Source organism: Acidovorax sp. GW101-11A03 (assembly GCF_059424825.1).
The window spans coordinates 1-45521 of sequence record NZ_JBWKZU010000045.1 but is presented as its reverse complement, the minus strand read 5'-3'; the positions used below and the strand labels follow the sequence as shown (position 1 = coordinate 45521).

General features: G+C 65.0%; 41 protein-coding genes. 24 read left to right on the top strand and 17 right to left on the bottom strand.

The window, feature by feature from the left end; all coding sequences use genetic code 11:
• Nucleotides 1-358 (bottom strand): hypothetical protein (locus AC07Z7_RS17910; RefSeq protein WP_494767115.1); only part of this gene is annotated, 358 nt, incomplete at its 3' end.
• A gap of 458 nt (nt 359-816) precedes the next feature.
• Here AC07Z7_RS17910 and AC07Z7_RS17905 point away from each other — a divergent pair.
• Entirely contained in the window at nt 817-1464 is a 648-nt protein-coding gene (locus AC07Z7_RS17905; RefSeq protein WP_440112925.1) for a DsbA family oxidoreductase, read from the top strand.
• A gap of 121 nt (nt 1465-1585) precedes the next feature.
• Here the strand turns inward: AC07Z7_RS17905 and AC07Z7_RS17900 are convergent, their stop codons facing one another.
• From AC07Z7_RS17900 to AC07Z7_RS17890, 3 genes are all read right to left on the bottom strand, one after another.
• Entirely contained in the window at nt 1586-2062 is a 477-nt protein-coding gene (locus tag AC07Z7_RS17900) for a CreA family protein (RefSeq protein ID WP_494767116.1), read from the bottom strand.
• Between the two features lie 32 nt (nt 2063-2094).
• Entirely contained in the window at nt 2095-4674 is a 2580-nt protein-coding gene (gene cphA / locus AC07Z7_RS17895) for a cyanophycin synthetase (RefSeq protein ID WP_494767114.1), read from the bottom strand.
• 86 nt (nt 4675-4760) lie between these two features.
• Nucleotides 4761-6950 carry a cyanophycin synthetase gene (locus AC07Z7_RS17890; RefSeq protein WP_094291532.1) on the bottom strand — a complete coding sequence of 730 codons (2190 nt, stop codon included), beginning with the start codon at nt 6948-6950 and terminating at the stop codon, nt 4761-4763.
• Between the two features lie 241 nt (nt 6951-7191).
• Between AC07Z7_RS17890 and AC07Z7_RS17885 the strand changes: the two genes are divergently transcribed.
• The 3 genes from AC07Z7_RS17885 to AC07Z7_RS17875 all read left to right on the top strand — a co-directional run bounded on the left by AC07Z7_RS17885 (nt 7192) and on the right by AC07Z7_RS17875 (nt 10813).
• Nucleotides 7192-9498 (top strand): cyanophycin metabolism-associated ABC transporter, encoded by a 2307-nt coding sequence (locus AC07Z7_RS17885; protein ID WP_094291531.1) that lies wholly within the window; start codon nt 7192-7194, stop codon nt 9496-9498.
• Between the two features lie 21 nt (nt 9499-9519).
• Nucleotides 9520-10023 carry a cyanophycin metabolism-associated DUF1854 family protein gene (locus AC07Z7_RS17880; protein WP_494767113.1) on the top strand — a complete coding sequence of 168 codons (504 nt, stop codon included), beginning with the start codon at nt 9520-9522 and terminating at the stop codon, nt 10021-10023.
• A gap of 358 nt (nt 10024-10381) precedes the next feature.
• Nucleotides 10382-10813 (top strand): hypothetical protein, encoded by a 432-nt coding sequence (locus tag AC07Z7_RS17875; RefSeq protein ID WP_063459004.1) that lies wholly within the window; start codon nt 10382-10384, stop codon nt 10811-10813.
• Between the two features lie 84 nt (nt 10814-10897).
• On the opposite strand, the gene AC07Z7_RS17870 is transcribed toward AC07Z7_RS17875, so the two are convergent.
• From AC07Z7_RS17870 to gspF, 3 genes are all read right to left on the bottom strand, one after another.
• Nucleotides 10898-11257 carry an EF-hand domain-containing protein gene (locus AC07Z7_RS17870; protein ID WP_252659903.1) on the bottom strand — a complete coding sequence of 120 codons (360 nt, stop codon included), beginning with the start codon at nt 11255-11257 and terminating at the stop codon, nt 10898-10900.
• Between the two features lie 58 nt (nt 11258-11315).
• Nucleotides 11316-12251: a 5'-nucleotidase gene (locus AC07Z7_RS17865; protein WP_494767112.1), complete on the bottom strand. Its 936-nt coding sequence runs from the start codon at nt 12249-12251 to the stop codon at nt 11316-11318.
• A gap of 270 nt (nt 12252-12521) precedes the next feature.
• The gene (gene gspF, locus AC07Z7_RS17860; protein ID WP_094291527.1) at nt 12522-13754 is read right to left on the bottom strand and encodes a type II secretion system inner membrane protein GspF; all 1233 of its coding nucleotides are present in this window, start codon (nt 13752-13754) and stop codon (nt 12522-12524) included.
• A gap of 254 nt (nt 13755-14008) precedes the next feature.
• Between gspF and AC07Z7_RS17855 the strand changes: the two genes are divergently transcribed.
• Nucleotides 14009-14758, top strand: coding sequence for an SDR family NAD(P)-dependent oxidoreductase (locus tag AC07Z7_RS17855; RefSeq protein ID WP_494767111.1), 750 nt, complete (start codon nt 14009-14011; stop codon nt 14756-14758).
• Between the two features lie 7 nt (nt 14759-14765).
• Here the strand turns inward: AC07Z7_RS17855 and AC07Z7_RS17850 are convergent, their stop codons facing one another.
• Nucleotides 14766-15800: an LLM class flavin-dependent oxidoreductase gene (locus tag AC07Z7_RS17850; RefSeq protein ID WP_494767110.1), complete on the bottom strand. Its 1035-nt coding sequence runs from the start codon at nt 15798-15800 to the stop codon at nt 14766-14768.
• Between the two features lie 201 nt (nt 15801-16001).
• On the opposite strand from AC07Z7_RS17850, the gene AC07Z7_RS17845 reads away from it, so the two are divergent.
• From AC07Z7_RS17845 to AC07Z7_RS17825, 5 genes are all read left to right on the top strand, one after another.
• Nucleotides 16002-16487: a CZB domain-containing protein gene (locus AC07Z7_RS17845; protein WP_440113673.1), complete on the top strand. Its 486-nt coding sequence runs from the start codon at nt 16002-16004 to the stop codon at nt 16485-16487.
• A 312-nt stretch (nt 16488-16799) separates the two neighbouring features.
• Complete coding sequence (locus tag AC07Z7_RS17840) at nt 16800-17552, top strand: M48 family metallopeptidase (protein WP_494767109.1); 753 nt, start codon at nt 16800-16802, stop codon at nt 17550-17552.
• An 18-nt stretch (nt 17553-17570) separates the two neighbouring features.
• Nucleotides 17571-18323, top strand: coding sequence for a hypothetical protein (locus AC07Z7_RS17835; protein ID WP_494767108.1), 753 nt, complete (start codon nt 17571-17573; stop codon nt 18321-18323).
• Nucleotides 18323-18727, top strand: coding sequence for a hypothetical protein (locus AC07Z7_RS17830; RefSeq protein ID WP_494767107.1), 405 nt, complete (start codon nt 18323-18325; stop codon nt 18725-18727). Before AC07Z7_RS17835 ends, AC07Z7_RS17830 begins: the two co-directional genes overlap by 1 nt.
• A gap of 18 nt (nt 18728-18745) precedes the next feature.
• A complete protein-coding gene (locus AC07Z7_RS17825) occupies nt 18746-19396 on the top strand; it encodes a hypothetical protein (protein WP_494767106.1) in 651 nt (216 codons plus the stop codon).
• 75 nt (nt 19397-19471) lie between these two features.
• Here the strand turns inward: AC07Z7_RS17825 and ruvC are convergent, their stop codons facing one another.
• The 4 genes from ruvC to AC07Z7_RS17805 form a co-directional block, all read right to left on the bottom strand.
• On the bottom strand, nt 19472-20020 hold the full coding sequence (gene ruvC / locus AC07Z7_RS17820) for a crossover junction endodeoxyribonuclease RuvC (protein WP_494767105.1): 549 nt from the start codon (nt 20018-20020) through the stop codon (nt 19472-19474).
• 59 nt (nt 20021-20079) lie between these two features.
• Nucleotides 20080-21072, bottom strand: a complete 993-nt coding sequence (locus AC07Z7_RS17815; protein ID WP_494767104.1) for a phosphatidate cytidylyltransferase — start codon at nt 21070-21072, stop codon at nt 20080-20082.
• 85 nt (nt 21073-21157) lie between these two features.
• The gene (locus AC07Z7_RS17810; protein WP_494767103.1) at nt 21158-21931 is read right to left on the bottom strand and encodes a lysophospholipid acyltransferase family protein; all 774 of its coding nucleotides are present in this window, start codon (nt 21929-21931) and stop codon (nt 21158-21160) included.
• Nucleotides 21932-22007: 76 nt separating this feature from the next.
• Nucleotides 22008-22919 carry an AraC family transcriptional regulator gene (locus tag AC07Z7_RS17805; RefSeq protein ID WP_494767102.1) on the bottom strand — a complete coding sequence of 304 codons (912 nt, stop codon included), beginning with the start codon at nt 22917-22919 and terminating at the stop codon, nt 22008-22010.
• A gap of 76 nt (nt 22920-22995) precedes the next feature.
• On the opposite strand from AC07Z7_RS17805, the gene AC07Z7_RS17800 reads away from it, so the two are divergent.
• Entirely contained in the window at nt 22996-24450 is a 1455-nt protein-coding gene (locus tag AC07Z7_RS17800; RefSeq protein WP_494767101.1) for a cytochrome P450, read from the top strand.
• Between the two features lie 40 nt (nt 24451-24490).
• Here the strand turns inward: AC07Z7_RS17800 and mtgA are convergent, their stop codons facing one another.
• The 4 genes from mtgA to AC07Z7_RS17780 form a co-directional block, all read right to left on the bottom strand.
• On the bottom strand, nt 24491-25225 hold the full coding sequence (gene mtgA / locus AC07Z7_RS17795) for a monofunctional biosynthetic peptidoglycan transglycosylase (protein WP_494767100.1): 735 nt from the start codon (nt 25223-25225) through the stop codon (nt 24491-24493).
• A 17-nt stretch (nt 25226-25242) separates the two neighbouring features.
• Nucleotides 25243-26097 (bottom strand): shikimate dehydrogenase, encoded by an 855-nt coding sequence (aroE, locus tag AC07Z7_RS17790; RefSeq protein WP_494767099.1) that lies wholly within the window; start codon nt 26095-26097, stop codon nt 25243-25245.
• Between the two features lie 119 nt (nt 26098-26216).
• Nucleotides 26217-27077 carry an energy transducer TonB gene (locus tag AC07Z7_RS17785; RefSeq protein ID WP_494767098.1) on the bottom strand — a complete coding sequence of 287 codons (861 nt, stop codon included), beginning with the start codon at nt 27075-27077 and terminating at the stop codon, nt 26217-26219.
• A gap of 24 nt (nt 27078-27101) precedes the next feature.
• The gene (locus AC07Z7_RS17780) at nt 27102-29180 is read right to left on the bottom strand and encodes a ribonuclease catalytic domain-containing protein (RefSeq protein ID WP_494767097.1); all 2079 of its coding nucleotides are present in this window, start codon (nt 29178-29180) and stop codon (nt 27102-27104) included.
• A gap of 121 nt (nt 29181-29301) precedes the next feature.
• Between AC07Z7_RS17780 and AC07Z7_RS17775 the strand changes: the two genes are divergently transcribed.
• Nucleotides 29302-30915 (top strand): Wzy polymerase domain-containing protein, encoded by a 1614-nt coding sequence (locus AC07Z7_RS17775; RefSeq protein WP_494767096.1) that lies wholly within the window; start codon nt 29302-29304, stop codon nt 30913-30915.
• 32 nt (nt 30916-30947) lie between these two features.
• On the opposite strand, the gene AC07Z7_RS17770 is transcribed toward AC07Z7_RS17775, so the two are convergent.
• Entirely contained in the window at nt 30948-31532 is a 585-nt protein-coding gene (locus AC07Z7_RS17770) for a YqiA/YcfP family alpha/beta fold hydrolase (RefSeq protein ID WP_494767095.1), read from the bottom strand.
• A 139-nt stretch (nt 31533-31671) separates the two neighbouring features.
• Between AC07Z7_RS17770 and AC07Z7_RS17765 the strand changes: the two genes are divergently transcribed.
• The 12 genes from AC07Z7_RS17765 to AC07Z7_RS17710 all read left to right on the top strand — a co-directional run.
• Nucleotides 31672-34110, top strand: coding sequence for a protein kinase domain-containing protein (locus tag AC07Z7_RS17765; protein WP_494767094.1), 2439 nt, complete (start codon nt 31672-31674; stop codon nt 34108-34110).
• 50 nt (nt 34111-34160) lie between these two features.
• Nucleotides 34161-35333 (top strand): rod shape-determining protein RodA, encoded by a 1173-nt coding sequence (rodA, locus tag AC07Z7_RS17760; RefSeq protein ID WP_094291514.1) that lies wholly within the window; start codon nt 34161-34163, stop codon nt 35331-35333.
• Nucleotides 35334-35476: 143 nt separating this feature from the next.
• Nucleotides 35477-35818: a YegP family protein gene (locus tag AC07Z7_RS17755; RefSeq protein ID WP_094291513.1), complete on the top strand. Its 342-nt coding sequence runs from the start codon at nt 35477-35479 to the stop codon at nt 35816-35818.
• Between the two features lie 80 nt (nt 35819-35898).
• Nucleotides 35899-37383, top strand: coding sequence for a metalloprotease TldD (tldD, locus tag AC07Z7_RS17750; RefSeq protein ID WP_494767093.1), 1485 nt, complete (start codon nt 35899-35901; stop codon nt 37381-37383).
• Between the two features lie 106 nt (nt 37384-37489).
• Nucleotides 37490-38026: a hypothetical protein gene (locus tag AC07Z7_RS17745; protein WP_494767092.1), complete on the top strand. Its 537-nt coding sequence runs from the start codon at nt 37490-37492 to the stop codon at nt 38024-38026.
• Nucleotides 38027-38311: 285 nt separating this feature from the next.
• On the top strand, nt 38312-39433 hold the full coding sequence (locus AC07Z7_RS17740; protein WP_494767091.1) for a 3-deoxy-7-phosphoheptulonate synthase: 1122 nt from the start codon (nt 38312-38314) through the stop codon (nt 39431-39433).
• Between the two features lie 130 nt (nt 39434-39563).
• A complete protein-coding gene (locus AC07Z7_RS17735) occupies nt 39564-39875 on the top strand; it encodes a hypothetical protein (protein WP_094291510.1) in 312 nt (103 codons plus the stop codon).
• 210 nt (nt 39876-40085) lie between these two features.
• Complete coding sequence (locus tag AC07Z7_RS17730) at nt 40086-42251, top strand: type I secretion system permease/ATPase (protein ID WP_494767090.1); 2166 nt, start codon at nt 40086-40088, stop codon at nt 42249-42251.
• Nucleotides 42248-43669: an HlyD family type I secretion periplasmic adaptor subunit gene (locus tag AC07Z7_RS17725; protein WP_494767089.1), complete on the top strand. Its 1422-nt coding sequence runs from the start codon at nt 42248-42250 to the stop codon at nt 43667-43669. The genes AC07Z7_RS17730 and AC07Z7_RS17725 overlap by 4 nt, the downstream gene beginning before the upstream one ends.
• 182 nt (nt 43670-43851) lie before the next feature.
• Nucleotides 43852-44346: a response regulator transcription factor gene (locus AC07Z7_RS17720; RefSeq protein ID WP_494767088.1), complete on the top strand. Its 495-nt coding sequence runs from the start codon at nt 43852-43854 to the stop codon at nt 44344-44346.
• The gene (locus tag AC07Z7_RS17715) at nt 44339-44563 is read left to right on the top strand and encodes a hypothetical protein (protein ID WP_094291506.1); all 225 of its coding nucleotides are present in this window, start codon (nt 44339-44341) and stop codon (nt 44561-44563) included. Before AC07Z7_RS17720 ends, AC07Z7_RS17715 begins: the two co-directional genes overlap by 8 nt.
• A gap of 164 nt (nt 44564-44727) precedes the next feature.
• The coding region (locus AC07Z7_RS17710; protein WP_494767087.1) for a retention module-containing protein at nt 44728-45521 on the top strand (794 nt) is incomplete at its 3' end.

Genomic DNA, 45521 nt, shown 5'->3' with positions numbered 1-45521 from the left:
TGTCTTCGTCTTGCGTGGCATTCATGCTCCTTGTTGACATGCTATGCCTCACACACAAAACATCTGACAGGCTCGCGTGCACTCTCTCTAGAACGTCCCTGACATCTTGTCGCACCCGCTTTGCGAATTCATCAGTTTGCACCAGCTTTTCCCAATCCGTGAGCACTTCTTCGTTGAGTGCGGTCTGATAGTTTTCTGTAGTTCGGATGAGTGGTTTGATGTTGATCTCGCCTGACCGACCGTGAGCAATGGTATTTCTGAGGTTCAACAGCTTGTGAACTGTTTGCAATGGGCGCGCACCGTGACCCTCGGGAAAGGAAACGTTTAGCTTTTCAGAGAGCAACTCAAGCTTTGCCATCGGTGGCAGCCTGTCAAGTTCCTCCCAGCACTCGAAGGTTACGTCACCAGCATGATTGAGATAGGCCTCAAAGGCGAACGCGGTTAGCACGGCGCTAGAAAGGAATTGCCACTTAGAAACTTCTGGCCGTTCTATCCCGACGTTAAGCACACATTCTGATGCGTGCCACAACTCGGCATACGTATGTACAGTCCTCTGCTTGGTGACAACAACTGTGCGTGGTTTTGATGCTTCCACTGGTCTTTAACGCCATGCGTTCTACAGAGTTCGAACAGACAAACTATAGCTTTGGCTGGTCAAGTTTGGGACTGTGTGCGCATGTCGTGGCAGCATGGTGGTTCGGTACGCCAATTGCTCTCTGAGCCGAAATCTCCCATTCGCTGAGAAAGTAGACTCGCCACCCCTACGGTTAACCCACCCCGCCTACCATCCCCTCTTTGTCCGCAGGAACCCCTCCCATGCCCACCACCCTCAAAATCGATTTCGTCTCCGATGTCTCCTGCCCATGGTGCATCATCGGCCTCAAGGCGCTGGAGCAGGCGGCGGACCGGCTGCAGGGTGAGGTCGCGCTGGACCTGCATTTCCAGCCGTTCGAGCTGAACCCGCAGATGGCGCCCGAAGGCCAGGACATTGGCGAGCACCTGCAAGAGAAGTACGGCGCCACGCCCGAGCAGAGCCAGAAGAACCGCGAGGCCATCGCGGCGCGCGGGGCGGCGCTGGGGTTTACCTTCAGCATGGACAAGCGCAGCCGCATCTACAACACCTTCGATGCGCACCGGCTGCTGCACTGGGCCGAAGAAAAGGGTGTGCAGCCCGCGCTGAAGAAGGCGCTGTTCAAGGCGTATTTCACCGACGGGCAGGACCCGAGCAACCACGAGGTGCTGGTGCGGGTGGCGGGCGAGGTGGGGCTGGATGTGGCCGAAGCGCGTGCGCTGCTGGCCTCAGACCGCTACGCCGACGAGGTGCGCGAGCGCGAGCAGTTCTATCTGCAAAACGGCATCCATTCGGTGCCCGCCATCATCATCAACGAGCGCCACCTGATCCAGGGTGGGCAGCCGGTAGAGGTGTTTGAGCAGGCGCTGCGGCAAATTGCGGCGCAGGGATGATGCTATATGTTTGATAGCTTATTGGGCATGATGGACGCGCGGTAGGGGCTATTTTTAGCCGTAAAAAAGGGGCCGATGGCCCCTTTTTTGATGGCGAGTCCTGCCCCCGCCCCGCGCTGCCTTACTTGCGCAGCGGGATGGCCGTGGCGCGGTCCACCGGCACGGCGGTCACGCTGTTCTGTGGCGAACCGTCGATGAGCTTTTCGGAGTAGGTCAGGTAGACCAGCGTGTTGCGCGGCGCGTCCACCATGCGCACGATGCGCAGGCGCTTGAAGAGGATGGACATGCGTTCGCTGAACACTTCTTCCTGCTGCTTGAGCGGCGCAGGAACGTGGATGGGGCCGACCTGTCGGCAGGCGATCGATGCCTCGGCGCGGTCTTCGGCCAGGCCCAGCGTGCCCTTGATGCCACCCACGCGGGCGCGCGAGACGTAGCAGGTCACACCCTGCACGGCAGGGTCGTCGTAGGCCTCGACGACGATGTCGTGGTCGCGGCCGATCCACTGGAAGGCGGTGTCCACCGTGCCGATTTTTTCGCCGGACGCTGCTTGTGCCGTGCCAGTCACACCCACCCAGGCGGCGCCAGCGGCCAGGGCCATCAGCGCCGAGGTGGCGGCTTGCTTGAGGGTTGTCACGTGGAGGCCCCGGCTTCGGTGCAGCGCTGGGCCAGATGGGCCAGGGCTTCTTCGACCTGGTCCACCAGCACCAGGCACAGGTCGCCGGGCTGCAGGCGGGCCAGGGCGGTGTCGATGGCGATGAATTCGCCACGGATTTCTTCGATGTGTTTGGTGCGCGATGCGCCGGCCAGGCCTTCGCGCAGCAGGGCCATCACCTCGCCGTCGGCACGGCCGCGCTGGGCGGCGTCCTGGTACAGGATCACGTCGTCAAACGCGGCGCCCAGGATCACGGTCTGGTCGCGGATGTCTTCGTCGCGGCGGTCGCCCGCGCCGCTGATCACCACGCTGCGGCGGTTGCCGGGCAGGGCGTCCACGGCCTGCACCAGGGCGCGCATGGCGTCGGGGTTGTGGCCGTAGTCGGCGATCACGGTGGCGCCCCGGTAGTCCATGATGTTGAAGCGGCCGGGTGCGTTGTCGCTGTCGTTCACAAAGCCCGACAGGCCCCGGCGGATGGTCTGCCAGGGCATGCCCACGCCCCAGGCGGCGGCCACGGCGGCCATGACGTTCTCGACCTGGAAGCCGATCTTGCCGTTGCGGGTGATGGGCACGTCGCGCAGGTGGATGGTCTCGCGCCACGAACCTTCCGAGGCCACGATGGACTCGCCATCCACGTACACCGTGCGGTGGCCCTGGGCGCGGTGCGTGACCATCACGGGGTGGTGGCGGTCGCTCGCAAAGTAGATGACCTTGCCGGGGCAGGCCGAGGCCATGGCGGCCACGATGGGGTCGGCGGCGTTGAGCACGGCGTAGCCCGTGGGGGCCACGTTCTGCACGATCACGCGCTTGAGCACGGCCAGGTCTTCCACCGTGGTGATGTAGTTCAGGCCCAGGTGGTCGCCTGCGCCGATGTTGGTGACCACAGCCACCTGGCAGCGGTCAAAACCCAGGCCCTCGCGCAGGATGCCGCCCCGCGCGGTCTCGAACACGGCGGCGTCCACCTCGGGGTGCAGCAGCACGTTGCGGGCGCTCTTGGGGCCGCTGCAGTCGCCGCTGTCGATCTGGCGGCCGTTCACGTACACGCCGTCGGTGTTGGTCATGCCCACACGCAGGCCCTGGGCGGTGAACAGGTGCGCCATCAGGCGGGCGGTGGTGGTCTTGCCGTTGGTGCCAGTCACGGCCACGGTGGGGATGCGGCCGTCGTCGCCATGGGCAAAGAGCTTGTCCACCATGGCCGCGCCCACGTTGCGGGGCTTGCCATAGCTGGGTGCCAGGTGCATGCGCAGGCCGGGGGCGGCGTTCACTTCGACAAAGCCGCCGCCTTGTTCTTCGAGCGGGCGCAGCACGGTCTCGGCCACCATGTCCACGCCGCAGATGTGCAGGCCCACCATCTGGGCAGCCGCCACGGCACGGGCGGCGACCTCGGGGTGCACGTCGTCGGTCACGTCGGTGGCGGTGCCGCCGGTGGACAGGTTGGCGTTGTTGCGCAGGATGACGCGCTGGCCTTTCTCGGGCACCGAGTCGGGCGTGAGGCCTTGCATTGCCAGGCGGGCCACGGCGATGTCATCGAGGCGGATCTTGGTGAGCGAGGTGGCGTGGCCTTCGCCACGGCGGGGGTCCTGGTTGACCACCTCCACCAGCTGGCGTACGGTGTGTTCGCCGTCGCCCAGCACCTGGGGCGGCTCGCGGCGTGCAGCAGCCACCAGCTGGTCGCCCACCACCAGCAGGCGGAAATCGTGGCCGGGCAAGAAGCGCTCGACCATCACGGTGCCGTAGTCGGCGGCGTTCTTGTAGGCCTCTTCGAGCTGGGCGCGATCGGTGATGTTGACGGTCACGCCCTTGCCCTGGTTGCCGTCTTGCGGCTTGACCACCACGGGCAGGCCGACCTTGAGGGCGACTTCCCAGGCTTCGTCCACGCTCTCGACGGGCTTGCCCAGCGGCACGGGCACACCGGCAGCGTGCAGCAGGCGCTTGGTCAGGTCCTTGTCCTGGCCGATGGATTCGGCCACGGCGCTGGTCGAATCGACCTCGGCCGCCTGGATGCGGCGCTGCTTGGAGCCCCAGCCAAACTGCACCATGCTGCCGCGCGTGAGGCGGCGGTAGGGGATACCCCGGGCCACGGCGGCTTCGACGATGGAGCCGGTGCTGGGGCCCAGGCGCTCGTCTTCGTCCAGCTCGCGCAGCTCGGCGATCACGGCGTTGGCATCAAAGCTGCCATTGCCCAGCGCGGCTTCGATGAGCTGCTGCGCGTATTCAAACGCCTTGCGGCCCACGGCCTCTTCGCTGTATTCGACGACCACCTGGTACACGCCCACATCGCTGGTGGCGGTGGTGCGCGCAAAGGTCACCGGGCAGCCTGCCTGGGCCTGCAGGGCAAGCGCAGCGGTTTGCAGCACATGGGCCAGCGACACATCGCCGCCACCGGTTTCGGGGTGCAGCGCGCCAATGGCGGGGAACAGGGCGCGCAGGCGGGCTTCAAACCCGGCCATCTGGCCCACGGCGCGCTCGGTTTCCGAACAGGCCACCACGGCTTCGATGGCCATGTGGCGGCTCCAGAGGTTGGGGCCACGCAGGGCCCGGGTGCGGGATACATCCATGGGATTTCTTTCAGTAGTCGTCGGGGCTCGCGGGCCGCGTTCCAGTCGAATGCGTGTGTGGCTGTGTCAATGGGGCTGTAGGGCTGTCAGGCGGGCAGCTCGGGCTCGAAGGTCTTGATGCCCGCGCCGATCAGGTCGGGGGCAATGTCCAGCGCCCAGGCGGTACCCACGGCGGCCAGCAAGGCCTCGGTGTCGGGCACCACGGCGTTGCGGCCGAAGGTGAGGTCCGACAGGGCCCCCAGCACATGCTCGGCACTGCCGGTGGCCAGCACCACGCGGCCGTTTTTCACGAAGACGGCGCGGCCGTTGTCCTTGGCGCGGTGGTCCACGATGGCGGGCAGCGTGCCGTCCTGTGCATACAGCACCACGTCGCCGTCGGACAGCGGGGCCAGGTCGGCCACCTGGGCGATGGCGGCATTGAGCACGGCAGCGCCTTCGGCCAGCACCACGTCCACCTGGGTGCGCATCACCTTGGTCATCTGGTCCTGCTCGTGCACGTCAAACTCGGCCAGCGTTTCCACGCCGTCCATGTCGGTCACCACGCCCACCTGGCAGCGGTCGTAGGCCAAGCCGTCGCGCAGGATGGTGCGCGCGTCGCTTTCGATCACGGCGGCCTGCACCATCTTGTTCATCAGCAGGCGGTGGGCGGCCTCCCAGTGGGCGCAGTCGGTGGCTTCCACGCGGCGGCGGTCCAGGAACAGGCCGTCGCGGCAGGCCAGGCCCGTGTGGTGGCCGCTCAGGTGCAGCAGCCAGGCCACCACACGCGAGATGGTGGCGGTGTTGCGGGTGCCCGCCACGCCCACCAGGGGGATGCGGCCAACGGGGCCTTCATCGTCACCTTCGGAGGGGAACAGGTGCTCGGCAATCGCCTGGCCCACTGGGCGGGGCGCGCCCACGGCGGGCTTGAGGTGCATCAGCAGGCCGGGGCCGGCATTCACTTCCACAATTGCGCCGCCCTGGGTGTGCAGTGGCTTGGAGATGTCGCGCGCCACCATGTCGATGCCCGCGATGTCCAGGCCCACGACCTTGGCGGCCAGCTGTGCGATGTAGGCCACCTCGGGGTGCACGTCGTCTGTGCAATCCACGGCCACGTTGCCGTTGCGCTGCACCACCACCTGGCGGCCTGCTGCGGGCACAGAGTCGGCGGCCAGGTCCTGGCGCTTGAGCTCGAGCTGCACCTTGGTGTCGGTGGCCAGGTCGATGATCTCCAGCGGGTACTCTTCCTCGTAGCCCCGGCGGGGGTCGGAGTTGAGCTGGCTGTCGATGAGTTCCTTGACGGTGTTGCGGCCATTGCCGGTAATGCTGACCACCTCGCCGCGTGCAGCGGCCACCACCTTGCCGCCCACCACCAGGATGCGGTGCTCGTCGCCGGGGATGAAGCGCTCGACCATGACGTCGCTGCCCTCGGGGTAGGCCACGTGGTAGGCGGCCTCGATGTCTTCCTTCTTGCGCAAATCCAGCGTCACGCCCCGGCCGTGGTTGCCGTCGGACGGCTTGACCACCACGGGCAGGCCGATGTCCTGCGCGGCTTCCCAGGCCTCTTCGGGGCTGTTGACCACCTGGCCTTCGGGGATGGGCACGCCGCAGGATTGGAGCAGGCTCTTGGTCAGGTCCTTGTCGCTGGCAATGCCTTCGGCGATGGCGCTGGTGAACTCGGTCTCGGCCGTCCAGATGCGGCGCTGGCTGGCGCCGTAGCCCAGCTGCACCAGGTTGCCGTCGTTCAGGCGGATGTGGGGGATGCCCCGGTCGGTGGCGGCGGTGACGATGCAGGCGGTGCTGGGGCCAAGGTACTGGTCGTCCACCTCGGTGCGCACGCGGGCCACGGCGGCGGCCACGTCAAAAGGCTGGTCGTTGATGGCCGCCATGATCAGCGCATGGCCTTGGGCCAGTGCCACGCGGGCTACGCTTTCGTCGCGGGCGCGGAACACCATGCGGTACACGCCGCGCTGGCTGGTACTGCGCGTCTGGCCAAAGCCGGTGGGCATGCCCGCCAGGTTGAGCAGCTCGATCACGATGTGCTCCAGCACATGGCCGCACCAGGTGCCCTCTTGCAGGCGCTGCAGGAAGCCGCCGCGCTCGCCCACGCCGCAGTGGTGTTCGATCAGCGCGGGCAGCCAGGCCGTGAGGCGGTCATTGAAGCCGGGGATGGTGTTGGAGGGATAGTCCTCCAGCTCGCCCAGGTCCAGCCAAACTTCCAGGACCGGCCGGTAGGTCCAGATATTGGGGCCCCGCAGGTAGTTGATGCGAAGCAGTTGGATGTCGTTGAGTTTCGCCATGGATTGCAGCGGGTGTGTTTCCGGCCTTGTGAGGGCTTTGCGTGGAAAAAGGGGACGAAGGGGGACTTTGTTGGACGATGATTGTGCGCCAGCCCGGGGCCTGTTCGCAGTGTCAGCCAAATGGCTGCCGCAGACGTTACAGGAGGATGCCGTCGCACCGTGGCGTGCAGTATCGGTGAGAATTCCCGCTTTCGCGAGTTCGGCCACCGCAGGCTGCCGGTGGCGGAAAAACCAACCAAAAATGCAACATCACCATTCTGTGGACGCCTCGGGTGTCTTTTCTGGCCCCGTGGGGGGCGAATTGCGGGCCATGCTCGCTTCCAAAGAGAACGTGCTGGCTGCGTTACAGGTTGACCTGAGTACCGCGCTGCGGTTTGCGACAGGTTGGGTGGTGGTGACGTCCGAGCGTCTGCTGGCCTGCGAGCCCGGCACCACGACCTGGCGCAGCTGGCCGCTGGGTGACGGCCTGGCCCTGCGCCTGCACGACCATGGCGGTGTGGGTTCCCTGGAGCTGCACAGCCCCCAGGCCCGGCTGGCGCTGTGGCGCTTTACGCTGGCGCACCACGCCCAGGCATTGCGCCTGGTGCAGCGTTTCGAACAGCAGATGGCCCTGGGCGCAGGCAACACGGCCGCCGAAGACGACGAGCCCGCCTGCCCCACCTGCCACACGCCCCTGCCGCCCGACACCGACGAATGCCCGGCCTGCGCCCGGGCCCAGCCCCCGCAAACGTCCACCTGGGTGCTGCTGCGCCTGTGGAGGTTTGCCCGGCCCTACCGCAAGCAGCTGGCCGCCGGGTTTGCGCTCACGCTGGCGTCCACCGCCGCCACGCTGGTACCGCCCTACCTCACCATTCCGCTGATGGACGACATCCTGATCCCGTTCCAGAACGGCAAGCAGATTGATCCCATGCTGGTGCTGCTGTACCTGGGCGGGCTGCTGCTGTCGGCCCTGCTGGCCTGGGGCCTCTCCTGGGCGCGCACTTATATATTGGCGCTGGTGTCCGAGCGCATTGGTGCCGACCTGCGCACCACGACTTACGAGCACCTGCTGCGCCTGTCGTTGGACTACTTTGGCGGCAAGCGCACCGGCGACCTCATGGCCCGGATTGGTTCCGAGACGGACCGCATCAACGTGTTCCTGTCGCTGCATGCGCTCGACTTCGTCACCGACGTGCTGATGATCGTGATGACGGCGGCCATCCTGTTCTCGATCAACCCGTGGCTGGCGCTGGTCACGCTGGTGCCGCTGCCCTTCATTGGCTGGATGATCCACACTGTGCGCGACCGCCTGCGCACCGGGTTTGAAAAGATCGACCGCGTGTGGTCCGAGGTGACCAATGTGCTGGCCGACACCATCCCCGGCATCCGCGTGGTGAAGGCCTTTGCGCAAGAGAAGCGCGAGGCCCAGCGCTTCCGTGACGCCAACCAGCACAACCTGGAAGTCAACGACAAGCTCAACAAGACCTGGAGCCTGTTTACCCCCACAGTGTCGCTGCTGACTGAAATCGGCCTGCTGGTGGTCTGGGCGTTCGGCATCTGGCTGGTGTCACGCAACCAGATCACGGTGGGGGTGCTCACCGCCTTCATCGCCTACATCGGGCGGTTCTATGGGCGGCTCGATTCGATGAGCCGCATCGTCTCGGTCACGCAAAAGGCGGCCGCAGGTGCCAAGCGCATTTTTGACATCCTGGACCACGTGAGCAACGTGCCCGACCCTGCCCAGCCCGTCAAGGTGGACAAGGTGCAGGGTGCCATCAGCATGCAGGGTGTGGGCTTCCGCTATGGCAGCCGTGCCGTCATCAAGGGGCTGGATCTGGATATCCGCCCCGGCGAGATGATCGGCCTGGTGGGCCACAGCGGCTCGGGCAAGAGCACGCTGGTGAACCTGATCAGCCGCTTCTATGACGTGAGCGACGGTTCCATCCAGGTGGATGGCATCGACATCCGCCGCTTTGCCGTGGCCGACTACCGCCGCCACATCGGTCTGGTGCTGCAAGAGCCTTTCCTGTTCTTCGGCACCATTGCCGAGAACATCGCCTACGGCAAGCCCGAAGCGACGCGCGAGGAGATTGTGGCCGCTGCCCGCGCTGCGCATGCACACGAATTCATCCTGCGCTTGCCGCATGGCTACGACTCGCTGGTGGGCGAGCGCGGCCAGGGCCTGTCGGGAGGCGAGCGCCAGCGCATCAGCATTGCGCGCGCACTGCTGATCGATCCGCGCATTCTGATCCTGGACGAAGCCACCTCGGCCGTGGACACCGAGACCGAGAAGGAAATCCAGAAGGCGCTCGATAACCTGGTGCAAGGCCGCACCACGATTGCCATTGCCCACCGCCTGTCCACCCTGCGCAAAGCCGACCGCCTGGTGGTGATGGACCGGGGCGAGGTGGTGGAAGTGGGTCCCCACGACGAACTTATGGAAAAGCAGGGCGCCTACTGGCGGCTCTACGAAGCCCAGGCGCGCCGCGCCGAAGAAGACGCCCAGGCGGCCGGGGTCATCATCGACAGCAGCCTGCTGCACCCGGCCCACCCTGCGGGCAATCCTTGAACCGTTGTGAGCGAGCTTGCCATGAATGCACCCGCACCCCTGACCCCGTTGTCTACGCCTCCTGCTTTCCAGTTGGCGCGCAACCCCCATGGCCGCCTGGTTCTGACGCTGCCTGACGGCACGGCGCATGAAGGCGTCACCCCTGTGCGGGCTTTTCCCATCGCCGCGCCGGGAGAAGGGCTGTCGCTGGTGGGCTCGGATGGCCACGAGTTGTTGTGGATTCCGCAGGTGGACCAGGTGGCGAGCCCGGCCCGGCAGCTCATCGACGAGGAGCTGGCGGTGCGCGAGTTTGTGCCCACTATCGAAAAAATCATTGCTGTATCGAGCTTCTCGACACCCAGCACCTGGCAGGTGGAGACCGACCGGGGCCCGGCCAGCCTGGTGCTCAAGGCCGAAGAAGACATTCGCCGCCTGGGCGGGCGCACCCGGCTGTTGATCGCCGGGGGCGACGGCATGCAGTTCCGCGTCAAGGACACCACCGCGCTGGACCGGCACTCGCGCAAGCTGCTGGAACGCTTTCTCTGACCGGCTCGGGGCCCCGCAGCCCCAGCTGAGGCCTCTCTAGGCCCCTCTTTTTCTCTTTTTCGGTGCGCGGAAAGCCTTCGGACGCTTTCGGCCGCCCCTTGGCGCATGGCCAACACGCACAAAAACCACAGGCTGGCCTGGTGGTTGTGATCGCCTGTGTGCTCAATCTGTGTTTTCTGCCCACATCAGGCTGGTGCATGGCTTGAACTCTTGCTGAAATCTAGGTGAAAACCCTTGTTTTGGGTCAATCGGTGAAAAAGACCTAAATTTCCCCTTCTTTTTGCCGTTATGAATTACGAAGACGGCGGAAAACCCTCTGCACGCCAAGACACATTCATTCACCATCGGGGCCACTGCCATGCAAATGCCACCTGTCGATCGATCGCCGAGTTGGCGTCCTCAGGGCGCTGATTTGTATTCCACTGGCGCCTCCGGCGCGCCGCCGGTGCGGCCCATCAATGCGCCCAACCCGGTGGAATCCATGGACCGCCTGGGCGAGGGCGCCGTCGTGCGTGAGCCCGACAAGCCTTCTGCCCCGGACACCGCCAACCGGGACTGGACCGAGGTCAAGAAAAAGGAAACGGTAGAAGAACCCCCCGAGCCGCCCAAGGAGCCCATCTACAAGCAGCTGCTGGAACTCATCCAGTCGATGTGGCGGGCCAGCGGCACGGCGGTGGAGGTGGCGCAGGACATCAACAAGATGACCCTGCAGGAGCGCATGGCCCAGCAGGTCAAGAACGAGCCGCTCACCTATTCAGACCCCAAGGTCAAGCGCACCGGCGGGTTGTGAGATTTGCTATATAAATGATAGCTATAAGGTATTGATGGAAGCGCGGTAGCGGTCAAATTTTCTTGTATTTTTCACGCCACGGCATCACGGCCGGGGCGATGAGGCGGCAGCTGCCGCCTGGGCGGCGGCACGTTGCTGGTCTCGCTGCTCCCGGTATTTGGCGGCAAAGACCCGCACTTCCTCGTACGACACATAACCGTCCTTGTCGGTGTCCGCGTCATCGAACGCGGCCGCCAGCCGGGGAAACAGTTGCACCTCGGTGCGGCTCAGCTTGCCGTCACCGTTGAAATCCAGCATCTTGAAATCACGCAAGGCCTTGGCTTCCCCTTTGGTGGGTGCGGGCGGTTGTGTGTCGGCGTCCGGCGCCTGTGCCCAAGCTGCGCTGCAGGCTGCGATCCAGAGGGAGAGGGCGGCCACGCAGGCTCGGGGGATGGGGGTGTGCAAAACAGGGCTCCTTGAAGGCGGGTGGTGGCCCGACCCTGACAGACCGCGAACCCGGCGGTCAGTTCCCGGCGGGGCGCAGCGGCGCCGTGTTGGAGATGCCGCTGTTCACATGCCCAGCCGGCACATGGCGCGCGGCCGAGGTCACATGGCCCGTCTGGTCGTCAAAGAAGAAGTCGGGCTCGAACTCGCGCAGGAACTCGCCCTTGGGCAGGCCGCCCAGGAACATGGCCTCGTCCACATTGATGTCCCAGTCCATCAGTGTGCGGATCGCACGCTCATGCGCCGGTGCGCTGCGCGCCGTGACCAGGGCCGTGCGGATGCGCATGCCCGTGGTGCTGCCAGCCTCCCCGGCGGACTGCAGCCGGTGCAGGGCAGCCAGCAGGGGTTTGAAGGGGCCGTCGGGCAGCGGCAGGGCGGCCTTGTCACTTTCATGCTGCTGAAAAGCCGCCAGACCCTGGGCTTGGTACACGCGCTCGGCTTCGTCGGAGAACAGCACGGCGTCGCCGTCGAACGCAATGCGCACTTCGGCGGGGTTGGCGTCACCTGCCTGCATGGATTCGGTCACCACCCGCGCCGCCGGGTAGCCCAGGTGCAGGGCTTCGCGCACATCGGCCTCGTTGGCCGACAGGAACAGGTGGGCGCCCAGCGGCCGCAGGTAACGGAACGGATCGCGCCCCTGCGTGAAAACCCCGCGCTGGATGGTGGGCAGGCCGTGGGCGTGGCACGAGCGGAACACGCGCATGCCACTGACCGGGTCGTTGCGCGAGAGCAGCACCACTTCCACGCGCTGGTGCTCGGTCGTGTTGAACGCGAGCAGCTTGCGCACCAGCGAAAACGCCACGCCCGGCGCTGCGGGCACATCCAGCCGTTGGCGCTGCAGGTCCACATAGGCGCGGTCGTTGTCTTTCTCAAAAACGCGGTTCTCTTCCTCAAAATTGAACAGCGCGCGCGAGGAGATCGCCACCACCAGCTTGTCGTCCAGGGTCACCGCCATACGTTAGAGCGTGTTATGCACTTTTACGTGCCCGCGAAAGCCGGAGAAAGGCCCGGCAACTAGGCGCCGGCCGCGCGGCGGTATGAATACCGCAAGTGGCCTGCAACAACGTGGCCGGGCCTTTCCCCGGTTTTCCCATAGGGTCGGGCCCACAGGCAGGCGCTCGCGGCGTTGCAGCACTTGCCAAGGCGCTTGCCTTGGCAGCGCGCTGCGCCTTGCGATCACCAGCCTGTGGGCCCGACGCGGGTGCGTAAAAGTGCATAACACGCTCTACTTCACAAACTGGTTGAGTTGGATGATGGGCAGCAGCACGGCCAGTACGATCAGCATCACGATGCCGCCCATGCCCACGATGAGCAGCGGCTCCAGGATGGTGGCGAGCGCCATGGCGCGGCGTTGCACTTCGGTCGAGAGCTGGCGCGCGGCGCGCTGCAGCATCACGGGCAACTGGCCGGTCTGTTCGCCCAGGCGCGCGAACATCGATAGCAGGCCGGGGAAGCGTTTCTTCTGCGCCAGCGCCGAGGCCAGCGGGGCGCCCTCGCGCACCAGCACCAGGGCATCCAGCGCATCGGCGCGCAGGGCGCGGTTGCTCAGGGTTTCGGCTGCGGCCTGCAAGGCTTTGAGGATGGGCACGCCTGCGCCCGAGAGCATGGCCAGCGTGCCCGCAAAACGCGCCGCGTTGTAGCCCCGCGCCAGCTTCCCCACCAGCGGCAGCTTCAGCCAGGCGGCATCGAACTTTTCGCGCACAGGGTCGATGGCCAGCGCCCACCGGGCTCCGACGGCGGCCAGCACTGCGGCCGCGAGCATCACCCAGCCATAGTTGCGCACAAAAGCGCTCAGGCCCAGCATGGCCACCGTCAGGAAGGGGAGGGCCCGCTTGGTGCCCGCAAACACGCTGGCCACCTGCGGCACCACATAGCCCACCAGGAACAGCACGATGGCAATCGCCACCAGGGTGACGATGGCCGGGTAAAGCGCTGCACCCACCAGCTTGGCCTTGAGCGCCTGCCGTTCTTCCAGGTCGTCGGCCAGGCGCTCCAGCACCAGGCCCAGGTTGCCGCTGTGCTCGCCCGCGCCAATCACGGCGCAGTAAATGTCGGAAAACTCGCGCGGGTGCTGCGAGAGCGCGCGGGCAAACGTGGCGCCCGCATTGACCTCGGCCCGCAGTGCAGCCACCAGGTGGCGCTGGCGTTCGTCGTCGGCTTCTTCGGACAGGGCCGTGAGCGCCCGCTCCAGCGGCAGGCCCGACGACACCAGTCCGGCGATCTGCCGCGTCCAGATGGCCAGCGCGGTGGCGCTGAACACGGGCCGCGTGAACAGACGCTGGCCCAGGCTGGCAGCGCGACCGTCCTGCGACTGGCCGGTTTGCACCGGCTCCACCGCCAGCGGCACCAGGGCCTGCGCCCGCAGCAGACTGCGTGCGGCCTTGGCGGTGTCGGCCTCCATGAGGCCTTTGCGGGTCTGGCCCTGGGCGTCCAGGGCTTCAAAGGAAAAAGCGGGCATGCGGGCGTAGGCGGTTAAGCGGTAGCAAGGAGGTCCGGCAGTCCCACCACACGCGGGCAGCAGGCGGAGGTGGGTGGAATCACTGCAGCCCCAGATGGTAGCCGCTACCAGAGGCACTCCCGCCCATGCCATGTCATGCCACGCCGGCGGCCGCTGCATGATCCAGGTCAAGGCGTGAGACTGCCCGGTGCGCAGAATCAAAAGTGGCCTGCGGCATCCGGCGGCAGGTCTTGTGGACGGACAAGGAGTCTTTCATGCTGAAGAACAAGGTAGCGCTGGTCACCGGCGCTTCGTCGGGCATCGGTCGTGCGATTGCCCTGGTGTGGGCTCGAGAGTGCGCCCGGGTGGTGGTGTCGGATGTGAACGTGCAGGCAGGCGAGGAAACGGCCGCACTGGTGCGCGCAGCCGGGGGAGACGCCACATTTGTGGCCGCCGACGTGGGCAAGCCCGGGGACTGCGAAGCGCTGGTGATCCGCACCGTGGCCCACTATGGCCGCCTGGACATCGCATGCAACAACGCGGGCATTGGTGGCCCCCAGGCACCCACGGCCGACTACCCGCTGGACGGCTGGGCGCAGGTCATCAACACCAACCTGTCGGGCGTGTTCTACGGCATGAAGTACCAGATCGCAGCCATGCTCAAGAACGGCGGGGGCTCCATCATCAACATGGCGTCCATCCTGGGCGCCGTCGGCTTTGCCACCGCACCGGCCTACACCGCCGCCAAGCATGGCGTGGTGGGACTGACCAAGGCGGCCGCCCTGGAGTACAGCGCACAGGGTGTGCGCATCAACGCCGTGGGGCCTGCCTTCATCCACACGCCGATGATCAGCGGGCTGGAGCAGGATGCAGGCATCCACGCCATGCTGGTAGGCGCGCACCCCGTCGGGCGCCTGGGGCAGCCGGAAGAGGTGGCCGAACTGGTGGCTTGGCTCGCATCAGCCAAGGCGTCGTTTGTGACCGGAGCGTACTACCCCGTGGACGGGGGCTACCTGGCCCGTTGAGCGCTCCTCAGGTGGACACCGCCTGGCCTGCGGCGCCGAGGGTGCTGTGGGCCTGCGCAGCAATGTCCAGCGACCGCAGCCGCAGCGCCGGGTCGTACACATCACTCACCAGCATCAGCTCGTCAGCCCCGGTGGCTTCGCTGAGCTGCGCCAGCCCCGTGCGCACCGTGTCGGGCCCGCCGATCACGGCGGCGGCCAGAAAGTCGCCGATGGCTGCACGTTCCTGCGGTTGCAGGCGCTCCGCATAGTTCTCTACGGGCGGCAGTAAGCGGCGCCGGTCGCCCGTCAGAATGCCCAGCACCCGCTGGTAGGTGCTGCTGGCCAGAAACTCCGCTTCCTCATCGGTGGGCGCCGCAATCAGCGGTACGCCAATCGCCACATAGGGCTGGGGCCAGGCGGCGGAGGGTCGGTACAGGTTGCGGTACAGGTCGATCGCCTGGTGCAGCAGGCGCGGGGCGAAGTGCGAGGCAAAGGCATAGGGCAGGCCGCGCTCGGCAGCGAGCTGCGCCGAGAAAAGGCTGGAGCCCAGCAGCCAGATCGGCACGTTGGTGCCCGCGCCGGGCATGGCAATCAGGCGCTGGCCGGGCTCGGCGGGGACCAGCAGGCGCTGCAATTCAGCCACGTCCTGCGGAAAGTCGTCGGCGGTTTCTACCCGGCTGCGGCGCAGCGCGCGCATGGTGGCCGGGTCGGTGCCGGGCGCGCGGCCCAGGCCCAGGTCGATGCGGCCCGGGTACAGCTCGGCCAGGGTGCCAAAGGCCTCGGCCACCACCAGCGGGGCATGGTTGGGCAGCATCACGCCGCCCGAGCCCACGCGGATGTGCGAAGTGCCCCCGGCAATGTGCCCCACCAGCACGGCTGTGGCCGAGCTGGCAATGCCTGCCATGTTGTGGTGTTCGGCCAGCCAGTAGCGGGCAAAACCCAGTTTCTCGGCGTGTTGTGCGGTGGAGAGTGCAATCTGCAGGGCATCGGCCACGGTGCCGCCTTCGCGGACGGCCACCAGGTCCAGCATCGACAGGGCGGGGCGACGGGGAGTAGAAGTCATGGCTGCATTGTCTGGCCGCTGGTGCCTTTGTGCTGGCGCCGGGGCAGAGCTGGCAGGGCCCGAAGGGTTGCCCGGCGCGATTTTTACGGCCGGGCGATTTTTTGGTAGCCAAAACGGCGGCGGCGCCACAGAATGTTTCAAGACTTTTCCGCGTGGGCATGTTCCGGTGAACGCGGACCCGTGGCCGTCAAAGGGATAACGATGGGTTTCTTCAGCCGTTTGTTCAAGATCAAGGAGCAGGATCCGACCAGCCCCGATACCACCTGGGCCATGGAGGACAACGGCAGCGAACTGGTGCTGGACGCGGAATACGCGGCCACCCTGATGACTGAAATCGACATCGACGCCGCCATTGCCAGCCACGAGCGCTGGCGCCTGCAGCTGCAGGACATGGTCAACGGCCGTTCCGACGAGGTCATGCGGCCCGAACGCATTTGCCAGGACGACCGTTGCGACCTCGGCCGCTGGCTGTATGGCACGGGGCGCGTGCGGTTGGGGCACTACCCGGCATTCGAGATGCTCGTGGCCCGCCACAAATACTTCCACCAGCAGGCCGCCGATGTGGTCACGCTGTTCCAGTCCGGCGAGCAGCAAAAAGCGGTGCAACTGCTCAACAGCAGCTGCCGCCATGCCTCCAACCAGGTGCTGCTGCTGCTCAAGGAGTTGAAGCGCGGGCTGGGGCGCTGAGCCGTGCATGGCCCAGCGCTTGTGTCGCTGGTTGCTCTACTTTTGATAGCTATTGACGCATAACAACAATGCGCTGGCATTGGTTCTGAACGGGCTCTTGTACGCATCGTGCTGAGCGCACAGCCTCAGCGCCCACCGGGCTGGTCGCTGCCCTCCTGCATCGGCACACAGCTCTTACATCTGCAGACACGTCCCGGAGCCGGAAATGGCGATGCCGTGGCTATCCTTCGGCCCGCACCGCCCCCCAGGCAATGGCATGGGCGCCGGCGTTGGTGCCGACATAAACCAGCAAGATGAAGAGAGGGAACCCCGATGGACCGCCGTAAATTGTTGACGCTCGCCACCTTGGCATCTGGCGTGAGCGCCGTATCCCCTGTGTGGGCCCAGTTCGACCTGGGCAAGGTGCTTGATGCCGGCAAGGACTTGGCCAAATCCGAGTCGCTGACCGACGAAGAGGTGAAAGCCGCCTTTGACCAGATGGCCGCCGAAAGCGACCGCCAAAACCGCATCGCCCCTGCCGGCAACCCCTACGCCACCCGCCTGAACAAGCTCACGGCCGGCCTGGGCACCTACGACGGCCTGAAGATGAACTTCAAGGTCTATCTCACCCCCGACATCAACGCCTTTGCCATGGCCAACGGCACCATCCGCGTGTACTCGGGCCTCATGGACAAGTTCACCGACGACGAAGTGCGCTACGTCATCGGCCACGAAATCGGCCACGTCAAAAAGGGCCACAGCAAGGCCCGCATCCAGGCCGCCCTGCGCACCAGCGCGCTGCGCAATGCCGTGGCCTCAAGCAACAGCAAGGCGGGCGCCATAGCCACCTCGCAGCTCGGCGACCTGTTTGAAAAAGTGGTGCGCGCCCAGCATTCGCAAAGCAACGAGCGCGAAGCCGACGACTATGCGATGGGGTTCATGAAAGCCAAGCGCTACGACGGCAAGGCCTGCGTGACGGCGCTGGAGAAGCTGGCGGCCATGTCGGGCGGGGATTCAAGCAGTTTCCTGTCCACGCACCCGTCGCCCAAGGAGCGGGCGGAGCGGATGAAGACGCAGGTGGCATAAAAAAGTTTGGATCACCCAATGGCAACGCAAGAAGAACAGCAATATCTGTATAGCCCAGTCGTTCAAGTCGCGGTAGAGGGTAGCTATGCAGTCGGTGCTACCCAAAGCTGGGATGCATTCATGCGCAAGAGCTATGACCAAGCCAACCAAGCCATATCGCGTCAAGCCAATGCGTTGCTGTTGCGTGGAAACGTTACCGCGCAGGAAGCCCGCGCACTTGTAGAGGGGCAACGGAATGCGCTCGTGATGCAAATGCGTCAGAGGCTCAGTCCGTGGGGGCGCATCTACTCGGAGCTGTTGAAGCCGTCCAGCAGTTTGCCGACGCTGGATCAGCTTGTTGCACGGAAAGGCAGCATCGAAGCAGTGCTTACCAGCGTGGGTAAAAGCCGTAGTTCGGTTAACCGCTTCGCAGCCACCGTGCGCGGCGCTGGCCCGGCCGCCATCATCATTCAAATCTCTCTGTCGGGGGTCATCATCTCCCAAGCTGCTCCGCAAGATCGCTCGCGCGTTGCATTTGGACAGGCGGGGGCTATTGTGGGCGGTGCTGCCGGGGGTGCGGGAGGCGCTTGGGCCGGCTGTCTTGCTGGTGCCGCGTTGTTGTCTCCCAGCCTGATTTTGCCTGTCATAGGCGAGCTTGGTACCGGTGGCGGTTGTCTTATCGGCGGGATTGTGGGCGCGTTTGGTTTTGGGGCAGCGGGTGCTGCTGTGGGTGAAAAGGCTGGCACCAAAACATATGATTTTGTTACCAGCATGGAATGGAAACTTGGCTGATGGACTGGGTTGACCGGATCAATCGCTATTTTCTGGACACTATCGCCAAGCGGCGTGCGCGTGGATATCCTTCTTCGAACCCAACGCTATTGCCCCTGTCGCCAGGGCTCGTCGATCAATTGGCCCGTCTTCATCTGGCTTCTCACGCAGGGTTCATTGGTGAAACTTGGGTCTTGTGGGGGGCATTGGTCGATGGCACACCCACTGCAATCGGCGAAACCGATCCTGGCTGGCAAGCGATGCGCAATGCGTTGGAGCAAAGTGGGCGATTGCATCTAGCCCTGCATGAAGCAGAACTGCGCTTGATGGCCGATTCGCGCCGACAGCCGATTTGCCTTATTGGCGATGCGAAGTCGCAAGCAAGTGACTGTGTACGAGAAACCACGCCCCCACCGCCAATCTAAGGGCCGGCCCGAGGATCAATGACAAACCCTTCGAGCGTGTTGATTGATAGCGGTCGTGGCGATTGGGCAGTGAGCTGCGCCGGTGATTCGCTGCCGCCCTTAAGACAGTCCGCGAGTATTGGCTGCTTGCGCTGGCTCATGCGTTGCGGTGTTGCGCTGACCTTGACTGCGGTGGTGAGCATTACTGGCTTGGCTGGCGAGCAGCTCTCTGGGATGGAGCAGGCCAAGGCCACCCCCGAGCCTGTGACCGCAGAAGAACAAGACGGACTCGCCCGCGCCATGGCGATGACGCCCTATGCATTTGTGGTGGTGCATACCCGTATCACCGTTGAGCCCATCTCCAGGGGGCGCCCGCTGCCCACGCTGGCTCGGCGCGGAGAAATTCCTGTAGCGACAGAGGAGCGCCACATTTACGAGGCACGGGTGTTGGAGACGTTGCGCGGCCCCGCCATGAAGCGAGTCCGGTATGAGCTGGTGGTTGAGGGCGGCGACAGCTTCGCCGTGTCTACAACGCCTGCGATTGTGATGCTCTGTCGCGGCCCACGCGGTTTTTACTGGGGTGGAGTCGGCGCGTATTTTGAGGCGTCCCACGAATCGGTGGCGCTGGCGCGGAAACTGGCGAAAGACATTGCTTCAAAACCAGTCACCAAGTTTGAATACTGCGATTGAGAGCTGGGAAGCGATGGACGGATGGCGTGTGAAACCGTGCAGCCATCGCGCTGGAGGCGGCGGCTCCCTTTGTTGTCAATAACTCCGCCCCCCCTTGTACATCGCATGCTGCCGTCGATTCAGCGTGGCCGCCTCGCCCAGTCGCCCCATGGCCGCACCGGCGTGTGCATGGGTGATGGCCATGCCCAGGCCGTCGGCCGCGTCGGTGCCCGGCAGGCCCGGTAGCTGCAGCAGCCGCCGCACCATCTCCTGCACCTGGCTCTTGGCGGCGCGGCCGTGGCCGACGACGGCTTTTTTCATTTGCAGGGCGGTGTATTCGGCCACGGGCAGGTTGCTGGCCACCAGGGCGGTGATGGCGGCGCCGCGTGCCTGGCCCAGCAGCAGGGTGGACTGGGGGTTGACGTTAACGAACACGATTTCTACCGAGGCCACATCGGGCTCATAGCGGGCTGCAACCTCGGTGATGCCGTCGAACAAAATCTTCAGACGCCCGGGCAGGTCGCCCAGGGCCAGCGTGGTAGTGCGGATGGTGCCGCTGGCCACATAGCTGAGTTGGTGGCCGTCCACATCCACCACGCCAAAGCCGGTGGTCTGCAGGCCGGGGTCAATGCCAAGAATACGCATTTGCTATAAATTTAATAGCTATTTGGGCAATATGGTCGCGCGCAGACGGCCATTTTTGCTCAAAGTCCGAAGTACCAGCGCACTGAATGGAAGAACACGGGGGCTGCAAAACACAGCGCGTCCACCCGGTCGAGCAGGCCGCCGGCACCGGTGACGGACATGCCCTGCATGCCCCAGCTGGTGATGCCCCGGTCGCGCTTCAGGGCCTTCATCACCAGGTGCCCCAGGCTGCCTGCCACGCAGGCCAGCAGGGCCATGCCCAGCGCCTGGCCGGGTTTGAACGGGGTGATGAAGGTGAGCAGCCCGCCCACCAGCCCGCCCACGGCCACGCCAGCGAGCCAGCTGGCCCACTGGAAGCTCTGGCTCACTTGCGGCGCCACGGGGGTGTGCGGAAAACGCCGCCCCAGCAGGTGCTGCACCACCATGCAGGTCTGCACCACAAAGACCAGGAAGAACACCAGGAACGCACCTTTGTCGCGGTAGCCCGGGAAGTCGAGCAGCAGCAGCGCGGGCACATGGCTCATGCCATACACGCAGACCATGATGCCCCACTGCAGCTTGGCGTTGCGCTCCAGAAACCGCTGTGGGTCGTTGGCCAGCGCACTCACCACGGGCAGCGCCAGAAACACATAGACCGGGATAAAGACCGTGAACAGGTCGAACATCTTGCTGCCCACGATCCAGAACTGCAGCGGCAGCACCACGAAGAACGCCAGCACCAGGCTGCGGTGGTCGCCCCGGCGCGTGGGCGAGAGGGTGATGAACTCGCGCAGCGCAAAAAAGCCCACGATGGCAAACAGCACGGTGGCCACGGTGTCGCCCAGCACCCAGCCCACCCAGAACACGGTGGCCATCATCCACGAGGTCTTGAGCAGGCCCCAGAAGCGCCTGGCCTCCAGCATGCGTGCTTCGGACTCGGGGTCGTCACTCGCATGCTCGCGCAGATTGCGCACAAATGCCCACACGGTAACGATGGACAGGATGCCGAACACGGCCAGAAAGAGGGCACCGATTTGCTGTGTGGCGGTCAAGCCGCGGAGGAAGTTGTTCATGTCGTTGCCGCCCGGCCGCCCGAAGGCAATGACGCGCCCCCTCGGGGGGCAGCGATACGCGAAGCGATGAGCGTGGGGGTCATATTCAGACTTCCCGCAAGGCGATCACGGCGCGGCGTGCGCGATCGAGGAAAGGGCGGCGTTCTTCACCCGCTTCGAGCTGGATGGGCGCGCCAAAGGTCACCGAGCACAGGATGGGCACGGGCACCACTTCGCCCTTGGGCATCACGCGCTGCACGTTGTTGATCCAGGCGGGCACCAACACCACCTGCGGAAACATCTGCGCCAGCTTGAACAGGCCGGATTTGAAGGACTGCGGCTCGTCGCCATGGCCGCGCGTGCCCTCGGGGAAGATCACGATGGAGTCGCCGCTGGCCAGCGCCCGCACCAGCGGTGCCAGCGGATCGGATTCGGGCAGGGCGGCGCGCAGTTCTTCGGGCGTGGGGGTGCGTGGTGGCGTGTCGGGCGATGGGTCTGGGCCGCCCGCCATGGCGGTGTCTGCGTCGGCAGATGCGGTGGCCATGGCGCCGATCACGCCGACGGGCTCTGTCGGCGCAGGGGCGGGCGGGCGGGCGGGCGTGGCCTGGCGGTCCACATACACGGCGTTGAATACGGCGGTGGTGATCCACTGCCGGAACGGCGTCTTGGTCCAGTAGTCCTTGGCGGCAATGGGCCGCGTGATGCTGCGCAGCTCTTCGGGCAGGGCGGCCCAGATCAGCACCATGTCGGCGTGGCTCTGGTGGTTGGCGAAATAGATGCGCTGCTCGGCCTTGGGCGGACAGCCATACCAGCGGGCCTGGGAGCCGGTCAGAAACCGCACGATCCCCAGCAGGATAAAACTCATCAACTTGGCAAGCATGGGGCGGATCATACGGGGCGGTATGGCCTGCGCCGCCCAGCGTCGTGGCGGGTAGCTGCAGTGCCGCAGCGCCCACCTACACCCAGATGCGGTACGCCCAGAAAGCCTCGTCGCCGTAAATGCCGTCGTAGAGCGCCTGCGGCGCATAGCCCGTGATGCGCCGCGTGACGCGGCACAGGTGCGACTGGTCCGAAAACCCCGCGCCTGCGGCCACATCGGCCCATCTGACGCTGCCTTGGGCAGCATCGGCCGCGATGGTGTCGAAGAACGCTTGTTCGGCCTTGCCAAAGCCGCGCAGCTCGCGCAGAGGCAAGCCGGCCCAGCGCTTGATGCGCCGCTCCAGCTGGCGCAGGCTGCGTCCGGTGGCGGACAGGGCGGCCCGTTGCGCCAGGTGCGCGACCCAGTCGCCGTAGCGCTGCGTCTGCAGCGCCTGGGTGGGGCGGCAGGCCTGCCAGCGGGGCTCCAGAAAGTCTTCGAGGTATTGCATGCGGGCCGCGTTGTCAGGCAGGTTCTGTACCGTTTCGCACAGCGCCACCCAGTCGGGTGGCAGCAGCGATTGCGCGTCCACCATGCGATCGGTCAGGGCGCCGGGGTCCACGCCGGTGAGCTGGTGCAGCGCGTCGGGCATGAACATCACCATCATGGCGTGCGTGGGCCCGGCGCAGTAGCTGGAGGTGGGGCGGGTCTGCGGGCCCGCCAGCACCCAGCGGCCCGGGTAGGCCTCGCGCGGGCTGTGCTGCGTGGGCATGGTGTCGGGGCGCTCGGCCACCAGCGCCTCGCTGCGGCCTTCAAACCACCAGCTCAGGCTGCACAGCGGTGACGCCGGAAAGCGGTTGATGCGCTGCGCATCGCTGAGCGTGTAGCCCACCGTGCTGCGCGCCATGGCGGCGCGTAGGCAGGCAGTGAGGCTGGCGCGCGGCAACCAAAGCTCGCCCGAAGGGATCAACCCGGTGGGGTGCCGGGGGGAGGGTGGGGCCAAGCTTGCCATGGGGCGGGAGTGTAGGCGACGGGGGCTGTCGCAATCGTTCAATACGGCCGCGCTGCTGCGCTGCAGCATGCGGGGCATGAACCCGACCTCCGCCCCAGTGGCGCCTCCCGCCACTGCCTCCGTATCCTCCCCCGCCGTTCCTCCCACCTCTTTTTTGCCCCGCGGCCCGCGCAGCCGCTGGTGGGGCCTGCCACTGCTGCGTTCCATGCGCGCCGACTACCTGGGTTTTGTGACCCAACTGCAACGCGAACATGGCGACCTCACTCGCATGCGCCTGGGTTACGAAGACGCATGGGACCTGATGCACCCCGACCTGGTGCGTGAGGCGCTCATCACCCATGCCGACAAGCTCATCCGCTGGGAGCGTGGCATAGCAGTGTTCGAGGAGGTGTTTGGCCAGAGCGTGCTGGTGACCGAAGGCGATACCTGGCAGCGTCAGCGCCGCATGCTGATGCCCGCCTTCAGCCCCAAGCGGGTGGCGGGCTACGCGCAGCTGATGACCGATGCCGCCCGCAGCGCGCTCGACGCGGCTGTGCCCCCGGGCCAGCCCGGTGCGCGGGTGGCGGTGGATGCGCTCTGGACCGATGTGGCCATGGACGTGATCCTGCGCACGCTGTTCAGCACCTCGGCGCAGGCCGATGCGCGCGAGGCCGCCTGGGCCACACAGACACTGGGGGCCACGGCCTACCAGGAGATGTTCATGCCCTTCACTTTGCCCGACTGGCTGCCCCTGCCGGGCAAGGCGGCCAAGCGGCGCGCCATCCGGTCGTTGAAAGGGCTGGTGTGGCGCCACATCCATGCCCGTCAGGCCGAGGTGACCGCACCCGGTGCCCCGGATCGCTCAGACCTGCTGCACATGCTGCTGGCCCTGCGCGACGAGCAAACCGGCGAGGCCTTGTCGGCCCAAGAGGTGTTTGACCAGTGCATCGTCAGCTTCCAGGCCGGGCACGAAACCAGCGCCACCACGCTGCTGTGGTGGACCCTGCTCATGGCCCAGCATCCCGAGGCCGCGCTGCGTGCCCAGGCCGAGGTCGATGCCGTGTTGCAGGGCGGCACCCCCGGCCCCGAGCATCTGGCCCAGTTGCCCTGGCTGGGCGCTACGCTGAAGGAAGCGCTGCGCCTGTACCCCCCGATCGCCGCGCTGATGAGCCGCCGCACCACCGCGCCCATCACGCTGGGCGGGGTGCCGGTGCCCCGGGGCGCCATGCTGCGCATCACCCCTTGGGTGCTCCACCGCGATGCGCGCTGGTTTGCCGAGCCGGACCGTTTTGTGCCTGAGCGGTTTCTGGACGGCGCGCCGTCCATCCACCGGGGTGCGTGGATCCCGTTCGGGCTGGGGCCGCGCGTGTGCATTGGCCAGCACTTTGCGATGCTGGAGATGACGCTGCTGGCGGCGATGCTGCTGCAGCGGTACACGGTGCGGTTGCCGGAGGGGAGCGCTGTGGGAGCACCCCGGTTGCAAGTGACGCTGCGGCCGGACGGAGCGTCTGCCCTATGGCTGCAGCGGCGTGAGGCACCGCAGGGGCGATGAGGCGCTGCAGGCGTGTGGGTGACGCAGCCGACTGCCGGCTTCAGGGCAGCTCCGCGCCGCCCATGCGCCCCAGGATCGTGCGTGTCCGTCCTGCCAGATACGCCGATCCGGGCGTTTTCTCAAAGCGCTTGGGCGCAGGCAGCATCACCGCCAGGCGCGCGGCTTCGGCGGTGCTCAGGCGGTTGGCACTTTTGCGGAAGTAGTGCTGTGCGGCCGCCTCGGCGCCGAACACGCCTTCGCCCCATTCCACGTTGTTGAGGTAGATCTCCAGGATACGCTGCTTGGAAAGCAACTGCTCCAGCGCCAGCGTGAGCACGAACTCCTGGCCCTTGCGCAGCAGCGTGCGTTCGCCCGAGAGCAGCAGGTTCTTGGCCAGCTGCTGGGTGATGGTGGAGCCGCCCCGGATCTTGGGCGCGCGCATCGGGCGGTCGGGGGCGCGGGCCGCGGCCTTGCTGGCCTGGGCTTCGGCCTTGGCGTTGCGCTCCCAGGCTTTTTCGATGGCGTTCCAGTCCACGCCATCGTGGTTCACAAAACCATCGTCTTCCGAGGCGATGACGGCGCGTTTGAGGTGGTCGGAGATGTCCGCGTAGGGCACCCATTGCTGACGCCAGGGTACATGGCCTTTGGTGGAGAGCAGCGTCCAGGCTTCGGAGCGCTGGAAGGTGGTGGACTCGGGGTTGATGGCTGCCATGGCGGCAATGCGCAGCACAAAGAACAGCTGCAGCGCCACGAAGGCGATCACCAGCAGTCCCAGCCAGCGCAGCACGGCTTTCATGGTGGCGTCCCCGGGGCTTAGGCGGTGGCGGATTGCTGCATTTCGCGCAGCACCTGGGCCGACGGCGGGCGCACGCCGCGCCACAGCAAAAAGGCCTCGGCGGCTTGCTCCACCAGCATGCCCAGGCCGTCACGGGGCACGGCGCCGTGCTGCCGGGCCCAGTCGAGGAAGCCTTGCGCTGCGGGGCCGTACATCATGTCGTAGGCCAGAGCGCCCGGGCGCAGCACGGTCGCGGGCACGGGCACCCCGGCACCGGCCAGGCTGCTGGCCGTGGCGTTGATGATCACATCAAAATTGGCCATTACCGCGCTTGGTTCCAGCGCCTCTAGCTCTGCTTTTTGTAGCAAGGCGAGTGGGTGATGAGATTGCACCAGCGCCTGGGCCTTGGCCAGCGTGCGGTTGGCCACGGTGATGTGGCGCGCCCCGGCCAGCAGCAGCGGGCCCAGCACGCCCGCAGCGGCGCCGCCTGCCCCCACCAGCAGCACATCGCGCCCGGCGAGCGGCACACCCGCGTTGTGGGTGATGTCGGCCACCAGGCCCAGGCCGTCGGTGTTGTCGGCGTAGATGCTGCCGTCGGCGCGGAAGGTCAGGGTGTTGGCCGCGCCTGCCAGTTGCACACGCTCGCTGCACACGGTGGCCAGGCCGGGCGCGTCGGTCTTGAAAGGCACGGTGACATTGCAGCCACGCCCGCCCTCGGCCACGAAGTCGCGCACGCCCTGGGCAAAGCCGTCCAGGGGCACCAGGCGGCGCTCGTAGGCGATGGGCTCGCCCGTGAGTTCGGCAAAGCGGGCGTGGATGGCGGGCGAGCGGCTGTGCGCCACGGGGTTGCCCATCACGCAATACAGGTCGGCGGAGAGAGGCGAAGATGTCATGGGAATAACAAGGGCTGCATCAGGGGCGGGGTTCGGCCAGGGCCGCCGCGGAACTGGCTTTGCCAGGCCGCTGGCGGCGTCCCCCTGGGGGGAAGGCGCCGCAGGCGACTCAGGGGGGGTTACCGAACACTGGTTTCGAGGGTCTGGTCGCGGGTGAACTTGAAGCGCGCCACCATGGCGATCTGATCTGCCTTCTTGCGCATGTCGGCGCCGAAGGCGCCAAAGGGCCCGGCGGCACGGGCAATGGCCTCGGCGCGGCGGTCCAGGGTGCTGTTGCCCGAGCCTTGCACCACCTCGGTGCCCAGCACGCGGCCGTCGTGGTTGACGGTGACGATCATGGTCAGCTCGCCATACAGCTTGCGCCCGGCCTGTTCGGGGAAGTTCTCGGTGCCCTTGTCCTCGACCTTGCGGCGCAGCGCGTCGTAATAGATGGCGTAGGCCTCTTCGCGCGTCGCGGGGCTGATGTAGCGCTTCTTGGGGCGCGAATTTTCTTCGTTGATGCGCTTTTCGATCTCGGCCAGCAGCTTGACGAGCTGGCGGCGCTTTTCCTGCTCGTTCGCCTGGTCGGCGCTCTGGCTGGGCTTGCGCGGGTCGGGCTCGGGCATGGTGGCGAGCTGCTTGCGCAGCTGGGCCAGCAGTTGCGCCTGCTGCTCCTGCATCGCGTCCATCTTGCGCTGCGCTTCCTCGAAGTCGTCGCCCACGGCCGTGAGGGCGGTGTAGGGCAGGGGGCTGGTGGCGCGGCCTTTTTCGGCATCGCCGCCGCCCGCCAAGCTGGCCTGGGCAATCGCCTGGGCCTTGTCGGGGCGCTCGTTGGACTTGGCGTTGACCAGGATGACTTCGAGCGGCGTGTCCTGGAACACGCGGTTGAAGCCTTCGGGTTCGATGAAGCGCACGGAAATGAGCGCAGCGTGCACGGCCACCGAGAAACCCAGCGCGAGCTGCAGCGTGCTGACGGTGCGGAGGAAGGCAGGGAGTTTCATCGCCGGCAATTATCAGGGGCGTGGTCAGGGGGTGGGAGCGGCCGCTACGGCTTCAGCGGGTGCTTCGTTCACATCCACCGCGATGGCAATCGGGCCGGCCACGGTGTCGTCGTCTTCGTCCGCATCTTCCACCGGGCCGTCGTCGCTGCTGTCCGCCGGGTCGTCCAGGCGCTCAATCACGGTGCCGTGGATGTCGAGGGTGATCTCGTCCACTTCGCCCAGCTTCACCTTCAGGCGCGCGCCGCGCGGCAGGTTCTGCGCGCCCAGCACGGGGAAGACCAGCGGGATGTCGTCCGCCCGTACCAGGAAGCTGCCGCCCGGGCCTTCCTTGAACACGGTGGCGTTCAGCTCGGTGATGCCGTTCTGCTCCACATACTTGAGCGTCCAGAAGCGCTCCATGCCGGCCTGGTAGCCGTTGTAGGCGCTGTAGGCGGCGTCGAAGCTGCTGATGATGGAGAACAGGTCGGCGTCCTTGGGCTTGAAGGGCGCGGCCAGCGCGGCGGTCTTGCCGTGGCGGGCGCAGGCAATGATCTGCCACTGGTTGACCAGGTCGGTGTAGCGGCGCAGGGGCGAGGTGGCCCACGAGTACGCCTTCACGCCGATGCCCGCATGCGGCAGCGCCTTGGTGCCCATGCGCACCTTCACGCCCGGCGCCATGCTGGCCTGGCTGCGGTAAATGCCGGGCACGCCCAGCTCCGCCATCCAGCTGCCCCAGGTGCTGTTGGCCACGATCATGGCCTCGGCCACGATCAGGTCGAGCGGCGCGCCGCGCTGGCGCACGCTGATCTGCACTTGTTCATCGCCCGTGGGCTCGGCACCGTTGTTGCCGACCAGGCGGAAGTTGTAGTCCGGCCGGTTGAAGTTCTCGGGCTTGCCGCGCACCACTTCACGGCGGGCCTTGAGGTCCTTGGCCAGGCGGTGCAAAAAGGATAGCTGTCCACGCAAGTCAGACAGGCGGTGGGGGTCGTTTTGATGCTCAAACGCCGGGTTGGTGAGCCATTCTTCCGTCACCACGCTGTCGAGCTGGTCGTGGCGCAGGTTGGCGGCGATGTGCACGCGCTCCAGCTTGGTCTCGGAGCTTTTGAACTCCAGCGTGGCTTCGTCGATGGTGACGTACAGCGACACGGCCGGGTTGGCGCGGCCTTCATCGAGCGTGTAGGTCTGCACCACGTCGTCGGGCAGCATGGTGATCTTGTAGCCCGGCATGTAGACCGTGGACAGGCGCGCACGGCCGAGCTGGTCAATCGCGCTGCCGGGCTGGATGGCCAGGCCGGGTGCGGCGATGTGGATGCCCAGCACCACGGTACCGGTGCCCAGGCCCTGGACGGACAACGCATCGTCGATTTCGGTGGTCTGCGAATCGTCGATGGAGTAGGCCTGAGCGGGCGACAGGGGCAGCTCGTCCGCAATGACCGGGGCTGTGACGGCCGGGAAATTCGTGCCCTTGGGGAAGTTCTCGAACAGGAAGCGCTTCCAGTGGAATTGGTAGGCCGAGTCTATGGCGCCTGCCTTTTGCAGCAGGTCGAGTGGCGCGGTGTGCGTGGCGCGGCTGGCCTCGACCACGGCCTTGTACTCGGGCGCGTTCTTGTCGGGCTTGAACAGAATCTTGTAGAGCTGGTCGCGGATGGGTTGAGGGCATTCGCTCCGGCCCAGCTGGGCTGCCCATTCGTCGATCTGCGCCAGGATCGCCTTCTTCTTCTCGATGGCGGCCAGCGCCTGCTGCAGGATCTCGGCCGAGGCCTTCTTGAACCGGCCCTTGCCCGCGCGGCGGAAATAGTGCGGCGCGTCGTACAAGCGGAACAGCGCACCGGCCTGCTGGGCCAGGGTGGCGTTCTCGGAAAAATAGTCGCGCGCCAGGTCGGCGAAGCCGAACTCGTCCTCGGGCGCGAATTCCCAGGCCAGGTCCAGCTCGATGGTCTCGGCCACGGCCTGGGCCTGGGCAATGAGTTCTGCCGGGGCGGGTTTTTCGAACTTCAGAAGGATGTGGGCGGCCTTGACCTTGACCCGTTTGCCCGAATCCAGCTCGACCTGGGCGGATGTGTCGGCTTCCGACAGGATACGGCCGGCGAGAAATTTACCGGCTTCTTCAAACAGTGCATGCATGGCAGGGATTGTCCCATGGGCGGCGCAGGGCGCCCGGATGCTGGGCGCGCAAGCCACCCCCTATGATGCGCACCACCTCGCCGGCATCGCACCAGCGCTGAACCCCTTCTGAGTGAGCCCCATGCTTTTTGACGCTGTTGCCGCACCACTGTTTCTGGTGGCTCTGACGCTGCCATTTGTTTTTGGCTACACAGAAGCCCCGGTTTTCAATTTCTGGCCTGTGGTGGCTTCGTGGTCGTGCGGCTTGGTGATTTTCCTGTTGATGGGGGCCCGCTCGTGGCATGCGCGCGCCTCCGAGGGGGGATATGCAGCCCGCGCGGATGCCCGGACCTTCGTGGCGTCGCACCTGGCGCTCGGTCTGGTGCTGGCGGGTGTGCTGGGTGGCGGTATCGGGCTGGCGCAGTTTTTTGGTGGCGATCTGGGGCTGTCTCCCTGGGTGCACGCCTCTGCACCGGGCCAGGCGATCGGCAACCTGCGCCAGCGCAACCAGCAGGCCTCGTTGCTGAGCATGGGGGTGTGGGCCTTGTTGTGGCTGGTGGTCCAGCTCCAGGCGCGGATCGAAGGTGGCGACCAGGCCAGCGCGGCACCAAGCGCCCTGCTTGGCGGGGGGCGGGCATGGCCCTCCTGGCTGGTGGGGTTGCTGCTGGCCTGGGGCTTGGCCCTGCTGGCCATAGCCAGTGCAGCCACGGCATCGCGCACAGGTGCCCTGCAGTGGCTGCTGGTGGTGTGCATGCTGTTGGTTTGGAGCCGCCGTGGGGGTCGCGTGGCGCTGGTGCTGTCGCTGGTTGGCGTGCTGATGTACATCGCGGCAGCCTGGCTGCTGCCACGCCTGTTGCTGGAGTGGACCGGCTTCAGTACCGATGGCCTCTTCACACGCATCCTCGGCGACGAGCAGGGCTGCAACAGCCGCCGCGTTCTGTGGGCGAATGTGCTGCACCTGATCGCGCAAAAACCGTGGCTGGGCTGGGGCTGGGGTGAGCTGGACTACGCGCACTACATCACGTTGTTCCCCGGTGAGCGGTTCTGTGTGCTGCTGGACAACGCCCACAACCTGCCTTTGCAGCTGGCCGTGGAGCTGGGACTGCCGGTGGCCTTGCTGGTGTGTGTGTTGGTGCTGGCCTGGGTGGTGTGTGCACGGCCCTGGGCCGAAACCGATCCTGTGCGCCAACTGGCCTGGGGTGTACTGGCCGTTGTGGGTGTGCACAGTATGCTGGAATTTCCACTCTGGTACGGGCCTTTCCAGCTGGCCTCGGTGTTGGCAATGGCCCTGCTGCTGTGGCCGCAGACCTTGCCTGACTGGGCATACTCTCGTGCCACCAAAGCCGCAGCCACGCTGGTACTGGTGGGCGCCGCCGGAGTGGGCGCGCTGGTGCTGTGGGAGCACTACCGGGTTGGCATGCTTTACAAGCCTGTGGCGCTGCGGCCTGCCGCCTACCAGGAAGACACCATGTCCAAGGTGTCCGACACCCTGTTTTTCTCGGACCAGGTGGATTTCGCGTTGTTGTCCACCATCGGGCTCACCCGCGAGACCGCCCCGCAGATCAACCTGCTGGCGCGGGAGTTGTTGCATTTCTCGCCCGAACCCCGCGTCATCCAGGCGCTGATCGAGAGCGCCGTGCTGCTGGGCAAAGACGATGAGGCCGCGTTTCATATGAAGCGCTACCGCATTGCCTACCCGGCGGAGTACGAGCGCTGGAAAGGGCCGGGGGCTGCCAGTGCGTCGAGGGCTCGGTAGCGCATTTTTTTGCCTTGGTTCGGGGTTGAGGCTCAGGCCAGGTCCAGAAACTCCACCACCTGCGGCAGGTACTCGGCAAAGTTGCCCAGCGCATGGTCCCCGCCCTCTTGCACAATCTGCCGCGCCTCGGGGTACCTCCCCGCCATCTCGCGCCAGTCGAGCACTTCGTCTCCCTTCGCAATGATGGCCAGCTCCGGGCCCGCCGGGGGGCGGCCGCGCATGTCCAGGGCCTGCAGTTCGGTGATGTACTCGGGCAGAAAGTAAAAGCGCTCCTCGGGGTTTTGCCACGTGGTCTGCTCGCCGATGTAGCGGGCCAGGTCGCGGGCCGGGTCCACGGCGGGGTTCAGCATCACGCTGGGACAGCCCGTGTGCTGCGCCACCCAGCTGGCATAGAACCCGCCCAGCGACGACCCCACCACCGCCATGGCCGCGCGCGGCCAGGTGGCAATGCCCTCTGCCACCAGCGCCATGGCCGCCCGTGGCGAGGGTGGCAACTGCGGGCACCAGAAAGTGACTGCCGGGTGGTGCTGGGCCACATGCGCCGCCATCTGGCGGGCCTTGGCCGACAGGGGCGAGGAGCGGAAACCGTGCAGGTACAAAAGGTGCGTGGTGGCCATCAGGAGACAAAAAAAGCGAGAAAAACGCGGGGCAGGGGAATCACTGCTCCAGACCGGGCGGCGCAGGCATAAGATGGGGGTATCAAATCGTAACCACGGGGCGCCATGCAGCGCGGCGCCTTGATTCGCTCCCTGCACCATGCCCGATTTTGCCCCGTTCTCCACCACCCGACGTTGGGCGCTCGGATCAGGCGACAAGCCTCCCGCCACACTGGGCCGGTTTGAGCTGAAAAAGCAGCTGGGCCGGGGTGCGCAGGCCACGGTGTGGCTGGCGGTGGACCCGCGCCTGCAGCGCGAGGTGGCCATCAAGCTCATGCGGCCCTTGCAGGACCAGGACCCTTCGGTGCTGGAGCAGTGGCTGCGCGAGGCGCGCCATGTGGGGCGCCTGGCCCATCCGAACATCGTGCCCGTGTTCGAGGCCGATGTGCAGGGCCTGCAGCCCTACATCGTGTTCGAATACGTGCCCGGCCGCACATTGGCGGAGCATCTGGCCCAGCAGGGGCGGTGCACGCCGCACGATGCGGTGGCGCTGATGGTGGATGTCCTTGACGGCCTGCAGGCCGCGCACCAGGCGGGCATCGTGCACCGCGACCTCAAGCCCTCCAACATCATGGTCGATGCCCAGCGCCATGCGCGGGTGATGGACTTTGGCATGGCGGCCCCCGTGCAGGCCGCGCCCGATGCGCAACTGGCCAGCGGCACACCGGCCTACATGGCCCCGGAGGCTGCCGCAGGCGCTGCCCCCACCCCTGCGATGGATGTGTACTCCGCCGCCCTGGTGCTGGTCGAGCTGCTCTCGGGCAAGCCGCTGATCCACCAGAAGGACACCTGGCAGGCGCTGTACCGTCTGGCGAACGAAGACCTGGCCCTGCCCGAAGACCTGGGGCCGGGCGTGGACGACGGCCTGCGCGCCATCCTGCAGCGTGGCATGGCGCGCGACCCCGGCCAGCGCTACGCCTCGGCGGCAGAGTTTCGCGACGCGCTGCGCGCCTGGGCCGCCCCGGCCAGTGCCCCCACAGCCGCGAGCAATGCCACGCTGGACTTCTTGCTGCGGCGCATGCGCCACAAAAGTGATTTCCCGGCGCTGTCGGATTCGGTTGCGCGCATCCAGCGCGTGGCCAACTCGGAAGACGACAGCATCAGCGACCTCACGCACGAGATCCTCAAGGACGTGGCGCTGACCAACAAGCTGCTGCGCCTGGTCAACAGCGTGCACTACGCCCATGCCAGCCGGGGCACCATCAGCACCGTGTCGCGTGCGGTGAGCCTGGTGGGTTTCAACGCGGTGCGCAACATGGCGCTGAGTCTGGTGCTGCTGGACCATATGCAGGACAAGCAGCATGCCAGCCAGATGCGCGAGGAGTTCCTGCGCGCGATGATGGCGGGCTCGGTGGCCGCCGAGCTGTGCGGGGCCAGCCAGGCAGCCGAGGAAGCCTTCATCGGCGCCATGTTCCAGAACCTGGGGCGCATGCTGTGCGAGTTCTACTTTCCGGAAGAAGCGCGCCAGGTGCGCAGCCTGGTGGCCTCGGGGCGCATGGAAGGGGGCGAGGAATCGGCCTCCCTGCAGGTGCTGGGGCTGGGGTTCGAGGACCTGGGCGTGGGCGTGGCCCGCGTCTGGGGTCTGCCAGAGAGCCTGCAGCGCTGCATGCGCAAGCCGCTGGGCTCACCCACACAGCGCGCGCCCGAACAGGGCGCGGAGCGCATGCGCTGGGCGGCCATGGCGGCCAACGAGGTGGCCAGCACGCTGCTGTTTGGCGATCCTGCCCAGATGGAGGCCCAACTGGGCCAGGTCGGTACCCGGTACGCCCGCCCCCTGGCCCTGTCGGCCGAGTCGATTGCCGAGGCCACTTTGCGTGCGCGCCACAAGCTGGTGGCGCTGGCCGAGGCGCTGGACCTGCGGGTGGCGCCCGACACCCCCGCTGCCCGGCTGCTGCGGCTGCCGCAGCCTGCTGGTGCCCAGCCAGTGGTTGAGGATGCCCTGGGCTCCCACGAGTTGCGCCCCAGCGAAACTCCGCCCCTGCCGGCCGTGCTCGAATCCCAGGCGGGCGGTGCGGTGTCGGTGGCGCAGGTCAACGAAGTGCTGGCGGCAGGCATCCAGGACATCACCAACGCCATGGTCGAGAGCTTCCAGCTCAACGATGTGCTGCGCATGATCCTGGAGACCATGTTCCGGGCGCTGGGCTTTCGGCGCATGGTGTTTTGCCTGCGCGACCCCAAGACGGAGGTGCTGACCGGCCGTTTTGGCCTGGGCGAAGGCAGCGAGGCCGCCGTGCGCGCCATGAAGGTGCCGCTGAAGGCCCAGGGCGACCTGTTTGCCGCCGTGTGCCTGCGCGGCGCCGACACGCTGATCAACGACGCCACCGAGCCGCGCATGCAGGCGCGTTTGCCGCAGTGGTACCGCACGGGGCTCAATGCCCCCTCATTCCTGCTGCTGCCGCTGCAGATCAAAGGCCAGACCTTTGCCCTGATCTATGCCGACCAGACGGTGGCGGGCGGTATTGTGGTGGACGACAAGGCCCTGGGCCTGCTGCGCACCCTGCGCAACCAGGCGGTGATGGCCTTCCGGCAGGCGGGGTGACGGCGCAGGGGGCAGGTGCCACGTTGTCCCGGCCATCCGATAATCGGGGGATGGCCGTCGTATTTGAAAAGCCCACGCTGTCTCAGCGCCTTGTTCCCCTTTTCCGTGGGTTCGACCTTCCCCTCATTCTGGTGGTGGCTCTGCTGACCTGCGCGGGCCTGACGGCCATGTACTCCTCGGGCTTCGACCACGGCACCCGATTTGCCGACCACGGGCGCAACATGCTGATTGCGGGAGCTATCCTTTTTGTAGTGTCCCAGGTGCCGCCGCAAAAGATCATGGCCTGCGCCGTACCGCTGTACGCAGCGGGCGTGGCGCTGCTGGTGGCGGTGGCGCTGTTCGGCATCACCAAGAAGGGGGCTACACGTTGGATCAACGTGGGCATCGTCATCCAGCCCAGCGAAATCCTCAAGATTGCGATGCCGCTGATGCTGGCCTGGTGGTTCCAGAAGCGCGAGGGCACCTTGCGCCCGCTGGATTTTGTGGCGGCGGGGCTGCTGCTGGTGGTGCCGGTGGGCCTGATCATGAAGCAGCCCGACCTGGGGACCTCGCTGCTGGTGCTGGCGGCGGGCCTGTCGGTGATCTTCTTTGCCGGCCTGTCCTGGAAACTGGTGCTGCCGCCGGTGCTCATTGGCGGCCTGGGCATTGCCATCCTGGTGATCATGGGCGATGCGTGGTGCGCGGACGGGGTGCGCTGGCCCGTGCTGCACGATTATCAGCAGCAGCGCATCTGCACGCTGCTGGACCCCACCCGCGACCCGCTGGGCAAGGGCTTCCACATCATCCAGGGCATGATCGCCATCGGCTCGGGGGGCGTGTGGGGCAAGGGCTTCATGGCTGGCACGCAGACCCACCTGGAGTTCATCCCCGAGCGCACCACCGACTTCATCTTCGCCGCCTATTCCGAGGAGTTTGGCCTCGCAGGCAACCTGTTCCTGATCGTCTGCTTCCTGCTGCTCGTCTGGCGCGGCCTGGCGATTGCCGTGGGAGCCACCAGCCTGTTCGGGCGCCTGATGGCAGGTGCCGTGTCGATGATCTTCTTCACCTATGCCTTCGTGAACATGGGCATGGTCAGTGGCATTCTGCCCGTGGTGGGGGTGCCGCTGCCCTTCATCAGCTATGGCGGCACGGCCATGGTCACGCTGGGGCTGGCGCTGGGCATCCTGATGTCGGTGGCTCGAGCGCAGAAGCAGGACACCAAGGACCCTCGGGCGGCGCTTTAGGGGCTGATTGCTATCCCCTGCGAGACCGCAGGTTCGCTCATGGCCGGGTCTGGCGCAGGGGCTTGTGTGGCGTTGCGTGCGCCGGGCCTTCCGGTTACAAAGCGGCTGCCAACTGTGTTTTGGCAACCTCTGGAGGTACTCCCATGGCGTCGAAGTTCGAGCTGAAGAAGTCCAAGAATGACAAGTTTGTGTTCAACCTCCTGGCGGGCAACGGGCAGGTCATCCTGACCAGCGAGATGTACGACTCCAAGGCCAGCGCGCTCAACGGCATTGAGTCCGTCAAGAAGAATGCGCCCAACGACGGCCGCTATGGACGGCTCTGTGCCAAGGACGGCTCCCCCTACTTCACGCTCAAGGCGGCCAACGGCCAAGTGATCGGCCAAAGCCAGATGTACTCCGGTGAAAAGGCGCGCGACGCGGGCATCGAGTCCGTCCAGCAGAACGCCCCTGGCGCGCCAACCAGCGACCTGACAGCGGCAGGCTGAGGGGCTGAAGCCTGGGTGCGGGCGCTGCCGCCCGTGCCCTTGCGCCCGTGCGGGCATGGCCGGGCGCCTAAAATGCCCCGATGACTTTCCGCACTCCCACTGCCGCCCCCCAGCGCGCGGCAACCAGCCAGCGCATCGATGTTGCCCGTGAACTGCTGCTGACCCCCTTCGGCCTCGACGAAAGCCACCTGGCCCGAGCTCTGGCCGAGATCCGTGCCCACCAGGTGGACGATGCCGACCTGTACTTCCAGTACACGCGCAGCGAAGGCTGGAGCCTGGAGGAAGGCATCGTCAAGACGGGCTCCTTCAGCATCGACCAGGGCGTGGGTGTGCGTGCCGTGAGCGGCGAGAAGACGGCCTTTGCGTATTCCGACGACATCTCCGAGGCATCGCTGCTGGACGCGGCCCGCACTGTGCGGTCTATTTCGGCCTCTGCGCGCGCTGGTAAAGCAAAGATCGCTACTAAAAAAGTAGCATTGAGCCGCAGCCTGTACCCGGGTGTGGACCCGATCGCTTCGCTGGACAGCACGGCCAAGGTCGCGCTGCTGGAGCGGCTGGAGCAACGCGCCCGCGCCAAGGACCCGCGCGTGGCCCAGGTCATGGCGGGCTTGGCCAGCGAGTACGACGTGGTGCTGGTGGCCCGTGCCGATGGCACCCTGGCAGCCGATGTGCGTCCGCTGGTGCGCCTGTCGGTCACGGTGATCGCCGAGCAGAACGGCCGCCGCGAAATGGGCTCGGCCGGTGGCGGCGGGCGTTTTGGCCTGGCCTACTTCGACGACGAGCAGATGGGCAAGTATGTGGACGAAGCCGTGAATGCCGCCCTGGTCAACCTTGAATCGCGCCCCGCGCCGGCGGGCGAGATGACGGTGGTGCTGGGTTCGGGCTGGCCCGGCATCCTGCTGCACGAGGCCGTGGGCCACGGGCTGGAGGGCGACTTCAACCGCAAGGGCTCCAGCGCCTTCAGCGGCCGCATCGGCCAGCGTGTGGCGGCCAAGGGTGTCACGGTGCTGGACGATGGCACCATCGCCGACCGCCGGGGCTCGCTCAATGTGGACGACGAGGGCCACGCCAGCCAGCGCAACGTGCTGATCGAGGACGGCATCCTCAAAGGTTACATTCAGGACAGCCTCAACGCGCGCCTGATGGGCGTGGCGCCCACCGGCAATGGCCGCCGCGAGAGCTATGCCCACATCCCCATGCCCCGCATGACCAACACCTACATGCTGGGCGGCGACAAGGATCCACAGGAAATCATCGCCAGCATCAAGAAGGGCCTGTACGCCAGCAACTTTGGTGGCGGCCAGGTGGACATCACCTCGGGCAAGTTCGTGTTCTCGGCCAGTGAGGCCTACTGGGTCGAGAACGGCAAGATCCAGTACCCCGTGAAGGGCGCCACCATCGTGGGCAGCGGCCCCGAGTCGCTCAAGAAGGTCACCATGATCGGCAACGACATGCGCCTGGACAGCGGCGTGGGCACCTGTGGCAAGGAAGGCCAGAGCGTGCCCGTGGGCGTGGGCCAACCCACGCTGCGCATCGAGGGGTTGACGGTGGGCGGGACGGCCTGAGATAGGGCGCGGGGGCGCCCGTGTGTTGCGCGCTCCCACCACCAGTGCTGAGCAGACGGTGCAAAGCGCTGTGCTAGCCCACAGGCAGCGCAAAATGGGAGCCACCATGCCTGCCACGCGTCCCAGCCAACTGCTGACACTCCAGTCGTTTGGGGACATCAGCCGTTTTCTGCGGGAAGGTGTCGCCGACGAAGACTCGCGCCAATTGCGCGACAGCCTGGGTGCGCTGTCCATGCAGATCGACGAAGCAGTTCGCGCCCGCCGCACCAGTACGGACACGACCGAGATCACGCGGCGCGTTGTGGCGCTGTCGCACTGCGCAAGAGAGCACCAGCTGTTCTTGACGGGCCTGGGCTCCGCCTGGCATGCGCTGTACGAGTTTGGTGCCTACCAGCGCGCGTTGCGCGACTTGCGCAATGCCATTGCCGACTGGCAGCAGATGCTGGAGCGCCGCAGCACCCGCGAAAGCGCGAGTTTTGACCACTTCGAGCTGCTGGCATGGCGCACGCTGGGCGAGGCGCTGTTGCTGGTGGATATGTACGAGCACCAGAGCGATCCTCTCAGCGACCTTCAGGAGGTGCCGCCGCGCAAGGTGTCAGCGCTGCAGCGCATGCAGGCCTGGTTGCGCCGCTTGCGAAGCTGAGGCACAAGCCTGGGCATTCGGTTTTAAATGGTGCAGGTTGTCGTGCAATCGCAACAGTCTGGGGTTGCTGCACTGCCGCACTCCTGTGCTACATTGGCTGCCATGCAAGTTCGCAGCGCGTTTTATTTTTGGTTTTTTATCTCGGTCCCCGGCGGATGAGAGGAAAACGCGCAAGCAAACACAACCTCCCCATACCAACCGCCGACGCTGCAAAGCCCGGCGGTTTTTGTTTTTCAGCCCTCCCGTTTTTCCATCCACTCCAACCGACTCCACGAGGAAGCAACCATGACGGTCTCCAACACCCCCACCAGCGATGCCTGGTACCGCAGCGTCGAGAAAACCAGCCAGACCGACGACGAACGTATCAAGGACATCACCGTGTTGCCTCCTCCCGAGCATCTGATCCGCTTCTTCCCCATCGGCGGTACGCCGGTGGAGACGCTGATCACCCAGACCCGCAAGAACATCCACAACATCATGGCTGGCAAGGACGACCGCCTGCTGGTCATCATCGGCCCCTGTTCCATCCATGATCCCGCTGCTGCGGTGGACTACGCACGCCGCCTGATGGCCGTGCGCACGCAGTACGCCGACACCCTTGAAATTGTGATGCGTGTGTATTTCGAGAAGCCACGCACCACCGTCGGCTGGAAGGGCCTCATCAACGACCCCTACCTGGACGAGAGCTACCGCATCGACGAGGGCCTGCGCATTGCGCGCCAGTTGCTGATCGAGATCAACCGCCTGGGCATGCCTGCAGGCAGCGAGTTCCTCGACGTGATTTCGCCCCAGTACATCGGCGACCTCATCAGCTGGGGCGCGATTGGTGCACGCACCACCGAAAGCCAGGTGCACCGTGAACTGGCCTCGGGCATCTCCGCGCCCATCGGCTTCAAGAATGGCACGGACGGCAACATCCGCATCGCCACCGACGCCATCCAGTCGGCCAGCCGGGGCCACCACTTCCTGTCGGTGCACAAGAACGGCCAGGTTGCCATCGTCAACACCAAGGGCAACAAGGACTGCCACGTGATCCTGCGCGGCGGCAAGACGCCCAACTACGACGCCGCCAGTGTGGCCGCTGCCTGCAAGGACCTCGAAGCCGCCAAACTGCCCGCCACGCTGATGGTGGATTGCAGCCATGCCAACAGCAGCAAGCAGCATGAAAAGCAGCTTGAAGTGGCGCGTGACGTTGCGGCGCAATTGGCGGGCGGCTCGCGCAGCGTGTTCGGTCTCATGATCGAAAGCCACCTCACCGCCGGGGCCCAGAAGTTCACCCCAGGCAAGGACGATGCGAGCAAGCTGGAATACGGCAAAAGCATCACTGACGCCTGCCTGGGCTGGGACGATTCGCTGCAGGCGTTGGCAGAACTGTCTAACGCTGTGAAAGCGCGCCGCGCGCGCTGAGTGCCTGCGCAGCGACTGGCTCTAAACTGAGACCCCAGAAGATTGCACATCCCGTGCAGTTCAGGGCTTTATGGGCCTCTTGGATGGGTCCTTGGAGCAAGTCCGCAGTTCAGAAGAAAGGTGAGTCACCATGCATAGCGAAGTGTCGGTCAAGCTGACCGGAGATCAAGAGTTCCGTTTTGACCTGGAGGGCGCAGAGCCCATGGGCCACGAGGCAGGTCGGCGCTGGCTGGATGAGCAATTCATCTCGCTGGACTGCGAACCATTACGCGCCAGCGGCAAGGTGCTGTTGGCCGACAAGGTGCTCACCGTGGCCCGCGCCGCAGGGGCGCCGCTGATGCAAGACGCCGCCTGGTCGCGCGACTTTGCGCGCGCTGCCAGCGCTGCGCTGGCCAAGCCCATCGTGCGGGTGGATGTGCCGGGCATGGCAGTGACTTTCTGATTTTTTGCCTGATGGGCAGTCTGCGGATGCATCGATGGCGTTCTCCCTGACGGTGCAGAAACTTGCATAGCCATTTGCTAACGAATTTTTTGGGCCATCGGATTTTTTACTGCAGGTACGGGTTTTCCCGTGCGCTGCACATTTACCGTTCGACGATTTCGTTTCCATGTGTTTCACTTTCAAAACAGTGAAATTCCAAGGGAATGAGCTATGTACTCGGAGGCGGTTCAGTCGAGCCATCCAGCCTCGCAGCAGGCGGCCTGTAGAGACTATCTGCTCGACTGTTTACTCATTACAGCTCGCTGCCACGGCGAAACGCTGACCCGTGATGCAATCATGGCGGGGCTGCCTGCCAACAAGGCACGGCTTACCCCTGGGCTGTTCGCCCGTGCGGCCCGCAGGGCGCGGTTCAGTTCCCAACTGGTGCGAAGCCCGCTTGTGCGGCTCAACCCGGCGTTGTTGCCAGCAATTTTGTTGCTGCGCGATGGAAGCGCGTGCGTACTGACTGGGTGGGATGCCCAGCAAACTGTAGCGCACGTGATCTATACCGATTTGCCCGACAGCCAAGTCGTGGTGGACCGCGTCGCCCTGGAGGCGCTCTACAGTGGTTCCTCCATCTACTTGCGGCCGACCATGCGTTTTGATGCTCGGGCTCCGCAAGTTCATGCTGGCCGCCAAGGGCACTGGTTCTGGAGTGTCATAGCGGAGAACAGAGGGCTGTATCGGGACGTGCTGCTGGCGGCGTTCATTGCCAACTTGCTTGCCCTGGGGTTGCCCATTTTTGTTCGAGTGGTGTATGACCGGGTGGTTCCCAACAACGCACTTGACACACTGTGGGTGCTGGCGGTGGGACTAATGGTTGTGCTGGTGGGAGATTTGGTGCTGCGCATCCTGCGCAGTCGTTTTGTGGATCTGGCCAGCAGTCGTGCTGACATTCGTTTGTCCGCGTTGATCATGGAGCGTGTGCTGGGCATGAGGATGGAGCTGCGCACCACGTCGGCTGGCTCCTTTGCCGCAAACCTGCGCGCTTTTGAGGCCGTTCGGGACTTCATCGGATCGGCCACGGTGATCGCCTTTATTGACCTGCCTTTCGCGCTGATTTTCATGGCGGTCATCGCATGGATAGCTCCGCCCATGTTGATCCCCCTGGTTGTTGGATGCGCCTTCATGCTGCTCTTCTCCCTTGGTGTTCAAAGGCAGATGCGTCGCCTTTCCGAAACTGCCCATAGAGCGGGTGCGCAGCGCAACGCCACGTTGATAGAAGGGCTCGTGGGTATGGAGACGCTTAAGACCTTGGGGGCAGAGGCTGTCGTGCAACGCAAATGGGAGCAGAGCGTCGCCTTGCTTTCACGGGTGGGGGTCCAGTTGCGATTCCTGTCCACATCGGTCATGCAAAGCTCCTCCTTCGTACAGCAGTTAATCAGTTTGGTAATCGTGATCATTGGCGTTTACATGATCGCGGACAAGCAACTCACCATCGGTGGCCTGATCGCGTGCACCATGCTCGCGTCCCGGGCTATGGTTCCAGTGGGGCAAGTGGCCGGCTTGCTGGTTCAGTACCATGCGGCGTCTACTGCGCTCAGCTCCCTTGACGAGGTGATGCAGCGCGAGGTGGAGCGTCCGGAAGGGGCGGGTTTCATCAGCCGTGGCGCTCTGCTCGGTGCCATAGAGTTCCGTGATGTCAGCTTCACCTATCCGGGGCAGCAAGTGCCCGCTTTGCGCAAGCTGTCTTTTTCCATCCAGCCCGGGGAGCGGGTTGCGATTCTTGGACGCATTGGCTCCGGGAAGACCACCTTGGAAAAGCTGATTCTGGGGTTGTACCGCCCGTCAGAAGGGGCTGTTCTCATCGATGGCATTGACCACCGTCAACTGGACCCGGCAGAACTGCGTCGGCAGATTGGTTGTGTGCAGCAGGACGTCATGCTGTTTTATGGCACTTTGCGCGAGAACATCACCATGGGAGCCCCGCTGGCCGATGACGCAGAGGTGATCAAAGCGGCAGAAGTGGCGGGTATCCTGGACTTGGTCAATGGGCATCCGCAAGGTTTTGACATGGTGGTGGGAGAGCGCGGTGAGTCCCTCTCCGGTGGTCAGCGCCAGGGGGTTGCCATTGCGCGTGCCGTCATCAATGACCCTGCGATCCTGCTGCTCGACGAACCAACGTCTGCCATGGATCACTCCAGCGAAGAGGGGATCAAAAAGCGCTTGAGCGCTTTTAGCCAGGGCAAGACCTTGATTCTTGTCAGTCACCGGGTGTCGTTGCTTGACATGGTGGATCGCATCATAGTGATGGACGCCGGGCGCATAGTGGCGGACGGACCCAAGGACCAGGTTGTCACTGCCCTGCGGCAGGGCCGCATTGGAAAGGCGGCATGAACATGACCGCCAGTGCAGAACACGGTGCTTATGAAGCACGGCACCATGCAAGCCAAAGCGCCACAGTTGCAGGCGAAGGGTTGTTTGGGCGATTTCTGCAACGCGTGGCAAGGTCAAACCACGGGCCGATTGATGCGGAGGGCGATGCTGATTGGGCCCGGCTGCAGCAAGAGCCACTTCGGGCCCGCCTTCTCTTGAGGTTTGCTGCACTGATCGTTTTGGTGCTGCTGGGTTGGGCGGCGGTATCCCCGATTGACGAGGTAACTCGTGGAGATGCGAAAGTGGTTCCATCCAGTCAAGTACAGATAGTGCAGAGCGTGGACGGCGGCGTGGTGGAGTCGTTGCTGGTGCGTGAAGGTCAAGTGGTAGAGGCGGGTCAGCTTTTGATGAGTGTGGATCCCACACGGTTTGTGTCCAACATGCTGGAGAGTCGCGCCAGCCAGTTGGCGTTGCAGGCAAAAGCCTTGCGGCTGCAAGCTTTGACGCGGGGCTTGGCTTTTAACCCTTCACCTGAGTTGCAGCGTGATGCGCCAGAGATTGTGGCGCAGGAGCGGCGACTTTATGAGTCTCGTCGCGAGGAGATCAGTGCGCAGATATCGATCTCGCAAAATCAATTGATGCAGCGCCGCCAGGAATTGAATGAGGTACGGGCGCGTTTGGCACAGGCCAATCAGGGTATGGCATACCTGCAGCAGGAGTTGAGCGCCACCCGCCCCATGGTCAAAACCGGGGCGGTGTCAGAGGTCGAAGTTTTGCGGTTGGAGCGGGATGTATCCCGACTCAAAGGCGACCAGGAGCAGGCCACCGCCCAGATGTCCCGCGTGCAAGCCGCAATCCAGGAGGCAGAACGCCGCATTGAAGAGGTTCAACTGACTGCGCGCAATCAGATGAGCGCTGAGTTGTCAGAAACCATGAGCAAGCTTTCAAGCCTGTCAGAGGGCGGGCGGGCGCTTGCCGACAAAGTCAAACACGCTGAAATCAGGTCCCCCGTACGAGGTACCGTGAAGCGTGTGCTGGTGAACACCGTGGGCGGGGTGGTGCAGCCTGGCAAAGAGGTTCTGGAAATTGTGCCGCTGGATGACACCCTGATCCTTGAGGCCAAAATTTCGCCCAAGGACATTGCCTTCCTTGGCCCGGGGCAAAAGGCACTGGTGAAGTTCACGGCCTACGACTTTTCTATTTACGGTGGGCTCGATGCCGACGTGATCGGCATTGGCGCTGATTCACTCGTGGATGACAAAGGCAACGCTTTTTATCTGGTGCGGGTGCGTACCCACAAACCCAGCCTGGGGGACAGCCAGCCCATCATCCCTGGAATGGTGGCGCAGGTTGACATTCTCACTGGCAAGAAGACGATCCTGTCTTATCTGCTGAAGCCCGTCCTTCGAGCCAAGGCCAATGCACTGTCCGAACGATGAAAACCAGACATTGTTTTCTCACCGGGGCTCTGGTGAATGTGCCAGCCCGTTGGTACCAGGCGTTCCCTGAGGGCATTGCTTTGCCTGGCCCGCCGTTGCCTCCGCACGAACCGCCGAGCCCGGACAGCCCAGCCTCGGCAGGCGTAACTGTGGTGTGGGTGCCCGTCGCCCACACGAACTGGATGGAATGGCTGTTGCAGCTGTCAAGAGAAGCTCCCGCATGCCACCCTGTGGTTCTATCGGCGATGCCTGAGGATCAGGAGGCACTGCTTGCGTTGCAAGCGGGTGCAAAAGGATATGTCCATTTGCACTCCTCGCCCTCCTTGTTTAGGGAGGTGGCTGTTGTTGTAGAGCACGGCGGTCTATGGCCAGGGGCGGGTTTGGTGGCCCGGTTTCTTGCAGCCACGACCAACTTGCTGCAACGCAGCGAAACCGCGGGACGTGGTGACATTTCGATGCTGTCGGCCCGCGAAAGCCAAGTGGCCAAGGCCGTAGCTGCGGGGCTCTCCAACAAAGAAGTGGCATCACGCTTGAACATTTCAGAGCGGACCGTCAAAGCACATCTGGGCGCTGTGTTTGAGAAGCTGGAGGTGCGTGACAGGCTTCAACTGGCGCTCTTCCTGTCTGCTGGTGCTCGCACACCTCGCAAGGCTGGCGCGGAGGGCGGTGATGCCTGATAAGCACCCCAATCCAAACCCCCTCAGTGAGACCGATGCCAGCCTTGCCCGGGTGACGGAAGATCTGATCAATCTCCTTGTTGAGCGAGGGGTGATCCGATTTACAGATTTGCCGCAGGCCGCCCAGGACAAACTGCTAGCCAGGCAACAAACCCGGTCTCATCTGGCCAATAGTTTGCGTCTGCTGAGTGATGAGGGTGAGGACGGCCTCTTGTGAGCAACGGGGTTTCTGCCACCGTGTTCTGTCTCTGCTCGATCAGTCTGGTTGTTGCCGGTGCGCTGTCCTTTTTATCGCTCGCGCATGCGGGGTAAGCCGAAGTTGTACTTCAGTCCAATAGCCAGCCTTGCGTTACAGGGCTAACCTGCGTCCCATCTGCTGGGATGGATGCATTGAGCATTCCAAGCCATGCGGTTGTGGAGACGATCATGACTCAAATCGCTACCGTTGTTGCTGTCGTCGGGACCGCTTTTGCTACTGACACAGCGGGGATTCGCCACCAAGTGCAAGTTGGCGAGTCTCTGCAACTTGGGGATGTCATTGTTACCCTGGGAGACTCTCGCATTGAGTTGCAAATGAGCGACGGCGATGTTTTTCAGATGGCTGCGAATGAGAACGTGAAGCTCGATGACAGCATGGTGGAAGCGCCTGGAGGTACCCCTGCCGCAGAGAACAGCGTAGCCGATGGCAGCATTCAGGCTGTGATTGAGGCCCTGCAGCGTGGGGGTGACCTGGATGAATTGGAAGCCACCGCGGCGGGCGGCGGTGGCGGTGGCGGTGGCGGTGGCCATGGCTTTGTGCAGTTGCTGCGCAATGGGGAAGAGACCGATGGGGTGGAGTACCAGTTCGGTTTTGAACCCCAAGCAGCGGCGGCTTTGGTTGGCTCGGGTGATGCATTCATTGAGTCCGATGCAGATGCCGATGCAGATGCCGATGCAGATGCAGATGCCGATGCAGATGCCGATGCAGATGCCGATGCAGATGCCGATGCAGATGCCGATGCCGATGCAGATGCCGATGCAGATGCCGATGCAGATGCAGATGCCGATGCCGATGCAGATGCAGATGCCGATGCAGATGCCGATGCAGATGCCGATGCAGATGCAGATGCCGATGCAGATGCAGATGCCGATGCAGATGCCGATGCAGATGCCGATGCAGATGCCGATGCAGATGC

Excerpts from the sequence above, each read along its gene's own strand:
- AC07Z7_RS17905 (WP_440112925.1), top strand. The coding sequence starts at position 817 with ATGCCCACCACCCTCAAAATCGATTTCGTCTCCGATGTCTCCTGCCCA.
- AC07Z7_RS17855 (WP_494767111.1), top strand. The coding sequence starts at position 14,009 with ATGCTGAAGAACAAGGTAGCGCTGGTCACCGGCGCTTCGTCGGGCATC.
- AC07Z7_RS17845 (WP_440113673.1), top strand. The coding sequence starts at position 16,002 with ATGGGTTTCTTCAGCCGTTTGTTCAAGATCAAGGAGCAGGATCCGACC.
- AC07Z7_RS17730 (WP_494767090.1), top strand. The coding sequence starts at position 40,086 with ATGTACTCGGAGGCGGTTCAGTCGAGCCATCCAGCCTCGCAGCAGGCG.
- AC07Z7_RS17850 (WP_494767110.1), bottom strand. The coding sequence starts at position 15,800 with ATGACTTCTACTCCCCGTCGCCCCGCCCTGTCGATGCTGGACCTGGTG.
- AC07Z7_RS17865 (WP_494767112.1), bottom strand. The coding sequence starts at position 12,251 with ATGGCGGTGACCCTGGACGACAAGCTGGTGGTGGCGATCTCCTCGCGC.
- AC07Z7_RS17840 (WP_494767109.1), top strand. The coding sequence starts at position 16,800 with ATGGACCGCCGTAAATTGTTGACGCTCGCCACCTTGGCATCTGGCGTG.
- gspF (WP_094291527.1), bottom strand. The coding sequence starts at position 13,754 with ATGCCCGCTTTTTCCTTTGAAGCCCTGGACGCCCAGGGCCAGACCCGC.
- AC07Z7_RS17745 (WP_494767092.1), top strand. The coding sequence starts at position 37,490 with ATGCCTGCCACGCGTCCCAGCCAACTGCTGACACTCCAGTCGTTTGGG.
- AC07Z7_RS17735 (WP_094291510.1), top strand. The coding sequence starts at position 39,564 with ATGCATAGCGAAGTGTCGGTCAAGCTGACCGGAGATCAAGAGTTCCGT.
- AC07Z7_RS17805 (WP_494767102.1), bottom strand. The coding sequence starts at position 22,919 with ATGGCAAGCTTGGCCCCACCCTCCCCCCGGCACCCCACCGGGTTGATC.
- cphA (WP_494767114.1), bottom strand. The coding sequence starts at position 4,674 with ATGGATGTATCCCGCACCCGGGCCCTGCGTGGCCCCAACCTCTGGAGC.
- AC07Z7_RS17780 (WP_494767097.1), bottom strand. The coding sequence starts at position 29,180 with ATGCATGCACTGTTTGAAGAAGCCGGTAAATTTCTCGCCGGCCGTATC.
- AC07Z7_RS17815 (WP_494767104.1), bottom strand. The coding sequence starts at position 21,072 with ATGAACAACTTCCTCCGCGGCTTGACCGCCACACAGCAAATCGGTGCC.
- AC07Z7_RS17835 (WP_494767108.1), top strand. The coding sequence starts at position 17,571 with ATGGCAACGCAAGAAGAACAGCAATATCTGTATAGCCCAGTCGTTCAA.
- AC07Z7_RS17775 (WP_494767096.1), top strand. The coding sequence starts at position 29,302 with ATGCTTTTTGACGCTGTTGCCGCACCACTGTTTCTGGTGGCTCTGACG.
- AC07Z7_RS17875 (WP_063459004.1), top strand. The coding sequence starts at position 10,382 with ATGCAAATGCCACCTGTCGATCGATCGCCGAGTTGGCGTCCTCAGGGC.
- aroE (WP_494767099.1), bottom strand. The coding sequence starts at position 26,097 with ATGACATCTTCGCCTCTCTCCGCCGACCTGTATTGCGTGATGGGCAAC.
- ruvC (WP_494767105.1), bottom strand. The coding sequence starts at position 20,020 with ATGCGTATTCTTGGCATTGACCCCGGCCTGCAGACCACCGGCTTTGGC.
- tldD (WP_494767093.1), top strand. The coding sequence starts at position 35,899 with ATGACTTTCCGCACTCCCACTGCCGCCCCCCAGCGCGCGGCAACCAGC.
- mtgA (WP_494767100.1), bottom strand. The coding sequence starts at position 25,225 with ATGAAAGCCGTGCTGCGCTGGCTGGGACTGCTGGTGATCGCCTTCGTG.
- rodA (WP_094291514.1), top strand. The coding sequence starts at position 34,161 with ATGGCCGTCGTATTTGAAAAGCCCACGCTGTCTCAGCGCCTTGTTCCC.
- AC07Z7_RS17770 (WP_494767095.1), bottom strand. The coding sequence starts at position 31,532 with ATGGCCACCACGCACCTTTTGTACCTGCACGGTTTCCGCTCCTCGCCC.
- AC07Z7_RS17740 (WP_494767091.1), top strand. The coding sequence starts at position 38,312 with ATGACGGTCTCCAACACCCCCACCAGCGATGCCTGGTACCGCAGCGTC.
- AC07Z7_RS17880 (WP_494767113.1), top strand. The coding sequence starts at position 9,520 with ATGAATGCACCCGCACCCCTGACCCCGTTGTCTACGCCTCCTGCTTTC.
- AC07Z7_RS17715 (WP_094291506.1), top strand. The coding sequence starts at position 44,339 with ATGCCTGATAAGCACCCCAATCCAAACCCCCTCAGTGAGACCGATGCC.
- AC07Z7_RS17900 (WP_494767116.1), bottom strand. The coding sequence starts at position 2,062 with ATGGCCCTGGCCGCTGGCGCCGCCTGGGTGGGTGTGACTGGCACGGCA.
- AC07Z7_RS17720 (WP_494767088.1), top strand. The coding sequence starts at position 43,852 with ATGGAATGGCTGTTGCAGCTGTCAAGAGAAGCTCCCGCATGCCACCCT.
- AC07Z7_RS17830 (WP_494767107.1), top strand. The coding sequence starts at position 18,323 with ATGGACTGGGTTGACCGGATCAATCGCTATTTTCTGGACACTATCGCC.
- AC07Z7_RS17765 (WP_494767094.1), top strand. The coding sequence starts at position 31,672 with ATGCCCGATTTTGCCCCGTTCTCCACCACCCGACGTTGGGCGCTCGGA.
- AC07Z7_RS17755 (WP_094291513.1), top strand. The coding sequence starts at position 35,477 with ATGGCGTCGAAGTTCGAGCTGAAGAAGTCCAAGAATGACAAGTTTGTG.
- AC07Z7_RS17785 (WP_494767098.1), bottom strand. The coding sequence starts at position 27,077 with ATGAAACTCCCTGCCTTCCTCCGCACCGTCAGCACGCTGCAGCTCGCG.
- AC07Z7_RS17825 (WP_494767106.1), top strand. The coding sequence starts at position 18,746 with ATGACAAACCCTTCGAGCGTGTTGATTGATAGCGGTCGTGGCGATTGG.
- AC07Z7_RS17800 (WP_494767101.1), top strand. The coding sequence starts at position 22,996 with ATGAACCCGACCTCCGCCCCAGTGGCGCCTCCCGCCACTGCCTCCGTA.
- AC07Z7_RS17890 (WP_094291532.1), bottom strand. The coding sequence starts at position 6,950 with ATGGCGAAACTCAACGACATCCAACTGCTTCGCATCAACTACCTGCGG.
- AC07Z7_RS17885 (WP_094291531.1), top strand. The coding sequence starts at position 7,192 with ATGCAACATCACCATTCTGTGGACGCCTCGGGTGTCTTTTCTGGCCCC.
- AC07Z7_RS17725 (WP_494767089.1), top strand. The coding sequence starts at position 42,248 with ATGAACATGACCGCCAGTGCAGAACACGGTGCTTATGAAGCACGGCAC.
- AC07Z7_RS17810 (WP_494767103.1), bottom strand. The coding sequence starts at position 21,931 with ATGCTTGCCAAGTTGATGAGTTTTATCCTGCTGGGGATCGTGCGGTTT.